Origin of the sequence: Neobacillus mesonae, from assembly GCF_023715155.1 — a bacterium.
GTDB lineage: Bacteria > Bacillota > Bacilli > Bacillales > Cytobacillaceae > Neobacillus > Neobacillus mesonae_A.
In genome coordinates this window covers 57,672-104,384 of the sequence record NZ_JAMBNQ010000016.1, presented here as the reverse complement: position 1 = coordinate 104,384, position 46,713 = coordinate 57,672, and the positions used below count along the sequence as shown (strand labels likewise).

The 46,713-nt window shown below is 37.0% G+C and carries 38 protein-coding genes and 1 pseudogene (1 of these 39 cut by a window edge); 26 read left to right on the top strand and 13 right to left on the bottom strand.

All coding sequences use genetic code 11. The features are described from left to right. A partial coding sequence (locus M3183_RS14645) for a hypothetical protein (protein WP_251470831.1) occupies positions 1-216 on the top strand: 216 nt, incomplete at its 5' end. Positions 217-710: 494 nt separating this feature from the next. Here M3183_RS14645 and M3183_RS14640 read toward each other — a convergent pair. Next, a complete protein-coding gene (locus M3183_RS14640) occupies positions 711-1,241 on the bottom strand; it encodes an HD domain-containing protein (protein ID WP_251470830.1) in 531 nt (176 codons plus the stop codon). Positions 1,242-1,568: 327 nt separating this feature from the next. On the opposite strand from M3183_RS14640, the gene M3183_RS14635 reads away from it, so the two are divergent. Both M3183_RS14635 and M3183_RS14630 read left to right on the top strand, forming a co-directional pair. Beyond that, complete coding sequence (locus tag M3183_RS14635) at positions 1,569-2,666, top strand: hypothetical protein (RefSeq protein ID WP_251470829.1); 1,098 nt, start codon at positions 1,569-1,571, stop codon at positions 2,664-2,666. Further along, positions 2,638-3,420, top strand: coding sequence for a hypothetical protein (locus M3183_RS14630; protein WP_251470827.1), 783 nt, complete (start codon positions 2,638-2,640; stop codon positions 3,418-3,420). Before M3183_RS14635 ends, M3183_RS14630 begins: the two co-directional genes overlap by 29 nt. 92 nt (positions 3,421-3,512) lie before the next feature. Here the strand turns inward: M3183_RS14630 and M3183_RS14625 are convergent. The 4 genes and pseudogenes from M3183_RS14625 to M3183_RS14610 form a co-directional block, all read right to left on the bottom strand. Further along, positions 3,513-3,819: pseudogene (locus M3183_RS14625) on the bottom strand (hypothetical protein). Positions 3,820-4,002: 183 nt separating this feature from the next. Next, complete coding sequence (locus tag M3183_RS14620) at positions 4,003-4,191, bottom strand: hypothetical protein (protein WP_251470826.1); 189 nt, start codon at positions 4,189-4,191, stop codon at positions 4,003-4,005. 124 nt (positions 4,192-4,315) lie between these two features. Continuing rightward, on the bottom strand, positions 4,316-5,932 hold the full coding sequence (locus tag M3183_RS14615) for an aminotransferase class V-fold PLP-dependent enzyme (RefSeq protein ID WP_251470824.1): 1,617 nt from the start codon (positions 5,930-5,932) through the stop codon (positions 4,316-4,318). Continuing rightward, positions 5,916-6,482, bottom strand: coding sequence for a glycerol-3-phosphate acyltransferase (locus M3183_RS14610; protein ID WP_251470823.1), 567 nt, complete (start codon positions 6,480-6,482; stop codon positions 5,916-5,918). Before M3183_RS14610 ends, M3183_RS14615 begins: the two co-directional genes overlap by 17 nt. A gap of 400 nt (positions 6,483-6,882) precedes the next feature. Here M3183_RS14610 and M3183_RS14605 point away from each other — a divergent pair, with 400 nt between their 5' ends. From M3183_RS14605 to M3183_RS14585, 5 genes are all read left to right on the top strand, one after another. Continuing rightward, entirely contained in the window at positions 6,883-7,881 is a 999-nt protein-coding gene (locus M3183_RS14605) for a DnaD domain protein (RefSeq protein ID WP_251470822.1), read from the top strand. Further along, positions 7,881-9,125 carry a DnaB-like helicase C-terminal domain-containing protein gene (locus tag M3183_RS14600; protein WP_251470821.1) on the top strand — a complete coding sequence of 415 codons (1,245 nt, stop codon included), beginning with the start codon at positions 7,881-7,883 and terminating at the stop codon, positions 9,123-9,125. Before M3183_RS14605 ends, M3183_RS14600 begins: the two co-directional genes overlap by 1 nt. Before the next feature lie 46 nt (positions 9,126-9,171). Further along, positions 9,172-9,669, top strand: coding sequence for a hypothetical protein (locus M3183_RS14595; RefSeq protein WP_251470820.1), 498 nt, complete (start codon positions 9,172-9,174; stop codon positions 9,667-9,669). A 66-nt stretch (positions 9,670-9,735) separates the two neighbouring features. Continuing rightward, the gene (locus tag M3183_RS14590; protein WP_251470819.1) at positions 9,736-10,500 is read left to right on the top strand and encodes a L,D-transpeptidase family protein; all 765 of its coding nucleotides are present in this window, start codon (positions 9,736-9,738) and stop codon (positions 10,498-10,500) included. Between the two features lie 847 nt (positions 10,501-11,347). Beyond that, complete coding sequence (locus M3183_RS14585; RefSeq protein ID WP_251470818.1) at positions 11,348-11,725, top strand: cupredoxin domain-containing protein; 378 nt, start codon at positions 11,348-11,350, stop codon at positions 11,723-11,725. A gap of 32 nt (positions 11,726-11,757) precedes the next feature. Here M3183_RS14585 and M3183_RS14580 read toward each other — a convergent pair whose 3' ends face one another. Further along, positions 11,758-13,188: a PQQ-dependent sugar dehydrogenase gene (locus M3183_RS14580; RefSeq protein ID WP_251470817.1), complete on the bottom strand. Its 1,431-nt coding sequence runs from the start codon at positions 13,186-13,188 to the stop codon at positions 11,758-11,760. 343 nt (positions 13,189-13,531) lie between these two features. Here M3183_RS14580 and M3183_RS14575 point away from each other — a divergent pair, with 343 nt between their 5' ends. The 4 genes from M3183_RS14575 (at position 13,532) to M3183_RS14560 (ending at position 17,326) form a co-directional block, all read left to right on the top strand. Continuing rightward, positions 13,532-13,927 carry a VOC family protein gene (locus tag M3183_RS14575; RefSeq protein WP_251470815.1) on the top strand — a complete coding sequence of 132 codons (396 nt, stop codon included), beginning with the start codon at positions 13,532-13,534 and terminating at the stop codon, positions 13,925-13,927. Between the two features lie 1,001 nt (positions 13,928-14,928). Continuing rightward, positions 14,929-15,843, top strand: a complete 915-nt coding sequence (locus M3183_RS14570; RefSeq protein WP_251470814.1) for a winged helix-turn-helix domain-containing protein — start codon at positions 14,929-14,931, stop codon at positions 15,841-15,843. Between the two features lie 81 nt (positions 15,844-15,924). Further along, entirely contained in the window at positions 15,925-16,797 is an 873-nt protein-coding gene (locus tag M3183_RS14565; RefSeq protein ID WP_251470813.1) for a gamma-glutamylcyclotransferase family protein, read from the top strand. Between the two features lies 1 nt (position 16,798). Next, a complete protein-coding gene (locus M3183_RS14560) occupies positions 16,799-17,326 on the top strand; it encodes a hypothetical protein (RefSeq protein ID WP_251470812.1) in 528 nt (175 codons plus the stop codon). Positions 17,327-17,524: 198 nt separating this feature from the next. On the opposite strand, the gene M3183_RS14555 is transcribed toward M3183_RS14560, so the two are convergent. Beyond that, positions 17,525-19,123 carry a hypothetical protein gene (locus M3183_RS14555; RefSeq protein ID WP_251470811.1) on the bottom strand — a complete coding sequence of 533 codons (1,599 nt, stop codon included), beginning with the start codon at positions 19,121-19,123 and terminating at the stop codon, positions 17,525-17,527. A 314-nt stretch (positions 19,124-19,437) separates the two neighbouring features. On the opposite strand from M3183_RS14555, the gene M3183_RS14550 reads away from it, so the two are divergent. The 5 genes from M3183_RS14550 to M3183_RS14530 all read left to right on the top strand — a co-directional run bounded on the left by M3183_RS14550 (position 19,438) and on the right by M3183_RS14530 (position 26,520). Then, positions 19,438-21,387, top strand: coding sequence for a MotA/TolQ/ExbB proton channel family protein (locus tag M3183_RS14550; protein WP_251470810.1), 1,950 nt, complete (start codon positions 19,438-19,440; stop codon positions 21,385-21,387). Further along, entirely contained in the window at positions 21,384-22,055 is a 672-nt protein-coding gene (locus M3183_RS14545; RefSeq protein WP_251470808.1) for an OmpA family protein, read from the top strand. Before M3183_RS14550 ends, M3183_RS14545 begins: the two co-directional genes overlap by 4 nt. After that, positions 22,052-23,326 carry a hypothetical protein gene (locus tag M3183_RS14540; RefSeq protein ID WP_251470807.1) on the top strand — a complete coding sequence of 425 codons (1,275 nt, stop codon included), beginning with the start codon at positions 22,052-22,054 and terminating at the stop codon, positions 23,324-23,326. Before M3183_RS14545 ends, M3183_RS14540 begins: the two co-directional genes overlap by 4 nt. Next, entirely contained in the window at positions 23,274-25,898 is a 2,625-nt protein-coding gene (locus M3183_RS14535; RefSeq protein ID WP_251470806.1) for a DEAD/DEAH box helicase, read from the top strand. Before M3183_RS14540 ends, M3183_RS14535 begins: the two co-directional genes overlap by 53 nt. A 406-nt stretch (positions 25,899-26,304) precedes the next feature. Further along, a complete protein-coding gene (locus M3183_RS14530) occupies positions 26,305-26,520 on the top strand; it encodes a YdbC family protein (protein WP_251470805.1) in 216 nt (71 codons plus the stop codon). A 394-nt stretch (positions 26,521-26,914) separates the two neighbouring features. On the opposite strand, the gene solA is transcribed toward M3183_RS14530, so the two are convergent. The 6 genes from solA to M3183_RS14500 form a co-directional block, all read right to left on the bottom strand. Then, the gene (solA, locus tag M3183_RS14525; RefSeq protein WP_251470804.1) at positions 26,915-28,057 is read right to left on the bottom strand and encodes an N-methyl-L-tryptophan oxidase; all 1,143 of its coding nucleotides are present in this window, start codon (positions 28,055-28,057) and stop codon (positions 26,915-26,917) included. Beyond that, the gene (locus M3183_RS14520) at positions 28,054-29,328 is read right to left on the bottom strand and encodes an NAD(P)/FAD-dependent oxidoreductase (protein WP_251470803.1); all 1,275 of its coding nucleotides are present in this window, start codon (positions 29,326-29,328) and stop codon (positions 28,054-28,056) included. The genes solA and M3183_RS14520 overlap by 4 nt, the downstream gene beginning before the upstream one ends. A gap of 195 nt (positions 29,329-29,523) precedes the next feature. Then, positions 29,524-30,954: a sodium:solute symporter family protein gene (locus M3183_RS14515; RefSeq protein WP_251470802.1), complete on the bottom strand. Its 1,431-nt coding sequence runs from the start codon at positions 30,952-30,954 to the stop codon at positions 29,524-29,526. 241 nt (positions 30,955-31,195) lie between these two features. Next, positions 31,196-32,389, bottom strand: coding sequence for a CdaR family transcriptional regulator (locus M3183_RS14510; RefSeq protein WP_251470801.1), 1,194 nt, complete (start codon positions 32,387-32,389; stop codon positions 31,196-31,198). 293 nt (positions 32,390-32,682) lie between these two features. Continuing rightward, positions 32,683-33,567 carry a hydroxymethylglutaryl-CoA lyase gene (locus tag M3183_RS14505; protein ID WP_251470800.1) on the bottom strand — a complete coding sequence of 295 codons (885 nt, stop codon included), beginning with the start codon at positions 33,565-33,567 and terminating at the stop codon, positions 32,683-32,685. Then, complete coding sequence (locus M3183_RS14500) at positions 33,564-34,235, bottom strand: GntR family transcriptional regulator (RefSeq protein WP_251470798.1); 672 nt, start codon at positions 34,233-34,235, stop codon at positions 33,564-33,566. Before M3183_RS14500 ends, M3183_RS14505 begins: the two co-directional genes overlap by 4 nt. A 213-nt stretch (positions 34,236-34,448) precedes the next feature. On the opposite strand from M3183_RS14500, the gene M3183_RS14495 reads away from it, so the two are divergent. The 9 genes from M3183_RS14495 to M3183_RS14455 form a co-directional block, all read left to right on the top strand. Next, positions 34,449-35,651, top strand: coding sequence for a CaiB/BaiF CoA transferase family protein (locus M3183_RS14495; RefSeq protein ID WP_251470796.1), 1,203 nt, complete (start codon positions 34,449-34,451; stop codon positions 35,649-35,651). Between the two features lie 92 nt (positions 35,652-35,743). Beyond that, on the top strand, positions 35,744-35,983 hold the full coding sequence (locus M3183_RS14490; RefSeq protein ID WP_251470795.1) for a hypothetical protein: 240 nt from the start codon (positions 35,744-35,746) through the stop codon (positions 35,981-35,983). A 12-nt stretch (positions 35,984-35,995) separates the two neighbouring features. Further along, positions 35,996-37,507: a sodium:solute symporter family protein gene (locus tag M3183_RS14485; protein WP_251470794.1), complete on the top strand. Its 1,512-nt coding sequence runs from the start codon at positions 35,996-35,998 to the stop codon at positions 37,505-37,507. A gap of 85 nt (positions 37,508-37,592) precedes the next feature. Then, positions 37,593-38,825 carry an MFS transporter gene (locus tag M3183_RS14480; protein WP_251470793.1) on the top strand — a complete coding sequence of 411 codons (1,233 nt, stop codon included), beginning with the start codon at positions 37,593-37,595 and terminating at the stop codon, positions 38,823-38,825. Positions 38,826-38,872: 47 nt separating this feature from the next. Further along, a complete protein-coding gene (locus M3183_RS14475; protein ID WP_251470792.1) occupies positions 38,873-39,061 on the top strand; it encodes a hypothetical protein in 189 nt (62 codons plus the stop codon). A gap of 754 nt (positions 39,062-39,815) precedes the next feature. After that, positions 39,816-41,528 carry a sigma-54 interaction domain-containing protein gene (locus M3183_RS14470; protein ID WP_251470791.1) on the top strand — a complete coding sequence of 571 codons (1,713 nt, stop codon included), beginning with the start codon at positions 39,816-39,818 and terminating at the stop codon, positions 41,526-41,528. A 267-nt stretch (positions 41,529-41,795) separates the two neighbouring features. After that, positions 41,796-43,874 (top strand): hydantoinase/oxoprolinase family protein, encoded by a 2,079-nt coding sequence (locus M3183_RS14465; protein ID WP_251470790.1) that lies wholly within the window; start codon positions 41,796-41,798, stop codon positions 43,872-43,874. After that, complete coding sequence (locus tag M3183_RS14460; protein WP_251470789.1) at positions 43,874-45,640, top strand: hydantoinase B/oxoprolinase family protein; 1,767 nt, start codon at positions 43,874-43,876, stop codon at positions 45,638-45,640. The genes M3183_RS14465 and M3183_RS14460 overlap by 1 nt, the downstream gene beginning before the upstream one ends. Positions 45,641-45,702: 62 nt before the next feature. Then, positions 45,703-46,713, top strand: partial view of a M20 family metallo-hydrolase gene (locus M3183_RS14455; protein ID WP_251470788.1) — the 5' portion only. The gene runs 234 nt beyond the window's last position; the window shows 1,011 of its 1,245 coding nt (coding positions 1-1,011); it begins with the start codon at positions 45,703-45,705; its stop codon lies off the right edge, out of view.

The following is a 46,713-nucleotide window of genomic DNA, read 5'->3' as shown; positions in this document are numbered from 1 at the left end:
TACCCATGTGATGGAATAGTTTCACATAATATAAAAATATTGTTAGAAAATCGTGTCGAAAAATATTTTTTTGACACCCCACCAACGGGTCAAACCGTTGATAAATCAACATTTATAGAGGGAGGATTTTACCCGCGGAGATTTTTAGAATTGAATATGGGTAAAAATAAACGTTTGATATTGCCTAAAAGGTCCCCAAAACGTTGTCAATGGTAAAAATAAAGGCATGATATTACCCGAGATTCAGTCAAATACCAACAGGCGGTAAAAATGAAAGGAGGATTTTACCCGCGGAGATTTTTAGAATTGAATATGGGTAAAAATAAACGTTTGATATTGCCTAAAAGGTCCCCAAAACGTTGTCAATGGTAAAAATAAAGGCATGATATTACCCGAGAATCAGTCAAATACCAGCAAGCGGTAAAAATAAAAGGAGAATTTTGCCCGCAGAGACTCTTAAAATTAAATAAGGGTAAAAATAAACGTAGGATATTGCCCGAAAGGTCCCCAAAACGATGTCAGTGGTAAAAATAAAGGCATGATATTACCCGAGATTCAGTCAAATACCAACAGGCGGTAAAAATAAAAGGAGAATTTTGCCCGCGGAGAATAAGGGTAAAATAATGTTTTCAACTTGATAAGTAACCCGCCAAGCTTAATTGGCGGGGGTGTAGTATGGGATTTTTTAAAAAGTCCATTACAGCAGCATTTTAATTTTGCTCAGTCGTATTTTCCAATTCTTCATCAACCATCTCGTCCAACCGTTCAATCAATTTTACAGCCTTTTCTTTTTCAATTTTTCGATAATGATGATTGCCGCCTTGTTCCTCGTCCATTTCATCTGCTAATTTAACAATTTCTTGTAATGGGGTCCTTTTAATAAAACCTTCCGGCATATAAGAATCCGTATGAAATAAAATGGCCAAGGCAATATCTTTCGCGATAATTGGATTTTCGCCTAATCGGATCAACAATTTATGGGCTCGTTCTGCACCTTTGATCGCATGAATATCATTTTTTCTGTATAAATCATAATCCCATTTTCCGTTGCTATACCAAGTATAATGACCCATATCGTGGAGTAATGCCGCTTTTGTTGCCAAGTCAACAGAAACATTTGATTTTTTGGCTAGTTTAAATGCATTGTAAGCACAAGCAATTGCATGGGCAATTCCGGAACGGCTCAGATATTTTTTTGCAATATGATGATTGAAAATTTGAATCAATGTGACATGTCTCATTCTAATCACCCTAATAAAATTATTAACTTGTATTATAAAACAATTCGTGTTGTTTTTGTAACAAATGGTATTAATCGAATAAAAAAGAACCTTATTACGAAAATGTTTTATATTCATTAAAATTTTTAAAATGGCTGGTAAATCTGCACGTTTACTGAGTAAAATAAAGGGTAAGAAATAGTTTAATAGAAGGATTTTTACCATTTAAATAGAAATGATTGTTGTCTAAGAATTGCTGTAACCCCTGAGTACAGCAATTAATGAGGTACAAGGAGCCATCGATTGTACCAGTTTAAAACAAACAGTTATTTAAAGAGGTTATAAAGCATGGGCATCGATTTGCTTACTAAACTTGAGGAAGAAAAGGACCAATGGATATATAAAGCTCTTGCACGTTTTGATGAAGAGTTTCTTCGGTTTAACGGTCAAGATTGGCTGAATGAATTATCAGCCGGGGAAACACCGGAACATCAGATTATCCAGATGAAAAAGATGCAGTACAGCATCTACAGGAAAAAAAGTCTGGACCTGGAACAGATAGATCAAGAAATTAAACGAATGAAGAAAAGTTTAACAGAAGAAGAGAATAGTTATCAGGAGCTGACCTTAGAGGCACAAACTATACAAGAGGAGATTACCCATTTCCAAGGGCTGATAAAGAATTTAGATAAACTTCAATTGGAAAAATTCCAGTGTGAGATACATACCAAATTTGAATTAGATCCAAAAAAAGAGCATGTAGTGTTTAAAGATAGAAAAACCAGCAAATTGATTGAATGTTTTAACAAGGCGGAATGGGCAATGGCAGAGTTCTATAAGGAGCAGCTGGAAGAGTCTGTTGGGAAGTTAAAACAAATGATGCATGATGCTGCTCCACCCATACTACATGAGATCCAAACCAATCCACCGGCGGCTGCTTTATCGTTAAAGCATGGAAGAGGGTTTGATCAATACATAGTACTGAAAAATTTTGAAGAGGATTTTAAGATTGTTGCGGACACGTTTAATCGAAATAACACAATTGCTTATAACTATTATGCAGACCAATTGAATTGTTTGAAGGAGCTAGGGAAAAGAGAGCTTACGCAGTTGTGTGATAGAAAAAAGACCTTTCAAAGTATGGCCGTTAAAAAGGCAGAAAAGAAGCAAACATTGAAAAGGCAAAAGGTAAAATGGATTGCTAAATTAGAGGAAAGACGATCAAAGGTGGAATGGGCATGGAATCAAGATTTGGAACAGCTGCAAAAACTGGATACCATCCTAAAGGAAGAATTTGTACAGGCTGTGTCAGAATGGCAGGCGAAATTGCTTGCAAAAGAGTCAACGGATTTGGAACGATGGATGTATTATCAGTACTGTCAAATTATTTTAAAGCAAGCAGAAAGGATTATTGAAAATGAGTACTTCGAATACAGTCGTGGATGAAAAATATAATGAAGCGATTCAATCTTTAAAAAAAATCAATAACCTTTTATTTTATGATGAATTAAAGAACCTGTTAAAGGAACGTGAGCAAACACTTGCTGAATTAAATGAGGAAGTATATGAATCTGTAGAAAAAATGCAAAAGTCGTTAAAACAGGTTCCTGTAAATATCAGTGAACAGTTAAAGGAAGAAATCATTACACCGCAGTCAGAGTTATTTGACAGCGAGATGAATCATTTCAATGAAAATATCATTGTATTGGAAAAAAAGATATCCCAGTGGCATCTGCAATATCAAGAATATATTGCGAAGACTGAAAAGCTGCTGGTGGATTTAAAAGAATTGCAGCGGAATGATTATAAATTTATGGACATGCAAACCGGAAAAGTGCTGGAAGCCCTTCGTTCCTCACAGGTGGAAATCCATGGTCTGTTCTCAAAGGAGCTTAGCGAACAAGCTTCCATAATGAATGTGAAATATGAATCCATTGGGGAAAGACTGTCTTCTATTCTTCAAAACCTTACAACTGTTGAAGCGAATCTGATGGATGTGTCTGAGCAAGTGGAAACCCGGCTGCGCCATGACCAAAATAACATTCAACAAAAATGGAATAAAAAGTGGGAAGAAAATTGGAACCTATATGTTGAAACCACAGAGAAAAAAGAAAGACACTTAAACAAGTGGTTAATTGGGTTAGCAGTTGGTCAGGGAGTGTCCTTCCTTATATTGCTTGTATTTCTAATTTTATGGTAGGTTTTATTAATTAATATATAGTCAAAAATACGAGTGCTGGATTCGTTATCCGGCACTCGTATTATGCCACAATTGGCAAAATTATCGAAGGGTCATTGTTTGTATTCAGCATTATAAGAATTTTTACCGGAGTGAACAGATAAAAGTGTATCCGCATAGCCGACAAGTCGGTTCACAATCTCGTCTGAAACGGCATAAACAAGTTGGTGTAGTTCACTTTTGTGTAATTCAGGATCATCAAAAATGATTGTTGTCTTAATAAATATATGTTTCGTATCAAACAGGTTATAATGAATGATGGTTTTTCCGGCAGCCCCCCGTTACAGGGTCCTTATAGCTTGGTAAAAAAATATACCATTCCTCCGCGGTAGGCGAGCGAAAGTTCTTCGCGAAAGTCATTCCTTTAATTTCTGTATTAATCTTATTCTTTAGGTCATTTGGAATTACATCAATAATATTATCCTTCAAGAAAAATCTTTCCGTCGCGAAATCTAAAACCTTAGTTCAAGATTTTTGCAAATAAATTGTTGGTTTATTTTTCTTAAAGTTGATTTGTTAGAAAAGTATTATTTGGTATCTAGTTTATAATCCTCCGCATGAGGAATTTCCATCGCTGCTCTTTAGTTTGGGCTGGAGCTTCTTCGAATTTATCTGGGAAACTGACTCCAGTCCATATCCAGTAGAGCTAATTTCCAACAGTTGTTCTTTTCCTTTGGTGTTTAAATTAGTGTTATCCTGATTTTGTAAATGATCCAAAGGTTCTTTTTTCATATGTTGACCTCCATATAATTTAAATAAACGAGGATCCTAAGACTTCCTATTTACCCCGCTTTTTGTACCATTTATAGTATTAGCAAAAAGTACATATAATAGGTGAATAATTATTGGTGTTATTTTAGTATGGGAATATTGAACTTTGTTGATAAGCCGCATTAAAGAATGTTTCTTTAGCCATTGACAACAATTCCAACATTCTTTCCAAAATTGCAACGGGGTAGTCGTTGATGCAGGCTATTTGGATCCAGTTTCGAGCCTTTAAATAATCACTTTCGTAGTGTAAGTGATAGTTATAGTAATAGAGAAGGCTGCCGATTTCAACAGATGGGATTGACTTTGGAAGTTCGATCGTAACGATGATGGGCGAGCTGCTCTCTCCGTCTGTCACCAGTTGAAATCCTCGTTCCCTCAATTTTTTCTTAAGCCATTGGTGGGATTCAGCCGTTTTTACAAATGTCTCCTCTGAAATATTCTCCAATGCTGAATGGAGTGCTTCTACCAAATTGGATGAGGCAGAAAAAGGGATGCTTCCTTTTTCCATGTAGGTGCCGAGATCGAGATAGGCAGGCAGAATTGGCGATGGTCCGACTTCATGGTGGTGAAATACGAATGACAGACCGGTAAATGAGTGCAACGCCTTTCCACTGACTCCTGTTGTCAGGTAAACCCCCTCCAAGTCGACCGGGATCGCCCCAATGGAACTGATGCAATCCAGACAGAGTTTTATGTCGTAATCGCTCGAAATCTCTTTCAAAAGCTCCAGGTCATTGAGCATGCCTGTCGATGTTTCGCTATGAACGGCCCATATCCAGGTTGTCTCACGTAACAGCCCTTCAACAATCTCTTCTTTACTGAACGGTTCTCCCCATTCTTTATTTAACACATTGAAGCGAAGTCCGAGGCGTCTTGCCTGTTCCACCAAACGTCTACCGAATTCCCCATTTGTTAAAATCAATCCTTTACCGGGAACCAATGAAAGTTGTGCTGCTACCACATCATTTGCTAATGTTCCTGTACCTGTCAATATTTGAACATACTGACTGTTTACCAACTGGCAAAGCTGTTTCTTTGTTGCCGTTATCGTTTCATGAAAATGTTCAGATCGGTGGGAATAGGGAGCGCGGTTCAGCGCTTCATGTACATTATCCGAAATCGCAACGGGTCCTGGGAGAAACGAAAAGTCTTTCTTCATGGTTCTTCCAGCAAGCGATAGTTCAAACGTTTGTTTCGTTAAAAACATCGGCTGGTAACGTGCATCTTCTGTTCCGGTTAAATGGGAGAAAGGTTTAAACCCCATATGTCGGTACAATTTCAATTGCCGCACCGTTCCTGAAATAAAGGCGATATCGCAGCCCTTTTTTAGGCAATATTTTACGAGAAATTGCACCAAACCGAAAAAAACCTGTCCATTTCGGTATTCTTTTTTAACCGCCAGTAATCTTATTTCACAGGGCTGCTTAAAGGTGAACGGAAGTGACTCTTCGACCGGTCCAATTTTGCGATCAAGCGAAAAGGGGCGGTTGCTGCGGACTGCCACCATTCCAACCAGTTCTCGTTCTTTTAGGCAAATGATATATGTATTTTCGTCATGAAATGGGTCGATAAGCTTTCTTTCAGCGTTTTGTTCATGCTGCGGAATTTCTTCTGAAAAAGTTTGATAGTTTAATTGATAAATTTGTTCAAATTCGTCGTTATTATTGGCTATTTTAAAAAAATAATTAAACGTTTTGCTCATGTTTTCTCAACCTTTCTTTCATATTTTCAATGTGAGCAAGTATTACAAGCCCGACAATAGCGGCAACAATTAAAACAATCTGCCAAGTTTTGCTTTCTAATAGCATGACAATCGGGATGGTAAGAAATGAGCCTAATCCCGCAAAGGTGAAGCTTTTTGTGAAAGTATAAAGAATGAGAAAAGCTGAGATGATTATGGAGGCAAGCCACGGCTGGAAGGCCAGCATCCCGCCGATAAAGGTGGAGACGCCTTTACCTCCTTTAAGCTTTAAGGTAATCGGTTTGATATGCCCGATAATTGCGCAGCCAAGTCCCAGCAATTGAACGGTTTCAGAATAGTGTAAGGATCGGGCGAGCAGGATCACGGCTGTACCTTTTAAAGCATCTCCGAGAAAAATCAATAAAAATGCAGTCTTTCCGCCGAACCGTCCCGCATTCCGCGCGCCCACATTACCGCTTCCAGCCTTACGAATATCCACCCCATACAACAACCTCATCACCAAAAAACCAAACATTACACTTCCGATTAAATATGAAAATATATAATACATGAAATCACTCCTGGTTTGGCGCCTTTTACTAGCTTCAGTTTGCGGAATCGCTCTAAGTATCTTTGGTGTCAGGCACCAATCAAGTAAATTTGTCCGCGGAAGGGTGGACACTTAGATAGTGGTATTTTTTAACATGATTACCTTTATTTTGCGGTTAATTAGCGAAGATTTCAATTGTTTTTTAAATAAGAACATATTACTAATCATTTTAAAACTTATTCCACTTCTACATTTAGTAAAAACCTTTATCAGAATAGGATGAAGTGCAATAACGTTTGGGGCGGTGTTTTCTATTTATAAAATAATTACCTATTTTTTAGAAAGCGGCATGTCCATTTCCTTTCCAAACCACTATATAGAATATGAAGTAATTTCTATTAAGAAAGGGAAGTGGTTATTGATGGCAAAATATAGAATGGTGCGAACTGATTTTTGGAAGAATCCCATTGTTTCGGAAGAGATGACTCCTGAAGATAAGTATTTTTACCTTTATCTGCTTACAAATCCCTCTACGACTCAAATTGGAATTTATAAAATGACGAAAAAGCAAATGGCTTTTGATTTAGGTTATTCCATCGAAAGTGTGCATTCGTTAATGGAACGGTTTATCCAGCATCATAAGTTGATTCGCTACAATCCAGAAACAAGAGAACTAGCCATTAAAAATTGGGGGAGATATAACCTGCATAAAGGCGGGAAACCTGTCATGGACTGTATTTATTCCGAATTAAAAGAGGTCGAGGATGCTTCACTTATTCATTATGTTTCAGAAGCAATACAAAAAATAGAAATTCGCGGCTTATATGAATCTTTTTGTAGTAAGGATGAGAGCTCTCACGTTCAGGAAATCTACGATCAGATTGAAAATGAATCATACGTTGATTCTGAATCTGATCCGTTTGACGAAACGTTCGCGTATCGTTATACGAAAGAGGGGCAAAAAGAAAAAGAAAATGAAAAAGAAAAACAACAACAAAAAGCTTTTAATCCAAAGATAGAGAATAAACCATATTTAGAGAACACCTTAGAGAATAATCAAAATACAGAAGATGTAGAAGAAATTATCGAGTTTTGGGACTCGAATGGATTTGGTTTTACAAATGTGAATGGAAAACAGCAGCTATTATCCTGGCTGGATGATTCTAGCTTTTTACAGCCTAAAAATATCATTTTAAAGGCTATGAATATTGCTTGTGCCAATAACAAGCGTAAGCTGAGCTACATTGTGGGAATTCTGAAGAATTGGGAAAATGAATCTTTATTGACCGAGGAAGAAATAGATTCGTATCACCAGAATCAAAACCATGAACCAAAACAGATGCAATCAACCGTAGCGTATCCTGCCGGAAGGGCGATTCCAAATGGATTTGAACTTGATCTAACCGCGGGTGAAGATTGATGAGTATGGCTGAAAAAGTATTCTTAGGAAGCTTGATGAAAACAGAATACCTGCTCAATGATACCGTGATTCAACCTGAACATTTGGAAAGTATGCGGCATAAGGAATTATTGAGAAGAATGGTGGAATTAAAACGGAATGGTAAAAATATTGATTTACTTGACTTGACCACCTTGCATGACCTTGAATCTTTCGGAGGAATGTCATACTTATCGGAATTGTTATCGTATGCAGATCCTGAAAAATTCGATAAAACGGAGAAGCTCATTCTTGAATCGTGGAAGGAGCGGGAAAAGAAAAACATTTTAACTCTTGCAGCTATGAATGATTGGGAGATAGCGAAAGTAATTACCGAATTGGATAAAATTAACCAAGTGAAAATGGAAGACCACACGCCCTTACAACAAGCGCTGGCTGAGATCTATGAGGCACCGTGGGAAGATCAAATAGATTCCAAGGGTGTGACAACGGGCATCCAAAAGCTCGATCTCGTGACAGGAGGCTTTCAGGGCGGGGAAGTGACGATACTAGCAGCGAGGCCCTCGATGGGAAAAACCGATGTGATGCTTCATTTTGCTAAAATCTCGGGCTGGGCAGGGTTTCTACCGATTGTCTTTTCTTTAGAGATGCCTGAAAAGCTTATAACCACCCGGCTAATGGCTTCAACTGGGGGCTTTAACCGGGCAAAAATGCGAGATCCGAAAAGAATGCTCACGCAAAGTCAAAAGAAAATATGGTCAGACGTGATTGGGAATCTTAATGAAACCCATTTGCAAATTTTTGATGGAGCTGGACAAACGATTGCTGAAATGAGAGCGAAAACAAGAAAGCTCATGCATCAATTTCCATACAAGAAACCAATTATTTTTATCGATTATTTAACATTGATCCAATCAAGCCAATTCTACGGAGGAAATGCCCATTTACAGGTATCAGAAATATCGAAATCTCTTAAAACAATGGCGAAAGATTTCAACTGTCCCGTTATTTGTTTGGCACAGCTCAATCGATCGGTGGAATCTCGAGCCAATAAACGGCCGATGATGTCTGATATTCGAGAATCGGGCAGTGTTGAACAGGATGCAGATGTCATTTTGTTCTTATACCGCGAAGCCTATTATGACAAAGATTCTAAGGATCATACCCTTGAAATCATTGTCTCGAAAAACCGCAACGGTCCGGTTGGAACCATTGCCGTCCATTATAACGAGCATACCGGGTCCATTGAGGACCAAAAGGAATAACTTTATAAAAGCTCAATAATAATTCATTTTCAAGAGGTGCTCTCTTATGCTTGTAAAGGATGTTTATCTAGACTGTTTCCGTTTTGAAGAATCAACTTTAGCTCATTATATTTATCATTTGTTAGCGGAGAAGAAAATTACACTAGGTGACAACATATCCAAATTAGATTTAAAGCAGGCAGATCATCAAAAAGCAGCGGAAATAATTCAACAAAATGTTTTAGGGATTTATAAGTCTGGAATTTATTCCTTGAAGATGAACAGAACAGTTTTTGTCTTCATCTATGCTTGCAGTCAGGAAGAAGCCATCAGGTTCTATACCCAGACATTTCGTAAACGCCCATTGAATTGTCGTGAATATCCGCTGGAATTTCAGCTTGCAAGAGGAAATGGTGTTATTTCTTTCCGGGACATGAAGAAGGAATTCAAGAGTTTTCCGGCTATAGCGGGATATTTTATGAAACGAAGCGGCGGACAAAAGAACCAGGAGATAGGTGCTATAGGTCCAAAATCCCGAATGAAGGAATGGAACTATAAAAAGTGAATACAGGACAATTTCCCCATCATAGGATAAAACGTCTGGTCATTTAGATGTGGTGGGGGGATCGGTTTGAAGAAAAAATGGTTTATTCTATTTGTCGTTGGTTTTCTCATGTTGTTCAGTTTAAATGTTGGGGTCACTACTATTTTTGCAGCGTCAGGTAGTAAGTTGATTATCATAAATAAACAAAACAATCAACTTGCTTACTATGCTAACGGTAAGCTGCAAAAAATATTTAAGGTCGGAACAGGGAGGAGCCGCTCATTAACACCTGAAGGCAAGTTTAAAATCGTGAAAAAAATTGTCAACCGCCCTTACTACAAGGGCAAAATTCCTGGTGGGGACCCTCGAAATCCTCTTGGCAACCGATGGCTCGGTTTAAATGCACGAGGAACATGGGGAACTACTTACGCTATTCACGGAAATAACAATCCCAGCTCCATCGGCAAATATGTCAGCAGCGGCTGTATCCGGATGTATGACCAAGAGGTAGAATGGCTGTATAAACAGGTTCCCCTGTATACACCGGTCATTATTACATCTTCAAGCAGATCTTTCAAGTCTATCGCTGCATCCAATGGATATAAGGTTTCAGGCGGTGAAAGTTCAATCCCTGTTACGAAAAGTACATCCATCCTAAAACGAGGAAGCAAAGGTTCAGCTGTAAAGACACTGCAGAAGAAGCTGACTTCGCTTGGATACAATACAAAAGGGATTGATGGATCTTTTGGACCAAACACAGAAAAAGCAGTCCGCCTTTTTCAGAAAAAACACCATCTGACTGTAGATGGGATTGTTGGACCGGCAACGAAAAAAGCACTAGGAATCAAATAGTTCTAAAGAAAAACTGCTCAGGTTGTTGGGCAGTTTTTTCATGGTATAAAAAGGCACAGACATTATCAGGAGTTTGTCCAGAATAATAAGACTTTTGAGAAGAAATGAATAGTAGTTGATCATGATAAACCTAGTCATCTACTTTTTATTTATGAAAATATAATAAAACATTCAATCTTAGTTTGGTTAATTGGTTTGATTTGGTTCATAATCAGAGGCAGACTTTAAAAGTGTTTTGCTTTGGGGTTCGTTTTATTTGAATGCTTAAAGAAATGGAACAGGGATTTCTGTCCAATTTGATTTCGAAGCTTTTTTTTCATGTTGGGAACTTTTGATGGTAAGGTAATCAACGGTTTCCTGTGTTTCGGTTAACTCAACTCTGAAACCGTTATATTTAGACTTAATATACGATCAAGTTTTTCTTCCATATGTTCGAATTTTTCATTCATTAGATTCTCAAGATCAGTTTTGAAATCCTTAATATGGTTTTAAGGTCGGTATTCAGTGTATTCAATTCTTTTTTAATATGGGCGGTATGCAACTTTAAAGCTCGCAATATTTCTTTCATCCCTGACTGTACTTTAATCTCTCTTCCTCAAGTGTATTATATCCTTTTAGCTAAAATGTTTCCTAGTCAAAATGCGATTCTATTCAACAATTTACTAATAGGGAAACAAGGAAAATTGAATATTTTATAAGGTGCCTGAAATGATAGAAGAAAAATTTATGAGGTGTCTCTTTTTTAAAAATAAATGAATTCTATTTGAAAGGACGTTGAACTCCAATTTAAAGTAATAGTTTTTTATAAATTAGAAAAAAATAGTTCTTAGGAAAGGAGGGATTGCGAATGTTTACGAAAAAGCGGTTAACAGGATTGCTCGTATTGTTTTCTATGATTGTGGCTGTGACAGCTCCAGGCTCACTCGGCGTATTTGCCGAAACTCAGCCCATAGAAACGGTGAAAGCCATGGAAATCGAGTTGAATGACGATTATTTTAATCCTAAAGCCATAACTATTCCCAATGCGACAACTACTACATTGATATTGAAAAACAAAGGGAAGAAAGAGCACACCTTCACAGTGGAAAAACTTGGAGTTGATGCTGAAGTCCAGCCAGGAAAAGAAAAAACCATTACCGTGAATCCGAAACAGCCCGGTACATATGAACTGATATGCCGGTACCATTTCAGGGAAGGAATGGTTGGAAAAGTAATAGTCAAATAACAAGCAGGGCCAATTTGGCCTTGCGTTTTTGTTCATTGAACAATTTCAAAAACAGTACCTTGATTCAGATCGGTCACTTTCATAGAGCCATAAACCCCTAAATATAGTATGGTTTGATCCAAATTCGTTCCCAGACTAACATAATAAGGTGTTTGATTCCCAAAATGATAATCGGTTTCAATCATACGAAAATCATTTTGTTTGCCATCTGTTCTTACTTTGGTATAAGCTAGAACTCCTTTAACAGTAGGCTGCGATGGTACATCACCGGCAAGATCGGTAAACACAATGCTTCCCGTTAAATCGGGGATTCCACTGCCCATATAGGCTTGCACCCCTGTAAGTGAAGTTCCTCCAAACTTATCGGGCCTTGGATCTTTATGAAAATAATAAGTTAAAGGCTGAAGACGACAAGCGGAAGTTTTTACTGCTTCATCGTAATAAGCAATTGTTTTCTCATTTAAAGACGGATTTTCAGTGCAGCCGCTTATAAATGAAGTAGGAAAAGCACCTTCCCATCCCCGCCAGCCAAAGTTAATAAATCCTGTTTGGTCAGGTTCGATGTGACTTAAGTATGCTTGAACAAGGCGGGTAACCGGTATTGGTTTATAATGAACAAAAGAAAAAATTGACTCTACCAGATCCTGACCAACATTTCCTATATATTTAATATATTGATTATAATATATTTGAAATGAAATACCTGGGATATTACGAACCCCTTTGGCAATCACCGTAAGCATTTCTTGAATAGGTGCCGGAAGTTCATTAAAACGTGTGACGACAGGCGGATTATTAATAACATGATTCTTATTGACATCAATTTCAATGATTTTACCGGCAATTTCCATATCGTCCTGGCTTAAATTAAATGGATCATAGCCTGCGCCGCCATCCCCGGTTGTTAAAACAAGTTTTCCTGTTTCAGGTGAAAAGTTTAAACTGTTGACACCATTATGGTTGAAAAACGGTCTTCTTAAATTTAGTAATGTCCTTCTTTTTTGAGGCTGACCATTTGATTGTAAAATCCATTCTTCAACTGTATCAATATGATCATAATGAGTTTCTCTTTTTGTCCACTTTAGGTTTAAGGTTTCGGAATGACACGGTTCAGGCTTAAAATGGTCTGAAAGTGCACCCGGACCTTGTGTTCCCGACGCTGTATAATGGAGATAAAACAAACCGTTATAAGTAAATGCGGGATGAAATGCCAACCCCAGCAAACCCCGTTCATCATAACCACGACCAGAAACACCTGGTTCAGAACTACCAAGCTTTATGATTTTTTTACCGATATTTAAAAAGGTCCTTATATCCCCATTTCTTATGTAAAAGATTTCTCCAACCTGGGTTGCAATAAATAAACTTTCCATTGAGTCGCCCGGAAGTATAGCTGTTTTTAAAACTGTAGGCAAATTTACCTTTGTAACAATGGGCCGCAACCGAACCTTCACTTTTTTCACCGGACTATACACCCCTTTTGATGGTTTTCTTTTATAAGAATATGAATCAAACGGTTCTATTAGTATTAGAGCCGGAAACTCATGGGGGATTTTCTTCATGAATGTGATTTCGGCGTCATGATAAATATGTCAGAAGTGAACTAAATAAGACAGAAAAGTGCAGCCTTGATTTTAATGAGAAGGCAGGTAATGTAAGACGATTGTCCATCAACGAAATAGGTCATTCAAAAATTGGGAAGCGAACGTATAAATTTGCTCATTGCTTATCACAATGAAAACAGTTGCTATCGAAAATGTATTTGGTGATAATAGGAAGGTAAGTAATATAATAGGAGGTAATTATTTGGGAAGATTAGTACATTTCGAAATTCATGTAGATGACATGGACCGGGCGAGTAAATTTTATGGGAATGTATTTGGATGGACCTTTCAAGACTGGAGTGAATATGCTGGAATGCCTTATTTCGGAGCCGTGACTGGTGAGGAAAACGAGCCTGGAATTAATGGTGCATTGATGCAACGTCAAAGTCCTCCTCCACAACCCAATCAAGCTTTAAACGGCTATGCTTGTACGATGGGAGTGGAAGATTATGATGCAACTGAAGCGAAAATTCTAGAGTATGGCGGCAAGGTTGCATTACCAAAATACGCACTACCAGGAATGGCATGGCAAGGATATTATTTAGATACAGGAGGAAATATCTTTGGTATTCATCAACCAGATCAGAAAGCTAAATAGCTTTTTTATTGAATTCAATATAAATGGATATGAGGGTTTATTAAGGACGGATAAATAAAAGAATGCATCTAACTTAAACCTGACAAGTTTACTATTTGTGAGGTTTATTTTTTTGTTTTTATAGTGAATTTGATTAAATTGACAAATCATTGTCTGTGTTCCAAAAAATGTTATAAAACAGAAATTTCAAGAATAAAATTTAGGAAAAAGAACTGCCTGTCATGTGTGTTTTTATAGTCCTGCCCATTGAAATATTTGTTTACTTGCCGACATAGGATCGGTCTCCTTCCATTGTCATGTACCATTTTGAAAGTTCGGCACTTATTTTATATATTCGAGGTGTCATGCGACAATTTCCTAATTTAAACAAACTTCTCCTAACTTTCCGTAAAATAACCTTTAAATATATTAAGAGCCTTTATCGCCTCAATAAGCTCTTTCACCAATTTTATTCTTCGAAGTTATTTATATCACCTGAAAAGATACAGATATTCAGAATTATTATACTAGGTTAAAGTTTATGTAGATAGACTTGTCATTCCAAAGTAAAATAATGGAATGTTCTGGAAAAATTAAGCTGATTGCAGCAGGTTATGTCTATACATTTTGCTGCGGAATATGACGGTGATTGGTGGATGGACTAAATATGGGACAGGGTGTGGCAGTGAGTTCTTGAGAGGGTTGGATGGACCTTTAGCGTTAAGAATAGTGTCAGGCACCAACCAGAAATCTGAAAGGTGCTCGGCACTATTTCTTTTAAAATTTCAATGCAATATTCTCAAGTTTCATATCGCTTTACGTTCAGTTCCCACTATAAATTTTATAAATGTTGATATTTTTACATATTATGGCCTTTTTCAATTTAAGAAACCTTTTTAGGGATAAAAAGGAATCTAAGAAAAGAAGGTTGAATTAAATAAACTAATTGGTATTACAAGACTTAGGAAATAAAAAAAGCCTGTCATTATTCATGTTTGTGTTTATATAAAGGGGTGTTAACAATGCCAGACGTAATTAGGAATTGGAAAAGAAAAGAAGGGTCTATGAGAGAGTCAGCTTGGCTAGAGAGTGGAATCAGGATATACCAAAGCCTTTTACAAAAATATCCTGAATGTACTGAATACAAGATGGAACTTGCGAAATTATTAGTCCGGTGTGGGACTGATGAAAAATTGGTATATGTGAATGAAATGAAAGCTGCTAAACTGTTTAAAAAGGTTTTAGAGCTTTTTCCAAATCATGTGGATGCTTTATATCGGATGGGGCATGTCAGCTATGAAACAAAAGATTATAATATGTGCATTGAATACTTTTTAAGAGCTATAAAGCAACCTTTGTCTGATATTAGATTGTTACGGGCATATGCGACAATTGCAAAAGCTTTTTATCATCTAGTAAAGGATCGGGAAGCCTATTGCTTTTTAAAAAAAGCGAAAGAGTTAGACAAGGAGAATAATTTCTCTAGTGAAATAAAAGAAGTGGAAGCGCTTATTACACAGGAGGGGTATTCCAGAAGAATCGTTCACTATCCGGATGGCGATATTGAATTTGTAAGTGTGGACGATGCGGAGGATTTACAAAATAATGATGAATCATATGAAGGGACGTTAGATTTGGCACATCTTAGTCCAACCTTTTCCGGTCCTAATGATACAGAGAGGTTAGAAAGAAAACAAGCAGAAGTCCTAAGTTACTTGATTGAAAAAAACAGGTTTGTTACAAAGGAAGAACTTGTTATGTACGTATGGTCAGAGGATGAGGCACCTGAGCTCTCTTCAATCAAATCCATTATATCTAAAATAAATAATCAGGTAAAAAAATGTTTACCTGGTGAGTGCGGGAATCCCATTGTCAACAAGCGTGGGCATGGCTATAAGTGGAATTCTATTGATACTAAAATTATAAAAGTTCTATAATGAGACAATTTCCGAAGGTTGCGTAAGTCGCAACCTTCTTGTTTTACACTGAAATCAACAAAAGCAAAGGAGTGGTAAAGAATGAGAAAGGTATTTGTATATGGAACCTTACGTAAAGGAGAAGGAAATGCCCATCTTAAAAAAAATGCATCGTGTATCGCAGAACAGTGTTGGACTAATGGTAAGTTGTATGATGCAGGATATGGCTATCCAGCCATGAAACAATCACAATCATCTTATGTGTACGGTGAACTTTACTCAGTAACGGAGACTGAATTAAATCGTCTTGATGTACTGGAAGGATATAGGAGAGGTGGGTCATCCAATTTATATGAAAGAGTCGAACAAACAGTATATACAGACAAGGGTCAATCAAATGCCTATGTATATGTAGCAGGTCCAGAGATGTTATTAAACAAAAGAATACCTTGGGGTGATTGGAAGGAGTACAAATGGACAAAAAAGCAAAACGATTCAATTCTTTATTTTGCCTATGGAAGCTGCATGGACAACAAACGATTTATCGAAAAACGAGTAGATGCCTACTTTCAGGATATGCTCGGGGTTGGCGTGCTTGATAATTATACTCTACGTTTTACCCGCAAATCTAAGGAAGATGGTATGGGGCGAGCTGATATTGTGGAGGAAGGTGGTAGGGTGGAAGGCAAGGTCTACAAAATTCCTATTGAGGCTTTAAAAAATTATCTATATCAACGTGAAGGTGCGCCCACTGCCTACCGTGCGACTTTTGTAACAATTAAGCTACATGGTAAGGACATACAGGCACTTACCTTTACTGTTAAGGACAAGGAAGAGGAAACTGCTCCATCGGCTAAATATGAAGAAGAAATCCTACGTGGAGCAGATGGTTATTTATCAGCTGATTATATATCAAAGCTAAAAACTCATATAAATTTTTTAAAAAATCTACATCAAACAATAGGAGGAATGTGAAATGGGTACATTCACTGCGCAAATTTTGGTTGGCCAGAAGCATTCATATGACAATGGAATTTTAAACATTTCACACACGCTGTATCTCTCGGAAAATAGCAGACCAGCATGGATTTTAACACCAGCAGACATATTTAAGGAGCATGAACCAACTAACTCAAACAGAGTAACCTGGATTCCAACACTAGAAAATATGCTGGAAGACGCGCTCGTCATGATTGGACTGTATGTTTTAAAAGATAAAAATTTAATCAGATTGGTCAATCAATATTTTCAAGATGCTAACAAAGAATTCATCGAATTGTATCAGGATATTCATCCTGAAAACCTCCAAGAACTATATATTCATGTAAGGTCAATCACTAGCTCCCATAAAATTTTGCTTTCCGTATTTCAAGATTCGTCTATTTTAAAACAAATCCAAGTTCTGAAGCATTACCAAAATGATATTGAAGTGTGCAAATCCATTTATAGTAAACAATTTTCACTTTGGAGCAAACAGTTTGAAATCAATGGATATTTAGAATAAAAGAGTAAGGCAAAATGTCCCCTCCCAGCAGAACCTGCTTGGGATGGGGACTTACCCTTTTTTAAGTCAACGTCTAAACTGCCTTCTTCGAAATATATTATAAGTCTTCAGGAGTGCCAGGCAACGCAAAGTTAAAAATAGAATAGGCCTTTTTAAAAAATTGATTTTTGTAACGGAGAAATTACCTTAAAGAGTAATTTAATAGCTTGGCCATGTAAAATCTTTTTGATAGTAAGTTTTTTTCAATTTGGCCAAATCAAGTTCCCATTCCCCAATTGCGTAACTAAATTTTCTTTGGCCATTTTTTTGGCCTTTTCGTAATCTGATATTATTCGCAATTGTGTAGGCAACCTTTTTTAAGCCTAATGCGGGAACAGCCTTTTGAAGAATAGACCAGCGTTCTGCCCTGGTAAGGCCTGTAATTTGGTATCCTTGTTTTTTTAATTCACTATTTTCATTTAAGGCAGTTTGCTCTTGGGAAGGATGCTTTGGTTTGTCTCTTAAATCAGTACTTGGCCATTTAATTGTTACTATGGGTTTATTAATTGTTTTTTTTGTTTGCGGTTCAACATACTTTACTGCTTTTATTCTTCCTGGTTTAACTTTTTTATGAATTTCTTCTACATCCTCAAACGTTATAAATGCTTTTTTCTTTTTTTTGCTGCCTTCTTTCAAATAAACGGTTACGTTATGGTATTCACCATTAAAAATATTAAGAGACTTATTTGAATAAATAGGAACAAAAACATCTTTTTTCTTTAATTGTAAATCTATTATTAATTGATTGAGCTTAACTGTATCTACCATATGCAAAGCCTTTTCATAAGTAGGAAACTTTAATGGATCTTTTGTAATGACTATATTATCAAAATCGTAATGTACTTTTTCTAAAATTCGTTCGGTTTCTTTCATATTGAATACTTTATTTTGTTTAAACCTTTGTATTAATTCATTTTGCCATTTTTTATCTTTAACTTTTTGCTTTTTAATGCAGTCTAATAGATATGAATATAGTTGAAACACACTATTCTTTACATCTAACCATTTCTTACTTTCGTGGGTTTTAACAAGCAGTTCTCCATCTAAGTCAAATAAGTAAGCATACCATAAAAAGAAACAAAACTCCGCTTTTGAAACGTTAAAATCTAGAAAACTCCATTCCACTTTAATAATATGTGATAATGCTTCTGCTAATTCAACTTCAAATTGATAGTCCATTAATAGTTTTAGAAATCGAATGATTGTTTTTGGTTCATTTAAATTAAGGGAACAGTCTAACAGTTCGGGATAATTTTCCTTAAGAAAATGAGTTAAATAAGCTGTCTGCTTACTTCGAAGTGTTGATAATAATTTGAAAAAGTTTGCCACTATTTTATCAATAAATTCATTTTCCAAAACTTTAATTGCCTTGACAAGATGAAAAATGTTATTAACGAAAATCCTAATGTCGGAATCGTCATTAGGCAGATGTATGGGATTTTTGCAAAGTAGTTCAAGTGAATAATGCACCGTTTCAAGGTCTTCTTTCTCGATGCTTTCATTAAATTCCGAAAGCAATAATAAAGAATGGTCTAATGTAGAAGAGGAATATGAATGATTTTTTTCGATTAAAGGTTTACTATTTTTTATGTTTCTGAGTTCTTCAAGTAATGTACTTTTTTCGTTATTTATTTTTTCAATTTCATACCGTAGATTCTTATTTTCTAATTCTAACGTAACAATTTGTTCCTTATAGGCGGCTAGAAGTTGCTGCAGCTCCATTTCAAGATTTGAAATAATTTGGTCTAGGCTAGACATATTTAAATCCCTTTCTATTTGTATTATTAATATTATAGTAAAAATTTAACATGTATATGACGCTTTCTCAAAAGTAGGATGAAAGAAAATAGTTAATTGGTACTAATTATTATTATTGTTTAAGTATTAAGAGAGAAATATAAAGACCTAATCACTGTATAATAAAAACTGTATAGGTTAATTAACATATTTATCTACCATTGGTAAAAATCAACGGGGCCTAAATAGTCCTTTATTTTTATTTATAAGACATTTATTAACATATATGTATTACAATAGATTCATAATATAAAATTAAGAATGGGTGATTTCTGTTGTTTTCATTGTTTGAAAAATTATTTACCCGTGCAAATGAGTTAGGGGTAAGTGAATTTACTAGTTATTTCTTACTTTTTCAATTTCTTCTTTTTGCAGGATTACTAATATTTCAGAGCATTAGAATTTATAAAGAAATAATTATTATGAAAAAGGTTCAGTCAGAACTTATTCATATTCAAAAAAACTCTACATCTAAAGCCTACGAGATTGACCGCCAAATAAATGACTTATTTTCTAAGGTAAAAAAATCAAGATACAAGATGTTATGGGAACGTTATTATAATCGAGTTTCGGAAAAGAAAGAGGACGAACGGATTAATGTTGAACCGTTTTTCGGCTATGACATCATGCATTATCATATGGGTTATCGTTCCTTAATGGATGTAGGTGCAGGAATTAGTGTTAGTATTGGTGTACTAGGTACATTTATAGGCTTATCAATGGGATTATCAGATCTCCATATGGGTAATACAGAAGCATTAAGGGCAGGTATAGGTGGATTATTGAATGGTATGAAAGTTGCGTTTTATACATCTGTATGGGGTGTTTCGTTGTCTCTTCTATGGACTTTGATTGATCGCTTAATTAGTGCACAGTTAGATCGCAATATCGACTGGCACTCAGAAAAGATGGATTATCTTTTAAGTACAGATGATGAAGAGCTATTCTTAAATCGTTTAGAAAAAATAACTAGAAGTCAATCGGACCATTTAAAGACCTTGTTGACTGACGCATTAGAAAGGGCTATGCAGCCAATTGTAATGACTATAAAGGAATCGAATGGGAATGTTAGCAATGCCTTTTCACAATTAAATGATCAATTTTCGAAATTACAAACAGGTGTAGAAAACCAGTCTAAGCTGTTAGAAAATCAGCTTGAAGTTACTAAAAATAATGGCAATGATATTTCGGATAGATTAGTTGAACAGATTACAGGCGGAACTCAAGAATCTATTGCGGGATTTAGTTCTTTAATTAAGGATTCCCAAACAATGCAAACGCAAATGGTTCAGACTATCAATCAAGTGGTTGATAATTTTGCCTCAACACAAACTAGTCAATCTGCCACTTTGGATCGTACAGAACGATTATTTGAAACTTTTGAACAGATGACATCAGAAATGAATCAAATGAGAAGCAGCTATGCAGAAGCATCCAATTTTATGGGTGATTTATCTGTAATCTTCCAAAATATTCAAAGGATGACTCAAGAACAATTGCCCGTGCAGCAGCAAGTGATGCAAAGTAATCAATCATTAGCCGAAAAGTATGATGGATTAACAGAACGGTTTAAGGAATTCAATTCAAATGTTGAAAGAAAATACGAAGGATTATTAGAAGAAGTATTAACAATTTCAAAAGGATTGACAAATGCATTCCAACAAATGACAAATAAGTTTTCCGAATCCCTAAATATTCAGTCGAATATGTTAAAAGAATCGGATGTATTGCTCCAAAATGTAAAAGGGGTTGTGGAACATATCACACCTATTGCCCCTGAATTAAAAGAAGTTGTAGGTAATATCCATTATCTAAAAGAACAGCTTGTTAATATGCAGCAATTACAAAATACATTACTTCCAGAATTAGTTGCCATGAAACAACAAACAAATGAAGTGGTTGAGGAAGCATTAACCACAACCAGAAGTTATATGAGTGATATGAGAGATCAATTAGATGTCATGAAATCAAATTGGAATACGACAAGAGAGCAATTTGAACAAACAAGGGAAACACTCCAAGTTTCGGTCAAAGATTTCTCCGAAAACATCGATAATGGCTTATCCAAAACCTATCAGAACTTTGACGAAACGTTGACAAATGCGGTGAAACAAGTAAGCCAGCTGGTTTATCAGTTTAGTGATTTACAAAAGGATTTTGTTGATACATTAGAAGAATTGACTGGGGAAATGAACAGCAAGAAGAAAGCCGTGAATGCTAAATGAGAACGAGAAAAAGAGAAGAAGTAAACTATTGGATGTCTTACGCTGATTTAATGAGTGCAATGCTGATGGTGTTCGCACTCCTTTTAACGTTAGTCATCTTGGACTATAAGGAACTTCTGGATAAAAAGGAAAAGGAAATTCAACAAGTTGTATCAGTTAAAACTGAAATTATTCAAGCATTAACTGAACAATTTAAAGAATCCAATATGGCTATTGAAATTGATCAACAGACAGGAGCCATTCGTTTTCCAGGAAGTGTGCTTTTTTCAACTAATTCTGCCGAAATTTCTCCGCAAGGAAAGAAATTTCTAAATGCATTTATTCCTAAATATTTGGATATTCTGCTGCAAGATAGGTTTAAAAATGAAATATCATCCATTATGATTGAAGGCCATACTGATAAAAAAGGGACATATATTTATAATATGAAGCTGTCACAGGACCGCGCTTTTTCTGTGTTAAATTATATTTATAGTGATGAATTTCCAAAGTTCTCTAAACAAGCATTATCAAAAAGTTATATTACCGCAAATGGCAGAGGCTTTAACCAGCCTTTAAAGGATGCAAAAGGAAAAGTTGATTCAGATCGTTCTAGGCGGGTCGAATTTTTATTCCGCTTAAAAGACGATGAAGCGATTAAAGCTATTCAAGAGTTGGTGGATGAATGAAATACGAATATCAACCTACAATGCTAAAGATGTGGCTAAGAGATAATCGTGAGTTAAAAATAAGTCAGTCCATTGAAAATATAAATGAAAAGTATAAAAGTGATATAGAGTTTCTCAAAGAAAGCTTTAAGGTTGTTGAACACTTTCCGATTGAAAGCTTCTCAAATTGGGCAAATGAATTGACACGCCGACAAAAGCTGCTTTTACCAAACCTATATCATCAGGACTTGAAACTTGATATAAAGGAAAAATTGCTCCAAGTTATTCGAACAAATGCAAAAAGTGAAAAGAGACTTTTTCGGGTTTTAGTGGATTCTTTATATCAATCTTGTGATTTAGAAGAACTATGGAAAATAGTGAAACTTTCGTTTGAAATACATCAAGAAAAACTTCAAAGAAGATTTACGGAGGAGCAAACAGATAAGTGGAATGAATTTTTACACAGTCAAGATCCGGTCCATCATTTAGCTGTTCGAGCATATCATAGTGATGACAATTTTTTGGAGGAATTAGAGAGTTACTATTTAACGGATAACTTCCCACTTTACAAGTTAGTCTTAATGGAAGTCTTTACGTTTGCGGACGAAAGTTTTTTCATCAAAGAAAAAGGCCTTTATAAAAAATATTTTAATTCTGCTACAAATGAAGAACAGCAGAAAATGGCGGAGGGTTTAATCAAGAATTGTAAGCTTAATAATGTAAAAGATCTTGGAAAGTTAATATATGAAAGACTAAAAACATATAGGCGTAAGCCAATGTTGTGGAACAAGGTTAGGGATGAAGAAAAGAGACGGTTTGCCAATTGGATTTTAAAAATGGAAATCAGAGACTTCTTCGGAAATGTTAATACAAACCATGAACGGTATCAATATTGGAAGAAGTTTATTGTAAATCTAGAAGACGTAATAGTAACGGATAACCGTTCAACCCTTATTATGTATTTTCCAGATGTGGTCGTTATGGAGGTATTAGGGACTGGCGCCGTTTATGTTTATAAAACGTCTCATTTTTATCGTTATTATCAAAAGAAAATTGATAAAATGTTGGCAGAAAGAGAAAAACATCAACATTCCTATTATGTTCCTAAAGAGGTTCGGCGTTCCGAACTTATGGATAAATACCGAACAGTCCCTGGTGGGTGGTTAACCCATTCTGGAGACTGGCAATTCAAGTTTGATTACTGGCTCCATTCGAACCTTGGTTGGGAGGTAGATGTACGTGCTCTTCTTCAAAAAGAAGCAGAAAGAGATGAAGGTTTTATTGAATCCTAATGAGTCTGGTGTTGAAATTGACTTGCAATTGGTTGAAGGGAAAGTAACAACTCCAGTGCCCCTCCCTTTAAGTAAGACAGAAATTGAAGAATTGTATAAAGTACCAGGCTTTATTTATTATGTCGCTTGGGAGGAATTATTCGAAAGTGACTTGTTAGATAACAGTGTACTTAAATATGAAGATTATTACCGAATTCTTACAGAAGAGGATGGGGTAGATATCCTTCAGCAATTGGGTTTACCAATTGAAGAAATGAAAGTAACGGGTGAACTGCTGTTGAAGTCTTTACCTCAAGATGGTGATGTTAAATTGGAATTGCGAGATGAGGAAGGGAAAATATTAGATCGTGTTGGGAAACAAACAGGGTCTCTCTTTCAAAGAGGGGATATTCTTTATTTACTACCAGAATCAATATTTTCCCTTAAACAGGCGATTCTTGCAGATTATGAAAATGGCTATCAAAAGGTAGGAGTTTGTCAACAGTTTGCTAAAGAAGCTGGCATTAAATTGGAAAACTTTTTAGAAAATGAATCCTATCATGTGTTGGATCATTATGATATAGACGTGAAGGTACATAGCCATGACCATATTGAGCTGTTAGCAAAAGGATCTGATCAACTAGAGACTGAACATTTAAATCAACTGTCTACCGTGGGCAGTGTTAAGAATGGTTTCAAAAGGGACCGGTTTGTCAAAACAAATGATGTAACAGTTGACTTGCAAAATATATTCTCAAAAAAACATATTACGGGCGAAGATGTTCCTGTTTTCCTAGAAAATCCATCAGCCATCCTCCCTGAACATGACTATCTGATTGATCTTGAGGCTTTTTCTGAAAGGGTTCGGGGACTTATTCCTATCGAAAGAGTTCGTCCGAGCTTTGGTGAAGGAACAGGAATTACATGGTTCAGTGAGGAAAGTGGTGATTCTGGAGGGTATGATCCGGATTTCTTAAAAGAATTAATGGAAAAATACCCAAACCAACAATATGTTGAGCATAAAGGGAAATGGATTTATCTTGACCCAACACTTAGAAAGAAACTATTGGATTTGCCTGCGGATGAAGAAAATAAGATAAAACAGCACTATGCCCTTGATATAAAAGACAATGAAGAACAACTAGATTTTCTGATTGATAGCAACAACGATAAAAAGTTTAACGCATATCCAATTCCATCTACTTTACAAGCAGATTTATTTGAACATCAGGTCGAAGGCTTCCAGTGGTTATGTCATTTAGAGGAACAAGGAATTGGCGGACTATTAGCAGATGATATGGGATTGGGTAAAACTATCCAAGTCATCACCTTCTTATTACAACAAAAGCAGAAACAAACATTGAAACCAACACTAGTGGTCTTACCAATAGCCTTAATTGAAAATTGGATAGAGGAAATACAAAAGTTCGCACCTGGGATGGCTGGCAGTATGTATATCCATAAAGGAAGCAGCAGACTGAAATCATCGGAAATGATTTCTCAATATGACCTTGTCTTTACAAGCTACGATACCCTGAAGATTGATCAACTGCTATTAGGAAAAATTAAATTCCATTCGATTATTTGTGATGAAGCCCAAAATGTCAAATCACACAGCAGCCAGCGTTCACGCGCATTGCGTGCCATGCAATCAAATTTCCGCTTAGCTATGACAGGAACACCGGTTGAGAATAGTTTAGAAGAACTATGGGCAATTATGGATTTTGTCCAGCCGGGTGAATTAGGTTCATTAAGGGAATTCAGAAAGGCATATATACAAACCAGCGACTATGTTGGGCTGTTAGATAAAATTCGTCCATTTTATTTAAGAAGAACGAAAAAAGAGGTATTGGATGACCGTCTGCCAACCAAGCATGATGATATAGTTAAAAAAGTAGAGGTTTCAAAAGTACAACGTTCCATTGCCTCCTCTATGCTGCAGACTAAGGAAACAGGACAAATTGCAATCTTAAATATGTTGATGAGGTTAAGACAGCTTTATGGACATCCTGGAGTAATAATTCCAGACTATGAAACCTTACCTTTAAGTGAAGTGCCAAAACTTGAAAAATTAATAGAAATAATTGACAAGGTAAAACAAAAGAATGAGAAAGTCCTCATTTTTACTGAATTTAGAAAACTACATTCTATTTTAAAACGCATTTTTATGCAAAGATATGGGATCCCGGTTCCTGTAATAGATGGTGAAACGAATAACCGGCAATCTGTAGTTAAAATGTTCAATAAATCACCTGGTTTCGGGGTTATGATTCTATCACAAAAAGCTGCCGGGGTAGGTTTGACTATTACAAGTGCCAACCATGTGGTTCACTACACACGGTGGTGGAACCCAGCGGTAGAAAATCAAGCAACCGATCGTGCATACCGTATTGGACAGGAAAAAGATGTGTATGTTTACCAAATTATCACGACAGATCAAGCTAATTTTCCGCAAGGAACGGTAGAAGAACTTATGCATGAATTACTTGAAAGAAAGCGTGAGTTGGCCGAAAACGTTATTGTTCCTTTTAACATGAGTGAGATGCAGAAAGAGATTGTGGAGAGGTTGGCTGTGCAGAATGTTATGTATTAGTTGTTGAAGCGACTTATAGGTTAATTTTATTTAAATTTGTGGGGATATGAAATCCTCATTTCGCCCCCGACCACCGGTATCAACTAAAGTTTAGAAAAGTAAACTAACGTTTCTTACGATTTGTAAGAAGCGTTTTTTATTTTCTTCATCGGAGAAACTTAATAACGGTAAGTAGTACCAATACGTTATTATTTAATGAAATGGTTGTTTTTAAATTTTGAGTAAGAGTAAAAAAGGTGTGGTTAATGAAGAAATTTTATCCTATAGAAGGATAATTATCCTATAAAGGAGAATAATATAATGGTTATTCCTATTTGTTTTTGAGGGGAATTTACTTCATATAATTGGTATATTATTATTTTGAATCTAATTCGCATTTCGTTTGTGTTTATAGGAGGGAATATTTTTGGCTGATATTAAATTTGAAATACACAAAACAATTGCTGTCTTATCCGAATCTCAAAAAGGATGGAAAAAAGAACTGAACCTGATTAGTTGGAATGGACGCGAGCCTAAATATGATATTAGGGATTGGTCTGAAAACCATGAAAAAATGGGGAAGGGGCTTACACTTACAAAAGATGAACTGATAAGGTTGAAAGAAGCAATCAATTTGATTTAATAATTTTTTCAGTTGGAAGGACGATAATTCCTTTTAGGCTTTTTTTATATTTAGTAGTTCACTACAATAACTGAAATCATTTCAAAGTATCATAATCATTCTTTGCAAAACAAAATACGGATTACCGATTAAGTCTTGGAAACTTTGCTATTGTTATTTTCGGGAAATTTCATGAGGATAGGGTATGAAGCAGTTTTGTATCTTGCTTGTCTTCATTTTACATGCACTGTTTGAAGTATAGGAGCGAATTGCCAATCGTAATAGATTGGAACAAAAAAGAAAAAGCATGCCCCATTAGAAAGATCCAATGAACATGCATTTTCTTTTAAATAATTTCCATTATTTTTTTCATTTGTGTGATTCAAAAAGAGAACATCTTGTAATCTTTAAACAGTTAGTTCCTCACCAAAGAGTCCCTAGTAATAGAAAACTTCGAAATGTCATATTCAGTCCGTCCGTCTATGACAAGCTGAGACAATAATTCGCCCAAAACGCTGCTATATTTAAATCCATGGCCTGAAAATCCAGCTGCGATTTTCACATGGGGATATTCAGGGTGTTGGTCTAGGATAAAATTCATATCAGGCGTCTTCGTAATCATACATGACTTTCCTTGTGTCAATTTTCCTGCTGCTCCCGGTAAAAATCTTTCTAAAAAGCTTCTTAAATCACCTTCATCACTAGGATATTGGTTGAAATCCTGTCTCATAAAATCGGGGTCTATATTTCTTTCAGAATCATTTCGGCCGACTTTTACGCCGCTTCCACTGATATTAGGGAAGCCATAGTATCTTTCGTTTTTTAAGCCAAAATAAAAACAAGGCAGCAAAGGATGTTGATAATTGGGATCATTTGTTTCAAACCAACCCAAAGTTTTGCGTACTGTTTTTAATGGCAACCCTAGGGAAGATAGAATTTTACCTGTCCAAGCTCCAGCGCAAATCACAACCTGATCAGCATAAAAAATTGTATCCGCCGTTTTGACCATGGCACCGCTTGCGGAAAAATCGATACTTTCAACCTTCGTATTTGTTTGTAAAGTGGTATTATATATCAATCCTAATTCCCTGTAGGCCATGATACATTCCTCATTCAGAAGGGCCCCGGAAGAAGGTTCAAAATACCCGACAAAATGATCAGGAATTGAAAATCCAGGCCATCTTTTACGGATTTCAGCGGCATGTAATGTCTCCAATGCTAAGGAATGCTCCTTAGCACTTTTTACAGTTTTATCAATAAATGGCGCATCACATTCTCCCACCATCAGCGTACCAGTTGGAATAAATAAGGTTTTATTTATTTCACGTTCCAGCTCCTGCCATAGTTTCTGTGCCTTTAGGGCAAGTTCCACATAGTGGCTGCCTTCTGCAGTAGCGTGGCGGATCAACCGGGTTTCTCCGTGGTGGCTGCCTCTGCCATGAGGCGGGTCAAAGGCATCAATCAGTAAAGTGTCAATTCCTTTTTTAGCTAAATAATAGCCAGCCGCCATTCCAACTGAGCCGGCACCGACAACAATTACACTGTAATGGTTCTTCATACAGACGAACGCCCTTTCAGCTCTTTTTGAAAACGGCTGGGATGAAATGGTTCCATATCAAATTCAGTCTCTCCTGAACAAATGAGATCTGCCATCATTTTGCCGGTTGCCGGAGCCATCGCAACCCCAACCATGCCATGGCCGGTTGCCACAAAGGCATTATCCCAATGGGGAATCTTGCCAAGAACAGGGAGGCCGTCTGGTGTCATTGGACGCATCCCTGTCCATTCCATCTCAGATTCCCCATTTAATTCCTCCGTAAGGTATTTAGATACCGAATGCCGGATTCCTTGTATTCGATTTTTATCTAAATGAGTGTTAATTCCCGATAGTTCCATAGTGCCGCCAATCCTAACGGCTCCATCAAAGGGACTGACACCAGCCTTCGAATCTCCTAAATATAAGGGATGACTAATTTTTACATTTGGGTTAGTGATGGTGATACTATAACCCTTGCCTGCCTCCATCGGCAATGAATAACCTAATTGTTTAGCTAAAAAACCCGACCATGCGCCTGCAGTGAGTAAAAAATGATCAGCCTCAATCCTTTCTTCCCCAGCCAATACAGCAGTTATCTTGTTACCATTCCGTTCAATGCCTGTAACCTCGGTATTTGACCGCAACTGAACGCCTAATGTAGTTAATTTATCTTTAAACGCTTTTGCCAGTGATTCCGGGCGGACATGGCGCTGCTTTTTTAGCCATATTCCGCCGCTGACTTTTTCTGAAATGACGGGTTCTAGTTCACGGACTTCCTCTCCTGATAGTACAATGGGTGTATCATGTCCGTATAACTTTTCATTGCTCTGCAGCTTTTCAACCTTGTGCTTGAGCTCAGATTCATTAAGGAAAACAAAAAGCATGCCTTCACGGTGCATTTCAAATTCCAGCCCATCCGCTTCCAGAGAATCATATAAGGACAGAGTGGAGCGGCTGAGAGTAAGAAGTGCTTTTTCACCCGCATGAAAATCCTCTTTATTACAATGTTTCATAAACTGGGCCAGCCATCCGGACAATTGCGGCATGGCAGAGGGTTTAATATACAATGGACTATCCTTTTTCATTAACCATTTTAGCGATGTGCTGACAAGACCAGGTTCAGGTACAGGGGAATGTAATGCAGGGCAGACCCAGCCTTGATTCCCCCGCGAGCAAGCATTGGCGAAATCATCCTTCTCAAGAACCGTTACCTCTAAACCTTTTTTACGAAGGTAGTAAGCGCATGAAAGTCCGATAATCCCTCCGCCAACAATGACTGCCTTTTGATTCATGTTATTCTCTCCTTATAGGGCTAAATTGAAATCTATCAATCTGATACATTATTTTCTTATCCCATGTCTAATCCATCCAACGACTACTGCTCCCGCTGCAAAATAACAAACAGCAGCTGAAAAATAAACAAGAAGATCCCATCCGCTCATTCTTACAACCTCCTTTTTTAAGAAGATTTTTGATACTAGATTCATTTATTCTTCTACGGGGCGGGAAGGAATCTTATCTTTCGTCAAGAAATGGGTAATGAAGAATACGAGTAAATTCGTGAGTATCCCCATGACAATTCCCGGAATACCAAACGGCTCCCCTAAAACATTCAACCACAAAAGGGTCATAAAGAGACCGGCGATGATAGCAGGCGGTCCTGCATATGGTGATACTTTCCTTTCCAATGGACCTCCCCATAATATGGCAATAGCCATCGGCGGCAGGATAGATGGTGCCCATAATTGGAATACATAGAGCATCAATCCCATTACACTAGGCAGGAATAAAGAGACAATGACACCGCCTACTCCCACAATTAAAGTGGCATATTTGGTCCATTTTAATAAACCATGATCGTCAGCATTCTTATTGATATATCGGCCGTAAATATCCTTAGAAAAAATAACAGCCGCCGTATTTAAGATGGAACTTCCTGTTGACATGACTGCTGCAAGCAATCCGCCGAAAAGTAACCCGATGATACCGATAGGCAGGTATTTTTGTGCATACGTCACAAATACTTCATCCCCATTGATGCCAGGGAATTTAACGAACCCAATCAAGCCGATGACCATAATGACAATGGTAAGGAAAATATACATGATGGCAAATGTAACGGTTCCCCATTTACTAACATTTGCTGTTTTTGATGCTGCATATCGTTGAATATAATGAGGGGCAAGTGCCTCACCTAATAGGAAACTTAAGAAGGTTGAGATAAATACACCAATAGTCCATGGCCCTCCAAAGAAGACTAAATGTCCAGGGTCTATAGCCCCGACCTTATCAATAACCTCTGTCATACCGCCCATTTTTACAACCCCGATGACAGCCGCTGTTGCGATACTGACGGTCAAAAGGATAAATTGCATAGCATCCGTATAAATAACTGCAAGCATTCCTCCGGCCCATGTATAGATAATGGTGATCAATGCTCCAATAATAGTTAAGGTAATAAAAGGCAATCCAATGACGGGCTCTAAGATACGACCCAAGGCCAAAACTTGAACACCGAATATACTAATCATGAATAAGAATGCTAAAATACTAGATATTAATTGCCCGGAACGTCCAAAGTAAAACTCCATGATATCCCCGATAGAATAAACGTTTTTCATTTTACTTATTCGGGGAGCGAAAAAGAAGCCAATGATCAGCTGACTGATGACAACACCTAAAAGGGCTAAAAAGACCACAATTCCTGTATCATAGACAAATGCCACCCGGCCGACAGTAGCCCCGCCGCCAACTAAGGTGGCTGCAATGGTAGCAAAGATTAATGACATTGGCATTGAGCGGCCTGCGACTGAATAATCACTGAAAGATGAGACCTTTTTCATTGAATAATAGCCAATCCATAAAGTAACTAGCAGATAAAGAATTAACAAAAAAAGGTCTAGTCCGCTTATTTGCATCTCCATTCCTCCGGTTCTAAGATTTTCTGTGCCATCGCCAAACCTAAAGATTTAACCTAAATAAAATGAGGGGAAAATTAATGAAAAAAATATACACCTCCTTTTTGATAATATTTTGAATATTTAATAAAATTGTATTATAGTCTGTTTATATTTTCATGGTACTAAGAGCACAAAATATGGTTCTTAAGAAGGGAGATTTTCATGCCATTTGCACAGTCATAAACTGGATAACTGCTCTTTACGATGTCCATTTGTCCATCAATACGGCGAGATACAGCATAATGGAATATTTATGATTATGGACATCAATGCCGCTCAGATCCTGTATTTTAGCTAATCGGTAATGTAATGTGTTTCTATGGATAAAAAGAATCCTGGCTGCTTTTCTTTGATTAAACCCGGATTCACACCAGACAGTGATTGTTTTGGAGAGTTCAGGCCAATCAGGCTGCATCTTTAAGACTGTTAGGGTCTTTAACATATACCGTTCTGACATGTTTTTGGGTATACTGGAAATCAGATCTTCTAAAATTAACTCATGGATGAAATAAATGGGGGCAGGGGAGTTTATCTGTCTTCCTAATTTTAATGCTTGCCACGCATCCTTGTATGATTGACTTAGTTCACCCATATTTTCAGCAGGGGCCCCAATTCCAGTAAATGTTGAAAATCCTCTTTTCTTAAATTCTTGTATGATTTGTAAACTTTTCATCTTTAACTTATCGTAAATTCTATGGCAAGGCTTGTCTGAGTGAAGGGAATGCAAAATACAAAATTTATCATGTGCCATTTCAGCTATTAAATCATTGGTATTGTTAAATGCTCTTTTGATAATGGAATGCAATTCAAATCGAATGGTTTTTACATTGAAGTCAAGGGGAGTGTCATCCTGTATTTTCACTGAATTTTTTGATGCATCCTGAGGAGAAAGATGAATGGCAACAGCTATAAACGAGGTTTTTAGATTATAGCCTAATTCTTGCCCCCGTGTTATCAGATAGGATTCATTTACGAAATGATGATCATAAGAACTGATTTCCTGGATGAGATCTTTTAAGGCCTTCTCTTTTATTAAGGCAGATTTCATATACATTTCCTGATAGATCATCATTTCAATCTGTTTTTTTAAAAGATAACAATACGTTTTTACCTTTTCTCTTTCACCCGTAATACCAAAAGAACCTATGATTTTATTAGAGATTTCAATGGGGAGTGCGAACCCAGGTTTTGTTCCTTCGAGTTTCATTATATTTACGGTATCAGGGTTTGGTTTTCCAGTTTTAATAATTTGGACTGAGGCTTCATGAAACTCTCCAAGCCTTGAGGTATCACTGGCGCCAATAATAATAGAATGTTCGTCCGTAATAATGACTTCATACCCAATAATCTCACTCGTAGATTCCGCGATTTTTTGAACGATGTCCTCAAGCATGTTTCATTCCTCCATATGATTGGAATAAGCATAGATATTAAATTCTTTAAATATACCGAGAATCCTTTATGTTTTGAGCAGGAGGATGGTTAAAAAACGGGGAATTAAATTAGTTTTTGAAGAAGAACATTACGTTTGAGAATCATTTATTTTGGAATGTATTGTCACGGAAAAATCTTTTACGGCATATAAAAAGCACCTCCTTAAATTGTTTTAAGACCAGGAGGTGCTGTATAAGCGGGGGATTACCCGATATTTTAACATTATTTCTGGAGATAAGGGAGTAGTAACTGCTAAGCAATTCCCGCCTTCATCATCATCCCGTCTAAAGGACGTTCCATTTCATTTTCCAGCCAAAGTGCGGTCTGGATTAGTTTATCCAGATCTGTACCTGTTTCAATTCCCATTCCATTAAACATGTTAACCATGTCTTCTGTACAGGCATTTCCTACCGCTTTTGGCGCAAATGGACATCCGCCAAGGCCCCCAATTGAACTATCAAATCGACGCACGCCAGCTTGATAGCCTGCAAGAATATTAGCCAGACCAAGGCCCCGGGTATTATGGAAATGAAGTCCCAGTGATAAATCTTTACCAAACTGGTTATAAAATTCACTAACAACCTTTTGTACCTGCAACGGGTTAGCCATTCCCGTTGTATCTGCCAGCGTAATCTCAGTACACCCCGCATCTAAAAATCTTTCAGCAGCAGTCAGCACTCTTTCTACAGGTACTTCTCCTTCAAAAGGGCATCCAAATGCAGTGCCGAGTACCCCGGCCACCCCTTTATGGGAGGAAACTCCTTCTTGTATCACTTTTGATAGTTCGTCGACTGCTTGATTGACACTTCTTTTGGCATTTCTTAAATTAAACGAATCACTAGTGGTGGTGACAACATGAAGTAAGTGAACATCAGTGCGGAGTGCCCGCTCCAGTCCGGAACGACTTAAGACAAGGCCGCCGTAACGGATATCCTTACGTTTCGGGAGAACCTTCAGCAGTTCTTCTGCATCGGCCATCTGTGGAACAACCTTTGGATTGACGAATGAAACGGCCTCGATATTTCGAATACCTGCATCGATTAATTTAGCAATTAATTCGGCTTTGGTTTCAGTAGAAATCATCTTTTTCTCATTTTGTAATCCATCCCTTGGACCGACTTCACAAATTTCGATCATTTTGCTTCCTCCTTAAATAAGTGGCTGATTTTGATATCATCTAAATGTTTTAAGACATTATCGCGGCCTTGGAAAATGTGTTCGTGCATCGCAATTCGTGCACGTTCTGGCTCTTTATTTTTAATGGCTTCAAAGATGATCTTATGAACTTCAAGTGATTGTTGAAGCTGGAAATCTGTATACCAGTAAAAGGAACGAAAAACCATAGGAACCACGACCACTTTTGAAATATGAAAATACAGGTGTTTGTTTTTTGCTGATGAAACAATCGCTTCATGAAATCTTGAATTTGTATGGACAATGGCTTGGATGCTGGTTAGATCGCGCAGAGAATTGTCATGTATCACTTTATCGTACAATTCATTTGCCGTCTGGAGTTCAATCAAATCTTCCTCCGTTCGGTTTATTGCGGCCTGTCCGGCAGCATAGCTTTCCAGCAGACTTCTTAAATCGTAGATCTCTTTAATATCCTCTTTCGTAAAGTTTCTGACACCTACTCCTCTTTTTAAAGGAACAACCAGTCCTTCAGCTTCTAATTGTTTAATCGCTTCCCGAATAGGGGTTCTGCTTAGGTTCAATTCTTTGGCTAGCGTTTCTTCTGCCAATCTCATGCCAGGCTCGAATTTTCCATGGATAATGGCTTCTTTAATGTAATTATATGCATCCATTTCAACACCTCAGGGTTATTGTATACAAAAACGAAAAAATATTCAATAAATATTCTGAATTGTATGATAAAGATGGAAATAAATAGCTTGAAAAGGGGAAAAATGGACTATTTTTTTGAAAATTTAAAATTATTATTGACTTATTGTATACAAAGAAATAAATTGTACATATAATCTGAAAATTCTAAATTAGCAACAGTGGGAGGAATGAATATGACGGAACCAAAAATGCCGCTGCAAGATCTGCGTGTGTTAGAGTTGGGCACCTTATTGGCTGGTCCGTTTACCGGGAGATTACTGGGGGACTTTGGAGCAGAAGTTATCAAAGTGGAGCCTCCAGGGAAAGCCGATCCAATGAGGGATTGGGGAAAATCAAGGGACGGAGTGGGATTGTGGTGGCCGATTCAATCGAGAAATAAGAAGTCCATCACGCTGAACCTGCGTGAGGAAGAGGGGCAAAACATTTTAAAGGAATTAGTAAAAGAAGCAGATGTTCTAATTGAGAATTTCCGTCCTGGGACAATGGAAAAATGGAATCTCTCTTACGAAACCCTTTCCGAAATTAATCCTAAATTAGTCATGGTCCGGACATCAGGGTACGGACAAACCGGCCCCTATAAAAGCCGTGCTGGATTTGGCAGTGTGGGGGAAGCCATGGGAGGTCTTCGAAATGTAACCGGTTTTAAAGATCGTCCGCCATCAAGGATTGGTGTTTCCATCGGGGATACATTAGCCGCTTTATTCGCTGCCATTGGCTGTCTTGTTGCCATTCATGAAAGGGAACATTCGGGAAAAGGACAGGTAGTGGATACGGCTCTCTATGAATCGGTTTTCTCAATCATGGAAAGCATTATTCCAGATTATTTATTAGCAGGATATGTCCGGGAACGAATGGGAAATATTCTTCCGGGAGTGGCGCCATCCAATATCTATTTTACAAAGGATAAAACCTATATTGTCATTGGTGCAAATGCAGATGGTGTATTCCGCAGGCTATGTGAAGCAATGGGACAGCCGGAGCTTGCAGATGATACACGCTTTTCGACCCATCATGCAAGAGGAGAAAACATGAAGCTTTTGGATTCATTGATTGAAGAGTGGACGAAATCCCTGCCAGCGAAACAAGCTCTAGCCATTTTGGAAGAAAAAGGGGTCCCTTCCGGCTTGATTTATAATGCAAAGGATATTGTTGAAGATCCGCATTATCAAGCGAGGGAGATGATTATCCATGTTGAACATCCTCAGCTGGGTGATTTCCCAATGCCAGGGGTTGTACCAAAATTAAGCAGAACGCCTGGGGAAGTCAAGCATGTCGGTCCGGAGGTGATGGGCAAGCATAATAGTGAAATCTATCAAGAGCTGTTAGGGTTTGATGATCAGAAGTTAAAAGAATTAAAAGAGAAGAAGATTATTTAAACTAGCTTTTAACAGACATAGATTTAGCACAACTCCCTATGGGGTCAATAGAATTTGTTAGAATAACTCGAATAGATAACAGGAGGATCTATATGAACAAAGAAGTGAAAGAACCGATTCGTAAAAAATGGATTTGGATTGGACTTTTCATTATTGTTTTGGGGAATGTGCCTTGGTATTTTACTGACTCCATGGTTGAGCCATACATTCTTGGTGTGCCATTTTGGGGATTCTTCATTTTAGTATTTTCTGTGATTTTATGTGCGTACCTAAGCTGGATTTGTTTGTCGCAATGGAAGATTGTTGAGGATGAAGAAGAAGGGAATAAGTAGAAGGAGGTCCTTATGGGAGAGTTAACGTTTGCCGGGATTGATGGAATTGTCATTTTAACTGTTTTTGCGCTTATCATGCTCGTAATTGGTTATTACTCGGGCCGAGGTGAAAAAAACATCCATGAAAGTTTATCGGGTTATTATTTAGCAGGGGGCAATTTAGGTATTATCGCATTGTTTTTTACCCTGTTCGCCACACAGTATAGCGGGAACACGATTGTCGGCTATGCCCCTGCCGCGTATCGGACAGGTTTTTCCTGGCTGCAGTCCATTTCCTTTATGACAATTATTATTGGTGTCTATCTATTATTTGCACCTAGATTATATGTGATTGCCAAGAAACGCGGCTTTGTGACTCCAACTGATTGGCTGCAACACCGTTTTAATTCAAAAGGAGTAACACTTGTAGCTATTTTCCTCATGCTTTGGGGACTAGGAAACTACCTGCTGGAACAGCTGGTCGCCATTGGTCAGGCTGTATCAGGAATGACAGGCGGGACCATTCCTTACCAAGCAGCTGTAATCGTATTTGTTTTTGTCATGTTAGCGTATGAGTGGATGGGCGGTATGAAAGCAGTTGCCTTTACAGATGTCATGCAGGGAATTGTCCTGTTAATCGGTATTATAGCCTTCGTAGCGGGCGGTGTTTATCTAGCCGGCGGCAGCTTTGGCAGCATTACTCAATTTATCGCTGAAAATGAACCTGCTAAAATAGCGGTCCCATCATCGGAAACGAATATTAATTGGTTCAGTATGCTGGTACTAGTTGGACTTGGTGCAAGTATTTATCCGCATGCCGTTCAAAGAATCTATGCGGCTAAAAGTGAAAAAACGTTAAAGAAGTCGTTTGCCCGCATGGCTTGGATGCCGCTTCTAACGACAGGACTTGTTTTCCTTGTCGGGATCATTGGAATTAAACTTTTCCCAGGTTTAGAGGGGGATGCCTCTGAACAATTAGTAGGGCTGATGGCGAATAAGATTGCGGCTATTAATCCATTTTTCTACTGGATTATGATTATCTTTTTCGGCGGGATTGTCGCCGCGATTGTTTCAACAGCAGACTCTGTTTTATTAAGCTTTTCATCTTTAATTTCAAATGATGTGTATGGAAAATTTATTAAACCAAGTGCCAGTGAACATCGAAAGGTAATGGTAGGGAAAATTATCGGGATCTTTGCGATCTTTGGATTACTATGGATCGCATGGAATCCACCTGGAACCTTGTATGATATATTTGTCCTAAAATTCGAGCTGCTTGTTCAATTATTCCCAGCATTTGTATTAGGTCTTTATTGGAAACGCTTAAGTTCAACACCTGTTTTCTGGGGGATGGTCATAGGTGCAATAGCTGCTGGCATCCTGACCCTTACCGGGCACAAAACAGTAGTTGGAATCCACGGCGGAGTTATCGGGTTAGCCATTAACTTTATTATCTGCGTGGGCGGTTCCTTCTTAACTACTTCTTCTGCTAAGAAAAACCCCGTTCTAGAAGAAGACATGAATGCCGTATATATAAAAGCATAAAGAAATAGTAATTCCTATTAAAGGCGGTATTCTTCAGCCGGTTTCACGCTGGATTCACTATGCAGGATTAAAGAGGCGGGAAAGTATGGAAAAATCAATCGTAAAAAGAAGATCAGTCATCATTTCTGAGCCTTGGCGGATGCTTTTGTTCCTGCTATTGGCTCAGCTTCTCGTTGCTTTTGTTGGGCGTAGTATTGCGCCGCTGGGAGTATTAATTGCCAAAGACCTTTCGCTTTCAAATTCGCAAATTGGGATGCTTCCGGCAGCACTCTTTTTAGGGCAGGCATCGGCTTCCGTACCGGCTGGATTTTTAACTGACCGGTTTGGTTCACGGAAGCTTTTGGTTATTTCCGCTTTTATTCTTGGACTCAGCTTTTTAGTGATGACATTTCTGGGACAGTTTTGGGCGTTGCTGTTGATTGTGACGCTCGGCGGTATTGGCTATGGCTCCATGCATCCGGTTACCACCAGGGGAATCATCGATTGGTTTTCTTTAAAACAACGTGGTACGGCAATGGGTATAAAGCAAACAGGAGTGACCGCAGGTTCTGCGCTTGCAGGTTTTATCCTGCTGCCGCTTGGTGCTGCTTATGGCTGGCGTCCGGTATTACTGGGTGCATGTATCATCTTGTTGATTTGTGTTTGTGTTTCCTACATAGCCTATCAGGATCCGCCGAGTTCAAAAAAATCACCCAGTCAAGGCGGTCTCGTTTCCTTTTATAAATCCATGTTTATGATGGTAAAAAATAAGCAGCTCATGCTGGTCAGTCTAAGTGCTGCGGGATTGAACGGTTCCCAAATGTGCTTGAATACGTATCTCGTTCTATTCGTGTATGAAAAGTTTGGGATTTCGTTAGTGCTCTCTGGGATTCTCTTTGTCATCTCGGAAGTGAGCGGAACAATCGGCCGGATTGCTTGGGGAATGATCAGTGATTTTTTGTTTAAAGGAAACCGGATTGTCATCTTACTCATCATAACGGTGCTTACCGCTGTTTCAAGTCTAACGGTTGCACTGCTTCCAAGCGCATCTTTTTCCATGTTGATTCCAATCGTCATCATCTTTGGATTTTCAGTGTCCGGATTTAATGGCATTTGGATGAACCTGGCAAGTGAAATGGTTCCGCCTGAGCTGGCCGGAATATCAAGTGGTGTGAGTATAACTTTTGGTTCAATGGGGGTCATGCTGGTTCCGCCGATTTTTGGGTTTATGGTTGATAGGACAGGAAGTTTTACATTTGGATGGCTGCTCATTACAGGGCTGATGATTGTTGTGTTTTTTATGTTATTATATTTAGGGATAGCGAAAAAACAGAAATAGCACCGTGCCCGGATCAATTCATTATTATTCATCATAGAGGATAGGCAATGAAGGTATATAGACTAAAAAGGCAGTTTCATGGATATAAAAGAGGAACACAGTTTTATATGATCAGTGAATCAGAATTTATCGGAGTAAAAGAGTTTGTCTTAAGAACAGAAGATTTAACCAATAGGATATCGCTGAATGAAAGCGAACTTCTTCATAATTTTGCTTTTGTTAAAGAAATCTTTTAACGAAGCTGCAGTAAAAGTTTTGAAAAAGAGAAACAAAAAAGGATGAATTCTTCATTTGAGTTCATCCTTTCATTTGTTAGATATCTCCTGCATATTAACAAATGGTTGTATCCAACTCAACTTTTAGACATCCTAGAATATGAAGAAAAGGAGATAATGATTAAATAGATGATAACAACGGATTAAAAATTTCAATAACGTTATAGCTAAATAATATAAAAAACTTCAAAGTAAAAGCCGCTAATGGTTGGTATTTGTCACTTTTATGCCCTACAAACTAAGCAACTTGCTTCCGAAAGATTTTTTACTGGTTGAATTATTTTATTTGCTTAATCGCTATTTTGTTTTGACTATTCAATATTGACTGATTTTTTTGTCTACTATATACTTCTCTATATCAGTTTAAATATTGGAGGGTAACCAGCATAATAAAATATTATATGTTTAAGTTAAACTGTATGAAACTCTACTAGATTTGTTAATTAACGTTTTATCTCTTCTCATATTTCCCCCAATAGCCTATTATTTATCACATAAGACAAATAAGATTTCTATTAATCTCCATATAGGATTATTATAAAAAAAAATCTAACCATTTTTGTGGAACTATTTATTCCAAATTATTGAGGGGAGGGTCTTTATAATCTAGGTATAAAGGTAAAAAATCTTTGTAAGTCTTAAAAGTTCTGCAAATTAACAATTTTATTAACAGGTTATTTTTTGTTGAGTATTCTACATAAAATGAGGTGGTATTTTGGAACAAAACATTTTGAATTCGTTTCCATTTGGAATTGTTTTTACAAATAGTAAAGGGATAATTAAATACATAAATAATGTGGCTAATGAAATATTTCACACAGGGACAAGTGAAAGAAATATTATAAATCAGTCCATTTTTAAATATATTTCTACTAGTAATATAATCCAAGCCATCAAAAAGGAGAAATGTATTTATTCGACTGTTAATTTTAATATGCAGTCTTTTATTATGTTTGAAAATAAGTCAATAGCTCAAAATCCTGATGAAAAAACAGGGATAATAATCTTATTTAAAAGTAACTTTATTGATAAATTAGCCTTTCATTCTAAAAAGGTCAAAGAAATAAATCAAGAATTAAATCTTATTATGAATTTAATAGGAGATTTAGTAACAATAACCGACGGGCAAGGTCGAATTAGTAAAGTTAATGATGCATGTGAAAGAATCATGGGTGTTAGTATGAATGATTTCATAGGGAAATCAATGGATTTATTAGAAAAAGAACAAATTATAGATTTATCATCTACAAAAAAAGTTATTAAAGAGGGAAGAAGAGTTAATTTAGTACAAACAACAAAGTCTGGAAGAAAGTTACTTGTTTCAGGATATCCTATTTTTGATAAGGAAGGAAAATTAGTTAAGATTATTAATATATCCAAAGATGTTACAGAAACTAATAGACTTAGCAGAGAATTAGAGGAAACAAAAAAGCTTATTCGTGATTATGAAAGAAAATTATTAGAGAAAGATGGGAACAATCAACCCTTAATTAAATCAAAACAAATGACTGAAATTTATGAACTTTTACAGCATATTGCTGATGTAGACTCCACAGTTCTTATTTTGGGAGAGTCTGGGGTTGGAAAGGAGGTCCTAGCAAGATCACTTCATAAATATAGTGAAAGAAGGAATAAACCCTTTATAAAGATCAATTGCGGTGCAATACCGGAAACGCTAATGGAGTCTGAATTATTCGGTTATGCTAAAGGGTCATTTACTGGTGCAAATAGGGATGGAAAGGAAGGACTTATCCTTGCTGCTGACAAAGGAACTTTATTTCTAGATGAAATTGGTGAGTTACCACTCCAATTACAGGTAAAATTATTACAAGTTCTTCAGGAAAGGCAAGTAACTCCAATAGGTAAATCTACACCAAGAGATGTAGATGTTCGTATTGTTGCCGCAACCAACCGAAATTTAGAAGAGATGGTAAAAGATAAATTATTTCGAAGTGATCTATATTATAGATTAAATGTTGTTCCTATTAAAATTCCTAGTTTAATGGAACGAAAGGAGGAAATTCCTTATTTAGCCTCGTATTTTCTGGAAAAATTTAATAAGAAATATGAAAAAAGGAAGGTGTTTGACCAAGAAGTATTAAAAATTTTTTCTTCATACCACTGGCCTGGTAATGTAAGAGAGCTTCAAAATATCGTTGAGAGGTTAGTTGTAACTACATCCCAAACAGAAATATCAGTTCACCATTTACCAGAAAATATTGTAAATGGAAATAATAAAGAGACGAACATTCATTTTGAAAATTTAACACTTAAAGAATCTGTCGAGAATTTGGAAAGACAAATAATTGAAACAACTCTAAAGGACTGCGTTTCCTTGAAAGAAGCAGGCAAAAAATTAGGAGTCGATGCATCAACATTGTCCAGAAAAATCAGAAGATTAAATATAAAGATTGCAAAAATGCAATAATAATTGCATTTTTGCAATCTTTCTTTTTTGCCCTAAAGTTCCATAATTAGAACTATAAAATGTTTAATAATGACGAGTCCTAATTGTAGTTTTGCAATGAATATAGGGAATTTAATTTTTTAGTATGTAAAGAGAATCCTTTAAAAGTCTCTATAAATTAATAGGAGTAAGTAAAAATGAGAAAGTAGCAAAAGTTGGCATGATTTTTGCATTTTAATAGTGTGTACAAAAGATTTTATATATTTCACCATTAAGGGAGGAAAAGTCATGAAATTAGTTGGAGTAGACGTTGGTGGTACATTTACTGACATTATGTACACTGATACCGAAAAAAGAAATACTTGGATTAATAAGGTACCCACAACGTTGGAAGATCCTTCAATTGGAGTAGTTCAAGGGATTTCAGAACTATGTACTCAACAAAATATTGAAAAGGCAAATATTAATCATGTCTTTCATGGAACTACTATCGCTACTAATGCCATTCTGGAGTATGACGGGGCAAAAACAGGAATGATTACAACAAAAGGATTTAGGGATATTATCCATATTGGCCGCCATCAGCGTCCTGAAAACTATTCAGTTATGCAAGAAATTCCATGGCAGGATCGTCCTTTAGTACAACGTCGTTTTCGAAAAGAAGTTAGTGAACGGTTAGTTCCCCCAAACGGGGATGTTTTAGTTCCACTTAATGAAGAAGAGGTTAGGGTAGCCACAAGGGAATTAAAAGAGGCTGGTGTCGAGTCAATTATTGTTTCTTTCCTATTTTCTTACATTAATCCGTCCCATGAAAATCGAGCTAAAGAAATTATTAAAGAGGAATATCCAGATGTATTTGTCACAACTTCTTCTGATGTATCACCTCAATTTAGGGAATTTGAAAGATTTACAACAGCTACGATCAATGGATTTGTCGGTCCAAAAGTCAAAAACTACATTAGTAATTTAAAAGGTAGATTGAAAGATGAAGGATTCGTGTCGGATTTACACATCATGTGTTCAAATGGAGGTATCGGAACTGCAGAATCTGTTTCAGAACGTCCAGTTAATACATTATTATCCGGACCAGCTGCTGGAGTTTTAGGCGGTTGGTGGTCAGGGGGTCTATCCGATAGGAAGAAATTGATTACCTTTGATGTTGGCGGGACTAGTGCGGATATTGGAATTATTACTGAGCAAGGTATTGATGAATCGACAGCAAGAGATACATGGATTGCTGGATTTCCTGTTATGGTTCCAATGATTGATATTCATACAATTGGTGCCGGTGGAGGAAGTATTGCCCATATTGATGAAGGAGGGGCATTTAGAGTTGGCCCTAAAAGTGCGGGCTCTAGACCAGGACCTGCTAGTTATGGACATGGTGGTACGAAGGCAACCGTAACAGATGCAAATGTGGTTTTAGGACGTCTTGATGAGGATAACTTTTTAGGCGGATCAATGCGAATCTTTAAACAAGAAGCATTTAAGGTTGTTAGTGAACTTGCAAGTCAATTAGAACTTAGTGAAACAGAGACGGCAGAGGGAATTTTAACTATTGTAAATAACAATATGGCTAATGCAATTCACGAAAAAACAATTCAAAAAGGACAGGATCCTCGTGAGTTTTCGTTAGTTGCCTTTGGTGGAGCGGGACCACTTCATGCTGTAGAAGTAGCTCAAATATTAAATATTCCAGAGGTCATTATTCCACAGCATCCCGGGATTACCTCTGCAACTGGACTGTTAACGACTGATTTAAAGTATGACTTAATTAAAACAGAATTCCTCTTAAGTAATGAAGCTGACTATGAACAATTAAATTCAGATTTTAATTTGTTAGAGGGACAGATTATTGACCAATTACAAAAGGATGGGATTAATCTTTCGAATATTGAAATTAAACGTACAGCTGATTGCCGATATATTGGGCAGGGATATGAACTTCGTGTAAATTTACCAGGTAATGAAATAACTCCCGAAAATATAAAAAGTACATGGAATGAATTTAACATGCTTCACAAGTCTGAGTATGGCCATTGTTTTGAGAATAGTCCTATTGAAATTGTAAATATTCGTGTTACAGGGAAAGGCGTTATGCCAAAAATCCAAAAGCCTTTAGTTTCAAAAGAGGGGTCAATTGAATTAGCTTTAATTAAAAAAGGCGTATCGGTATTTAGGGAAAATGGTGAACTTAGGGAATTTGAGACAAAATTTTATCAAAGAGAATTACTTCCTGCCAATTCAAAAATAGAAGGACCAGCCATAATATTCCAAAAGGATACAACCACTGTAATGCCGCCAAATTGTATTGGGTATATAGAGGAATCAGGAAATATCATTATTAAGATTGGAGGAATCCAATAATGAAAACTATACAAAATAAAGTGAAGATTGATCCAGTTACCTCCCAAGTGATTAGGGGTGCTTTAGAAAATATTGCTATAGAAATGGGTCACAAACTTGCCCGCATGTCTTATTCAAGTATAATTCGGGAATCAGAGGATTTTGGATGTGCACTTGTCGATCTTAATGGTCAACAATTATGCGAATCAACTCAAAGTACGCCACTTCAATCTGGACCTATACCAGGTTATATAAGGGGGATTCGAAAAATCTTCCAAGAAAGGGGAGATCAATTTAACCCTGGGGATGTTATTATGCATAACTCAACATACCATGGTGCCTCTCACGGACCCGATATTGGTTTTTGTGTACCTGTTTTCTATCAGAATGAATTGATAGGTTTTTCAGTCACAACAGCACATCATTTAGATATTGGTGCACTTACACCTGGAAGTTGCGGAATAGTTGATGCTGTTGATGCTTATGCAGAAGGACTTCAGTTCAAAGCCATTAAGGTTTACGAAAAGGGGAAAAAGAATCACCAAGTTTGGAGTATTTTAAGGGATAATATTCGGGCCTCAGATATGGTGGTTGGTGATTTAGAGGCGCAAATTGCTGCTGCAAATATTGGTGCACAAAGATACGTGAGCTTAATTGAAAAATACGGTTTAGAAACAGTTTTAGCAGCAAGTGAGGACCTCATGAATTACTCAGAAAAAATGATGCGTAATTCTATAGAGAGATTACCCGATGGAACTTATTATGCTGAGGGATACATGGATGGGTATTTAGATAGTGATGACGTAAATAAAAAAGATTTAAAGGTTGCCGTTTCTTTAACGATTGAAGGTAGCGATATTACAATTGATTTGACAGGCACCTCTCCGCAAGTTGATAGACCAATTAATATGCCTTTTGAAGGGACCGTAGATTGTGCTATTTATCTAACATTACGTTCAATTTTATTAGACTCAACTATTCATGGTCACATTCCTCAAAACTCTGGTTTGACACGACCAATTAGAATAATTGCACCAAAAGGTACATTGGCTAATCCTATATTTCCAGCCCCTACCATTGCAAGATTCTGCTCAGGAAATATGGTAGCTGATACATTAATGAAAGCACTTGGTCAGGTTGTTCCTACTCAAATTAGTGCAGGTGTTGGTAATTTAAAAGTTGTTTCTTACAGTGGACTATCAGATGAGAAGTATTGGGTGTTTATGGATATTATGGAGGGAAGTTATGGTGGAAGAAACGGCATGAACGGAATGGATGCCGTGGATACACTTTATGCAAATACTCGAAATAATCCTATTGAAGATATTGAATCACACTACCCATTACGAGTCAATCGTTATGAACTGAGAAAAAATGCAAGTGCTCCAGGGAAATGGAGAGGAGGTATAGGCTCTGTAAAAGAGATAACATTCCTTTCCGCAGGTAGCGTTTCCATTGAAGCTGAGGGACATAAGTATGCCCCTTGGGGGTTTGCTGGAGGAGCAGAAGGATATATCGGCGGGGTAACCCTAAAACAAAAAACAAATGAAAAAGAATTACCATCAAAGATTCCTAATACTACCATGAATGAGGGAGATAGGATTATTTTAACAGGTCCAAGTGGAGGGGGATATGGGAATCCATTAGAACGATCACCTGAGCAAGTATTATCAGATGTTATTGATCAATATATTACTAGGGATTTTGCAGAAAAAGAGTACGGTGTAGTTATTAATGAAAATTTTGAGGTTGATTATTTTGCAACTGAAAAATTAAGAAAAGGTTGATAGAAGTAAATGGGTTTATTTTTACTTGAATCCATTTTCAAAATTATATAAAAGGAGAATCTATGAAACAGCTATATAAAATAAACAGTGAACGACTATTACAGAGAGTCGAAGAACTATCAAAAATCGGAAAAACTCCTGAAAATGGTGTTACTAGAAAAGCTTTAACTAAAGATGATTATGAAGCCCAACAGCTAGTAGCCAATTGGATGAGAGAAGCCGGTTTAGAAGTAAGAGTGGATAACCTAGGCAACCTAATTGGACGAAAAGAGGGCAATGATTCCAATGCACCTTCAATAATGATTGGTTCACATATTGATACTGTACCAAATGGGGGTAAATATGATGGAACTATAGGTGTGTTAGGTGGAATTGAGGTTGCACAATTTATTCATGATGAAGGTATGCAAACAAAATATCCGATTGAGGTAATAGCTTTTTGTGATGAAGAAGGAACACGTTTTCAAGGTGGATTATTTGGTAGTAGGGGTATGGTTGGCAAGGTCACTGAATTAGAACTATTAAAGAAAGATGATAATGGAATTAGTAGATATGAAGCATTAAAATCGTTTGGGTTAAATCCTGACTTAATTCATGAATCTGTTAGATGTAAGGGTGAAATTAAAGTTTTTCTTGAACTTCATATTGAACAAGGTCCTTACCTTCAATCGATTGATAAACCAGTAGGTATTGTAACAGGAATTGCGGGTCCAGCATGGTTTAGTGTGAAAATTTTTGGGGAATCCGGTCATGCTGGAACCGTTCCGATGAATTTACGTCGGGATCCAATTGCGGGGGCAGCTAAAATTATTGGCTTTATTGAGGAAGTTTGCTCCAAAGATTCAAATTCACAGACTGTGGGAACAGTTGGAAAGATAACAGCCATACCTGGTGGGAGCAATGTAATTCCTGAATTGGTTGAATTTACACTTGATATCCGTGACATTGACCTAGAAAGAAGAAATCAAACCATATCTAAAATAAAAAATGAAATAGCTAGAATTTGCAAGGATAGGGAATTGAGGTATGAAATAGTTGAGCACTTAATTAAAGATCCAACAATGTGTGCACCC

Bases quoted from the DNA above. Each gene is read 5' to 3' on its own strand.
- M3183_RS14640 (WP_251470830.1), bottom strand. From the start codon at position 1,241: ATGAGACATGTCACATTGATTCAAATTTTCAATCATCATATTGCAAAA.
- M3183_RS14635 (WP_251470829.1), top strand. From the start codon at position 1,569: ATGGGCATCGATTTGCTTACTAAACTTGAGGAAGAAAAGGACCAATGG.
- M3183_RS14630 (WP_251470827.1), top strand. From the start codon at position 2,638: ATGAGTACTTCGAATACAGTCGTGGATGAAAAATATAATGAAGCGATT.
- M3183_RS14620 (WP_251470826.1), bottom strand. From the start codon at position 4,191: ATGAAAAAAGAACCTTTGGATCATTTACAAAATCAGGATAACACTAAT.
- M3183_RS14615 (WP_251470824.1), bottom strand. From the start codon at position 5,932: ATGAGCAAAACGTTTAATTATTTTTTTAAAATAGCCAATAATAACGAC.
- M3183_RS14610 (WP_251470823.1), bottom strand. From the start codon at position 6,482: ATGTATTATATATTTTCATATTTAATCGGAAGTGTAATGTTTGGTTTT.
- M3183_RS14605 (WP_251470822.1), top strand. From the start codon at position 6,883: ATGGCAAAATATAGAATGGTGCGAACTGATTTTTGGAAGAATCCCATT.
- M3183_RS14600 (WP_251470821.1), top strand. From the start codon at position 7,881: ATGAGTATGGCTGAAAAAGTATTCTTAGGAAGCTTGATGAAAACAGAA.
- M3183_RS14595 (WP_251470820.1), top strand. From the start codon at position 9,172: ATGCTTGTAAAGGATGTTTATCTAGACTGTTTCCGTTTTGAAGAATCA.
- M3183_RS14585 (WP_251470818.1), top strand. From the start codon at position 11,348: ATGTTTACGAAAAAGCGGTTAACAGGATTGCTCGTATTGTTTTCTATG.
- M3183_RS14570 (WP_251470814.1), top strand. From the start codon at position 14,929: ATGCCAGACGTAATTAGGAATTGGAAAAGAAAAGAAGGGTCTATGAGA.
- M3183_RS14565 (WP_251470813.1), top strand. From the start codon at position 15,925: ATGAGAAAGGTATTTGTATATGGAACCTTACGTAAAGGAGAAGGAAAT.
- M3183_RS14560 (WP_251470812.1), top strand. From the start codon at position 16,799: ATGGGTACATTCACTGCGCAAATTTTGGTTGGCCAGAAGCATTCATAT.
- M3183_RS14555 (WP_251470811.1), bottom strand. From the start codon at position 19,123: ATGTCTAGCCTAGACCAAATTATTTCAAATCTTGAAATGGAGCTGCAG.
- M3183_RS14545 (WP_251470808.1), top strand. From the start codon at position 21,384: ATGAGAACGAGAAAAAGAGAAGAAGTAAACTATTGGATGTCTTACGCT.
- M3183_RS14540 (WP_251470807.1), top strand. From the start codon at position 22,052: ATGAAATACGAATATCAACCTACAATGCTAAAGATGTGGCTAAGAGAT.
- solA (WP_251470804.1), bottom strand. From the start codon at position 28,057: ATGAAGAACCATTACAGTGTAATTGTTGTCGGTGCCGGCTCAGTTGGA.
- M3183_RS14520 (WP_251470803.1), bottom strand. From the start codon at position 29,328: ATGAATCAAAAGGCAGTCATTGTTGGCGGAGGGATTATCGGACTTTCA.
- M3183_RS14515 (WP_251470802.1), bottom strand. From the start codon at position 30,954: ATGCAAATAAGCGGACTAGACCTTTTTTTGTTAATTCTTTATCTGCTA.
- M3183_RS14510 (WP_251470801.1), bottom strand. From the start codon at position 32,389: ATGCTTGAGGACATCGTTCAAAAAATCGCGGAATCTACGAGTGAGATT.
- M3183_RS14505 (WP_251470800.1), bottom strand. From the start codon at position 33,567: ATGATCGAAATTTGTGAAGTCGGTCCAAGGGATGGATTACAAAATGAG.
- M3183_RS14500 (WP_251470798.1), bottom strand. From the start codon at position 34,235: ATGGATGCATATAATTACATTAAAGAAGCCATTATCCATGGAAAATTC.
- M3183_RS14495 (WP_251470796.1), top strand. From the start codon at position 34,449: ATGACGGAACCAAAAATGCCGCTGCAAGATCTGCGTGTGTTAGAGTTG.
- M3183_RS14490 (WP_251470795.1), top strand. From the start codon at position 35,744: ATGAACAAAGAAGTGAAAGAACCGATTCGTAAAAAATGGATTTGGATT.
- M3183_RS14485 (WP_251470794.1), top strand. From the start codon at position 35,996: ATGGGAGAGTTAACGTTTGCCGGGATTGATGGAATTGTCATTTTAACT.
- M3183_RS14480 (WP_251470793.1), top strand. From the start codon at position 37,593: ATGGAAAAATCAATCGTAAAAAGAAGATCAGTCATCATTTCTGAGCCT.
- M3183_RS14475 (WP_251470792.1), top strand. From the start codon at position 38,873: ATGAAGGTATATAGACTAAAAAGGCAGTTTCATGGATATAAAAGAGGA.
- M3183_RS14465 (WP_251470790.1), top strand. From the start codon at position 41,796: ATGAAATTAGTTGGAGTAGACGTTGGTGGTACATTTACTGACATTATG.
- M3183_RS14460 (WP_251470789.1), top strand. From the start codon at position 43,874: ATGAAAACTATACAAAATAAAGTGAAGATTGATCCAGTTACCTCCCAA.